This is a genomic window from Thermococcus sp., from assembly GCF_015521605.1.
GTDB lineage: Archaea > Methanobacteriota_B > Thermococci > Thermococcales > Thermococcaceae > Thermococcus.
The window spans coordinates 1-47426 of the sequence record NZ_WANV01000018.1 but is presented as its reverse complement, the minus strand read 5'-3'; the positions used below and the strand labels follow the sequence as shown (position 1 = coordinate 47426).

Sequence of the window (47426 nt, the reverse complement as noted above, 5' to 3'; positions counted from 1 at the left end):
TCCACGGGATTCTGGCACTGAAGGAACTCAGCAACGCGAGGGTAAAGGGCGCCCGAGTCGGCTCGACGGTTCTGGAGTTCGTTCCGGGCGAGGCAAAGCCGGCGCATATACGCGTCCCGATAAAGACCGCCGGCAGTATAACCCTCGTCCTTCAGGCCTTGCTCCCGGCGATGGCTTTCACCGGCGGAAGCTTCGAGGTAACGGGCGGAACCGACGTCCCCTGGAGCCCACCGGTGGACTACTTGAAGCACGTTACCCTCTTCGCGCTCGAAAAGATGGGAATCAAGGCAAGCATCGAGATCAAGCGGAGGGGCCACTATCCCAGGGGCGGCGGTTTGGTGGTTGGAAGGGTCGGACCGTGGGAGGAGAGGAAACCGCTCATTGCCCTTGAGTGGGAGGGAATAGAGCGCTTCGCCGGGATAAGCCACGCGACCAATTTGCCGCCCCACGTCGCCGAGAGGCAGGCAAAGGCCGCAAGGGAGAGACTTAAGGAGCTCTACAACGTCCCTGTGGACATAGAGACCGAGGTGGGCCGCTCTCTCGGCCCGGGAAGTGGGGTAGTGGTCTGGGCTGAGACGGATAAGCTGAGGCTCGGCGGTGATGCTCTCGGAAAGCGTGGAAAACCAGCGGAGGTCGTTGGCAGGGAAGCGGCGGACGAGCTCCTCAACCAGCTGACGACCCGGGCGGCCGTGGATAAGTTCCTCGGCGACCAGCTGATACCGTTCCTGGCGTTCGCCGGCGGGGGAGTAAAGGTCGCGGAGATAACCAACCACCTCTTTACCAACATTTGGGTGGTCGAGCGGTTCCTGGGAAGGGTCTTCGAGGTGGAGGGAGAGGTTGGAGGGCCAGGTGTTGTGAGAGTAGTGAGAAGGGTGGAGGTTTAACGAAGGGGTTAAATATCTCCTAATGCCAACCTTAAGGCGGTGGGAAGAATGGAAATAGTCATTCCAGAGGACGTTATCACCGCCATGAGACTCCCCAGGGGCGAGGTTGAGAGGGAGCTAAGGCTCGACCTAGCGGTTATTCTCTACCAGCGGGGTGTCCTTCCTCTTGGAAAGGCGGCGAAGCTCGCGGGAGTAACCAAGAGGGAGTTCCTTGAAGAGCTCGCCAAGAGAAAGGTTCCGAGGCACTACACGGAGAGGGAACTGGCGGAGGATGTGGCCTTTGCCCGTGGTGAGTAACTCAACTCCCCTCATCCACCTCGCCAAGATAGGAAGGCTCGAGCTTCTCAGGGAGTTCTTCGGGGAGGTTTTAATCCCTGAAGCCGTTTATCGAGAATGCGTAATTGAAGGCGGCGGTAGCGAAGACGCCCAAGCGATTAAAAACACCGAATGGATTAAGGTGGAGAAAATAACGGACGAGAGGCTCAAGCGTTCCCTGATGATTGAGCTGGACGAGGGAGAGAGCGAGGCAATAGTTCTGGCCTTGGAAAAGAACGCTGAACTCGTCTTAATTGATGACTACGATGGAAGAGAGATCGCAAGGGCTCTCGGTCTCAGGGTGGCCGGAACCCTCGGTGTTCTCCTTAAAGCCAAGTTCACCGGTAGGATAACCAGCCTCAGAGACGAGCTGGAGAAACTAAAGGCCACAGGCTTCTGGCTGAGCGAGGGACTTTATGAAAAGGTGCTGAGGGAAGCGGGTGAACTTTAGCTTCAGGTCTCTTTTGCTTTCTTCATGCTATCAGACCTATAATACCTCCAAAGCCTTTGGCATCGAGAGACATTTTCCCTCCTCCCGGGGGTATATTACTGGGCGAAGGCGTTAAATACCACCTGCTCCAATGTTGAATCGGTGGGAAGATGGGCAGGAAAGTTGTTGTTGAGATACCTGGAATGGTGAAGATACCAGACGAGGAGGTTGAGGAGAGGGTGAAGGTGGAGCTGGCCCTGCGCCTCTACGAGAAGGGCATACTCTCCTTTGGCCAGGCCAGGAGGCTCGCTGGTCTGAGCAAGTGGGAGTTCGTTGAGCTCCTAGCTAAGGAGGGGAGTGGCATACCCTACGATGAAGAAGAGCTTGAGAGCGACCTTAAGGTTCTGGAGGAGCTCTCATGAGGGTTGCCTTAAACTCGTCCCCGCTTATATTCCTCGCCAAGCTCGGGCTTCTTGATCTTCTGGAGAGGCTCTTTGAGGAGGTTTATATCACTGAGTCAGTTTATCACGAGACTGTAGTTGAGGGCGCAGGGCATGAAGAGACCGTCGTAATAGCAAACGCGGATTTTCTGAAAAGGGTCTCAGTGGAGAACCAGAGGCTCGTGAAGTTTCTGCTTGAGATGGTAGACCACGGCGAGGCGGAGACGATAGCCTTCGCACTTGAGAATGAGGTTGACGTGGTTCTCCTCGACGACAAGGATGCGAGAAAAATCGCAAGGAGCTTTGGCCTGAGGGTTACTGGCACGCTCGGATTGCTCCTCCTTGCGAAGAGAAAAGGTCTTATCTCTCAGATAGCTCCCTACGTGGAAGAGCTGAGAAGAAACGGCTTTAGGATTTCTGAGGGAGTTGTAAAAAGAGTCCTGAAGGAAGCAGGAGAGCTTTAGACTTCTTTTGCCTTCTTCATACCGATTTCCACGCCCTTGGCGACGGCCTCTTTCATTCTGGCCTCTTGGAGTTTCAGCTTGAGTTGTTCTCGTCCATGTCTAAGCCAAAGCACTACTATCCCAGTAATCGCCCACCAGACATACCCTATCCACGGAACGACTATCGTCATTCCCATTGAGATGAGAATTAATCCGAAGGTCATTGATACCATGTACTTAAAACTTCTTTCAATGGCCTCTTCCAGCTCATAGATTGGCGGTTCGACTTTTTTGATGATGTCTCCAGGCCAGCCAGTCCACTCTGCGTAGAAGATTGGAATCACAGCGGTAAGTATTAAATAAATTCCTGCGGGGGAGACGTCCATTTCCCTCCTCCCTCCGGGTATTTATAGATTTCCCTCCTCCCTCCGGGTATTTATAGATTTCCCTCCTCCCGGAGGGTATAATACTGGGGGACGAAGGGGTTAAATACTCCCAATCCAAATTCCCCTTGATGCCCATGTTCAAGCGGGTCGAGTACGAGAGATGGATGAAGCAGGCGGAGAAAACCCTTCGCTCCGCCCTCAGGGACTTGGAAGGGGAAGACTACGAGTGAGCGAGCTTCAAGGCCCAGCAGGCGGCAGAACTGGCGGTTAAGGCACTCCTTCGTGGAATGGGGTTTGCCCCCATCGGCCACTCCATAACGAGACTTCTCAGAAACCTGCGGGATGAAGGCGTTGATGTCCCCAGAGAACTGTTCCACAGGGCTATGGAACTTGACAGGAACTACATAGCCCCGAGATACCCCGATGCCTATCCGGAGGGTTCCCCCTTCGAGTACTACTCGGAGGACGTGGCCCGGGAGATGATTGATTATGCGGAGGAAGTCCTCAACTTCGTCAAAAGTACTGCAGAGCGTCTCGCCGGAGATTGAGAGTTTTGTGAGGAGGATAGTCGACTACTTCAACGGTGACGTCACGGTTATTCTCTTCGGCTCCAGGGCGAGGGGTGACTACAACAGGGCAAGCGACTACGATCTGATAGTAATCTCCAGGAAGCTGAGTGGAAACTTCCTTCGCCGTACAAAGCCACTCTACGAGCTCAACGATGAGTTTCTGCCCGTTGATGTGCTCGCCTACACTCCAGCGGAGTTTCTCAGGGCACTTGAAAACCTCTCTCCTTCAGCCCTCGATGCCATGAGGGAGGGGATAGTCCTTTATGACAACGGCTTCTATGAGGTTGCCAGGAGACACTTCGAGGAGCTGAAGCGGAAGGGAATGCGGAAGGAAAGATACTGGGTGATGAGGGCTTAGCCCAATCTTCATCAAGCTGGAAGAGCTCAAAAGGAGAAATGGGGGCTTCATAAGGGCTGTTCTGGAGGAGGGGAAGTCAGTTTACTCTCCCGACTCCATTGTATGATTTTATGACCCGCCTTTTGTGATCTCCGAGAGGAACCTCTCGACCCCTTCGAGGTCGTTCTCGCGGAGGTGGGCAATGACAAGGGCGTAGAGACCGGCCAGCTCAAGGTTTTCCTTACCGAGCCCTCTGATGTCGTTCCAGAGCCTTTCCTCAAGTCCCCTCAGTGCCTCCTCGCCGGCGTTAGCGATTTTGAGACCCTGAATAACGCCAAGGAGCTTGGTGGCCTCTCGGTGTATTTCTTCCGAACTTTGGCTTTTTATCCAACCGTTTTGAAGGGGCGGTTTGGTAGTTTGCATCCGACTCACGGGCGTTTTGTGTAGGACTGGTTTTCTTTTCCTTGCATGGAACTCTTTGGTGAATAACGTGTCCAGGAACTTGTTTAATTTCTCAAACTTTTCAAACTCATCCACGGGTATGTATGACTTCCCTGCCTTACCGAGGTATTTCGATACTTCTTCGGCGGCATCTATTGCCAATTTGAGATATTCTCTCAGTCGCTCTTTTGGCCATGTTCTTATGTGGTATGCTTCGGCTAGGGCATCTAGGAATTTGTCTTGGAGCTGTGGGTCCTTTTTCAGTTTTTCAAATTCGGGCAGTAGATACCCCTCTAAAAGCACAGCTTCCTTTGGTGGCGGGATCTTCAAGGTTCCGTACTCTTCTTCCACATCTTTCTTGTGATTGTAGAATATCAGCCCTTCTGCTATTTTTTCCAGCATTGCATCTGTTCTTTTCCCGAATTCTTCGGTGTCTGTGAGTTTGTGGAACATTGCCGGCAAGATTGTCATCAGGCCAACAAGCGTGTTCCATTTCTGTGCATCTTCGGGGCTTTTGTGAATGTACGTTTTCCCGTAATGTGGGAAGTAATCGTGTGTGTGTTAGTGCTTCCCATATTGCGCGCCTTCTTGTTTTCGCATCTGTGCCAGGGCTTCCAGGAAGCTCTCCGTATTTTTTCTTTATAAACTCTTCCATTTTGATGCGGTGACCAGCCAGCGTGTGATTATAAGTAATGTTATCGACTATTGCGAAGTCTGCAGCGATCTTTTTCATCCACCCGATTTTCTTCTCGTATTTCTTGTCAGATTTCTTGACGATGTAGTATATCATGAGGATTGGGAGAACTGCCCTTAGCTTTCCCATGAGGAACCCTCAGGTAATTATTTCAGGAAGAGTTCTATAAATCGCTTTTGGTTTACTCCCTCACCTCAACCCCGTAAACCTTCCTCGGATTATCCACATGAATCTTGTAAACGTCCTCCTCCGTAAAGATGCCGTTCTGGAGGAAGGCCTTGGTTCTCCTCGGAACGGTCTTCGGGCCGAGAACTGCACCAGGTCTCCTCTTGTCGTCTATGTAGTCCGTTTCCATCATGAACCTGTTCCCCTGTTCTATCGCGGCCTTTATGTTCTTCCTGCTGGCTATTATGCTCGGGAAGACGCCCACTTCCTCGGCCACCTTTACCAGCGGCGGCGAGAAGTGTTTAACTACCTTGTAGGACTTTATCCCGACCTCCTTCACGTACTCTCCCAGCTCCCTGAACTTCTCCTCGTCGAAGCTCTCTGTGTGGAGCTGGACGGCGCAGTCGGCTTCCTTTGCCAAGGCCATTCCATATTTCATCAGCTCGATGCTCGCCTCCCAGATTTCCTCTGGAACGGGATAGTGCGGCCTGCCTATCTCGCCTATGGCTATCGCCTTCCCTTCGAGGCAGAGCTTTTGGGCGTAGTCTAAGGCCTTCATGACCTCGTTTTTGGCGTATTCGAGGTCTTTCTGCTCCGCCAAATAGGCGAACTCGGCGGGATGAACACCGACGACAGCGTAGGCTTTGACGGGCGTCTCCTTGTTTATCTTCTCAACAAGCTCAATGTGGAAGTCCATCGCCTTGATGAAGTCCTCTGCCTTGAGGCCCGGGAAGCCGTAGTCGTGGGCCGTCTTGTAGACGACGACGAGGTGAGTTCCTCCCGCCCTGTGGAATTCCTTAACCGCCTCAAGGAACAGCCCGTGGTACGGGTCGACGTGGAAGTGGTCGTCCCAGATTATCATTGCCATCACCTCACGACTGGTAAACTTCTATGACCTCTCCCTCTTTGACCTTCAGCCTTCCCTCAAGAACCAGGGCTGCCTCATCGTGATCCACGGCGAAATCCACTTTCCTGTTCTTGATGTGGATCTCCCTCACCAGGGCCACCCCGCCCCCCTTGAGCTTGTAGCCAGGGTATATCACTCCCTCCATCACGACTCCGCCCAAGACCTGCTTTCCAAGTACGTACGTAATCTCAGAAACTTTAAATCTGGCGACAGGGTACCTTGAGACGATCTCTGGCTCATCCTTCTTTTTTCTGAACCTGTCTAAGATGCCCATGGTGTTTCCCCACAGAGAAGTTAATGCCTAAGAAATTAAAGGTTGTTATGGGCGTGGTCTGCCGTGCTGTCATGGGTATATCTCCAGTTCATCTCCCTTTTTGGCGGGTATTTCATTTTCCAGCATTATAGCCACTTTATTGCCGCTTTCGGCGAGGTCCACCTGCCTTCTGCCCATTTCAATCTTCACGACCTTCCCGATGCTACCTCCTCTGAGCTTGCAACCTGGATAGACGATGCCTTCTGTCACCTCCCCGATGAGAACCTGTCTGGTGAAGACCCTGAGAACGCTCTCCACCCTGAATTTTCCCACAGGCTTTCCGGGGATCGTTCGTATTTTTTGCTCTTCTTTACTCCCCTCGAAGAGCCTGCTGAGGAAGCTCAACTCCACCACCGCAGTGTCTCCCTGGGAGATATGAGGACGTATTCCTTGTGCATGAGCAGCGTGAACACCGACTTCCTGAACTTCATTCTTATGAGCTCTCCCTCGCTGGTGAGCTCTATCGCGGAGGTCGCTATGTCTTCCAGCATTGGCAGGGGGTTGAAGTCCAGTGTTTCCATTATGGGCGCCTCTACCAGGTAGACGTTTATTCTGCGTTTGTCACCGAGTTTCTGCTTTATGAGTCCCAGAAGGGTGTATGCGCTGCGAACGTCGCCCTGGAGGAACAGCAGCCTCTCCAGCCCGAGAACAAGGTGTATGTAAACACCATCGCCTACTACCTTCTGAAGCTCCTGATCGATCTTCCTCTGGTACACGTGGGGGTCGTTCTCAAACCTGATCCTGGCTATGACGTTCCCCGCTTCCTGCGCCCCGCCAACCTTGATCACCGTGATGTCCTTTTCCTCCACGCTGGCGCCCATCAGCCTGAGGTGCCCTACGTAGATGGGGAGCGTGTCGAAGATGTCCTCCACTATGAGGGGTATGCGCTTTCTTTTTGAGTACTGAATGAACGCATGGAGGACAAACTCGGCCCCCAGGGCACCGCGGTTTTCAATTATTGTAGTGCCTCCCGGCCAGATCTGTTCTACCATGGCGTCTAGATCCTTCTTGGTGACTAGAACGGGTTTTTTAAACGCCTCCATTACATCCACCCCTCGACGTCTATTTTCTCCTCCCTCCCTATGAGATTGGGATTGATGCTTTTGATAACCCGCAGGGTCGCGCCGGTATGGTACGGCGTGAGCCTTATCACGGTGGTGGCTATCCTCTCGAACTCCTGGAGAACCTTTATTGGAAGGTTCTCCATTACGGTCTCGTTGACTATGTAAAACGCCTTCCTGTTCCTGTTGCCCATGAACTTCTGCATCGCCAGTATCAGCCGGTACGCGTCGAGGGGCGTTCTTATTATGAGAAACAGATTCTCCACCCCGATTACGAGGTTTATCACGGGAGTTGGGATTTCCTTCAGTGCCTCCTGTATGGCCTCCTCGTAGTTCTTGAGATAGACCCTTGGGTCTGGGTGGAATTGGACCTTTGCCACAACGTTCCCGACGTCCAGTTTTCCGCCGGTTTTTATAACGTACACGTCGTCCAGCTTCAGGGGTAGGTTCATCATCTCTGCGCGGATCGCGATTGAGTGGAGGGTATCAAAATTGTCATCTATGAGGAGGGGGATTTCCTTTCTCTTGGAGTAGTCCACGAAGAACTTCAGCAGGAATTCGGGGATGTAGGACGTAGTATATTTCACGAGAACTGTTTCGCCGGGGAGCAGGGAGTCAGCGATCTCGGTGGCTTTTTCCCAGTTCATAGTTCTCACCCTTTAAAATTTATTTCAAGAGGATATAAACATTTTGCGGGGCACGGGAGAGATAAAAAGAGGATTTCAAGCGCTGTTGCAGTATTGGTCGGTCTTCGGTCCTCTTAAACCTACCTGACACGTCACCATTTGGCTATCTCATCCGGGTCTCCTGAGAACTCCTTCCCGATGATCCCCACCAGCAGGCTCTTCACGGGCACCGCAACATGGGTACCGTTTCTTGCCTGGATTCTGACCACAGTACTCGCTAGTTCCTCCAGTTTGGGAGGGGGATTGAAGCCAAAAGATTCTGCCGTTCCTCTATTTACCAGATAGAACGCTCTTCGGGTAACCAAGAACCTTCTGAATGCGAATTATCAGAAGGTAGAATTCCCGGACATTGTAGACGAAAGCAAATATTTTTCTGTTCCAAGGACTATGTTTACAAGCCCTCATGCTTCTGGAGTGCCTTTCTGGCGATTTCCCCGTATTCTTTCAGGTAGACTTTGGGTTCGGTGTTGGACATTATTCTGCTTACCACGCTCCCAACATCTACGCTCCCGTTTGATTTTATCATGAGGGCGTCCATGAAGTCTTCCTGTATTCCCCAGGGTTCCAGATGTTTCTGTATTACATGCAGTGAGTTGAAGTTCTCGTCTATAACCACGGGAACGCCCCCGATGTCTGGCGTACATTAGCAGGACCAGTGTTAGAAACTCGGGCACGATGATGGGTTGTATTCTATCAGAACAGCCCCTCCTGGTTTTATTGTGTCTATGGCTTTGAAAACGTCTTCCAAGCCCTCCATTGTGAATCCTCGGTATACTAAAGTTGCATCGTGGTGAATATATGTTTTTATGTGTGAGGAAAAGCCAGAAAAGAAATCTAAAGAATGTAAAGAACCAAATGGCCTCATAACCGGACAATGTGCACCGAGCAGGATATGCACGGATCGAACGCCCTCACCGTCTCCTCAAGGCGCCCTATCATCCTGCCCTCGTCAACTTCGCCATAGAGTTCCCTGGCTTCCTTCAGAAGGCTGGCCTCTATCATCGCGTGGTTCAGAGCCGTTGGCGTTATTATGTTGGAGTAGGCTATCTTGCCCTCGGAATCGGTGCGGTAGTGGTGTATGAGGAGCCCCCTCGGCGCTTCCACGTAGCCGATGCCCTCACCTTCCCTGGGCTCGACGGGGACGTTCTCTCCATCGATGCCCCTATCGAGCAGGATCCTCGCTATCTCGTTGGCCTTTTCGAGGGAGTAGACCAGCTCTATCGCCTGGGCCAGGTTGTTGTAGCTGACGTAGCCTGTCTCCAGTTTCTCCCTGTGCTCCTCAAAGAGCCTCTTTGCCGTGGGGGTGAGCATCTCCGACTTAAGGAGCAGCCTCGGAAGCGCTCCGACAAAAAATGCTTCGCCCCGGTACCTGCTCTGCTTGGCGAAGCTGTAGACGAGGGACCGCTCCTCTATCCTCTCGGTGTAGTGGAAGGTGCCTTCCTCGTCGGATATCAGCTTCTCACCCCACAGGTAGCCGTCGGTGGCAACGAAGTGCTTTGCCCTCTCTCCGTAGGGGTCTAACTGTGCGAAGAGCCTCACGGCCCGCCTGGCCAGCCGGAGAAGGGCTTCGCTCTCCCTCTCTATCTCCTCCAGCTCCTCAACGGTTGGATACCTTCCAAAGCCGCCGGGCTTGACGTTTATGCCGTGTATCTCCCTGCCGCCTATGATGACTCTGAGCCTGTTCCCAAAGGCCTTGAGGGCCAGTCCCTCTTTCACCAGCTCGCCGTGCTTCGTCGCCATCCTTATGGCGTCGGGATAGCCGAAGACGTCCGGTGCAACTAGGAGGTAGAGGTGAAGCGCGTGGCTCTCAAGGAACTCTCCTATCAGGCCGAGTTCCCTGAGGAGTGTTATCTCCTCCGGAACTTCAACTCCGAAGGCCCTCTCGATTCCAAGGACTGAGGCAACGCTGTGGGAGAGGTAACAGATGGCGCATATCCTTGCCTCAAGGTCGGGAACATCGTAGTAGTGTCTTCCCAGGGTCAGGAGTTCGAAGAAGCGCGGCCCCTCAACTATCTGGAGCCTGACGTCCTTTACCTCGCCGTCCTCGATGACTATCTCGGCTTTGCCGTTGCCCTCAACGCGCGTGAATTCTCTCATCTCGATTATCATGGCTCCCACCTCGCGAAGGTCTTGAACTTCCTCACGATGTACTCGTCATCGTAGCCGAGGCTCTTGAGAATCTCGTACTCGCTGGCCGGGTTAACCTCCCCCGGAAGCGGACCGCGGCAGCCTATGCATCCGAGGCCCGAGCGCACGCAGACAGCCTTGCAACCTCCGTAGGTTATCGGGCCGAGGCACGGAAGGCCCTTCTTTACCAGCACGCACTCGTACTCGTTGAGCTTGCACTCCAGGCAGACGGGGTAGTCCTTTCTAACAGGCTCGATGCCCTTGGCAATGTCGATGAGCACCTGGTAGACTTCCTCCTTGTCGTACGGGCATCCCGGAAGGGCGAAATCAACGGCGACGTATTCGACGACCGGTTTGGAGTCGAGGGCGCGCATCGGATTACCACTGTCCCCGTAAACGGCCTTCAGCTTCTCCCTTATGGGGAGTTCAACGCTCCCCTGAACAGACCCGTGGGTTGCGCAGGTTCCGAGGGCTATGAGGTATTCGGAGTGGTTTCTCGCCTCTTTGAGGAGGTTCAGGTCGCGCTGGGTTGAAACGGTTCCGGTTACGAGTGCAACGTCGTAGTGGTTCTCCTCGCTCAGGCTGGTCGCCATGTGGAACTCGGTTATCTCGTAGAATTCGAGGAGGTCGAAGAGCTTTTCATAGAGGAAGAGAATGTTGAGGGCACATCCGCCGCAGTCGGTAAGTTCGAAAACTGCCAACTTGAGCTTGTCCATCATATCAACCCCCTTGTGGAGAGAGCGTCCCAGTACGTGAAGACCGGACCGTCCTTGCAGACGTACTTGATGGACGTGCTCGTTCCGACGATGCAGTGGCCGCACTTGCCTATCCCACAGCGCATTCTCCTCTCAAGGGTCATGTATATCCTGCCCGGAGAGAGCTTCCTATCCAGGAGCTCCCTTATGACGAACTTGTACATGACCGGCGGGCCGCAGATGAGGGCGTAGGTGTTGTTCACGTCGAACTCCTCCCCCCTGAACAGGTCGGTGACGACACCCTTGCACACCCTGTCCGAGAAGCCCCTCTCCAGATATATGCACGACGGGCTTTCGACCTCGTATGCCAGCTTTACCGAGCAGTTCATGGCATCACCGTGCTTCAGGAGGTGTATTATCTCGTCGCGGAAGAGTATGTCCTCGTAGGCTTTGGTTCCATAGAGCAGCCAGACGTTCTCGTATTTGCCGGTGTCGATGGCGTACCAGAGCACCGAACGGAGGGGTGCCATTCCGAGGCCACCTGCAACGAGTATCAGGTTGGAGCCCTCCATCTTCTCCATGGGGAAGCCGTTTCCGTAGGGCCCGCGGATTCCTATTATATCGCCCTCCTTCATCTTGTGTATGAACTTGGTCATCCTGCCGGCTTTCCTGATGCAGAGCTGGAGGTAGCCCCTCCTCGTCGGGGAAGAGCATATGCTTATCGGGAACTCCCCGAAACCGCGTATGTCAACGATGACGAACTGCCCTGGCTTGAAGTTGAAGTTGGCCTCGACCTCGGGATCGAGGAAGCGTAGCGTGAAGAGCTTTTCCCTTGATGTCAGGTCCTTCACTTCGAGAATCCTGGCGTTGTGGGTCACATACGGGTTCTCGCTCATTTCAGAGACCCCCTAACCTCCTCAAGAACCTTGACGTGCTCTATCTTCGCGGGGCAGAACTCGTCGCATCTCCCACATCCGACGCAGTTGTAGCCGGAGGACGGGTCAAAGTAGCTCTTGCAGTAATAGCGGTGCCTGAAGCGGTCAAGACGGGTGGGCCTGAAGTTGTGGCCCCCGGCAACGAGTCCGTGGTTCTCCATGAAGCACGAGTCGTAGCGCCTCTCCCGGACCGCTTTGTACGCGTCCATCCAGCGGTCACAGACCTCGTAGCAGCGGCACGTCGGGCACACCATGTTGCAGTTGCCGCATGCGAGGCATATCTCTGCGTACTTCTTCCATACCGGGCTGTTGTACGCCAGATCGAGCATGTCTGCGAGACCTTCCTGCGGGAGCTCCTTCTGGAAAGATTTCGCGCGCTTCTCCTCGAACTCTTTGAAGTTGGCCAGGTCTTCGTCGGTCACCTCTTCAAACAGTTCGTCGTCCTCCCATACTATCTCATGACCGCGGACGCTGCCTATCCTCACAAGCCATCCGTCCGGCAGTTCGTGCAGGAACAGGTCGAAGCCGTCCATTGCGAAGTGCGTGCCGAGGCTCTTGCAGAAGCAGTACTCGTCGGGCATGCAGCTTATCCCTATTATCAGGGTCTTTTCCCGCCTGCTCTTGTAGTACGGGTCGGCGGGTTCATCGAGGTACACCTTGTCGAGTATCTTAAGACCGTGGATATCACAGGAATGGAGTCCGAAGAGGACCATCGGTTCTGCCTCTATCTCCTCCTCCCAGCGGCCGTTTTTTAGCCTGAGAATGGCCTCTCTGGGCCTGAAGAAGAACTTCTTCGGAGGAAGCATGGTTCTGTTGTAGTCCAGCACTATCTCCGCCGGGTCGTGCACCTCCTGGAAAGAGTAGATGCTCCCCTTCTTTACTGGAGCATAGACAGTGCCCCAGGCTTCGAGTGACTTGAAGAACTTCTCAAAGTTTTCGGAAGGCAATTTTATGTATCTCAAGGGCATCACCGCCTCGAACGGGCTTACGATTTTAAGTTTGTAAAGGATTGATTTAAGAATTTTTCAAACAAACGGTTACCAACCAAATGTTACTAACTTGTACTTTAGTGCACGCTTATAAACATTAAAGTCGAAGTTTTTCCGAAAAATCCTTGCGGTGATGCAAAATGGAATCCTCCCTCGGTTATATCCGCTCTTACCCTCCGGAACCGAGCTCGCTGATTCCCCTTCTCCAGCGAACTCAGGAAAAGTTTGGCTACCTCCCCAGGGAGGCCCTTGAGGAGATAGCGAACTACTTAGGTGTTCCTCTCAGCAGGGTCTACGGCGTGGCGACCTTCTACGCCCAGTTCCGCTTCGAGCCCCTCGGGAAGTACGTCGTCAAAATCTGCCACGGGACAGCCTGCCATGTAAACGGCGCCGTGAACATATCCCAGGCGATAACGGAAGAGCTAGGCATAGAAGAAGGTCAGACAACTGAGGACGGCCTCGTGACGCTGGAGCGCGTAGCGTGCCTCGGATGCTGCAGTTTGGCCCCGGTCATAATGATAAACGACAAGGTCTTCGGCAAGCTCACGCCCGACAAGGTCAGGAAGCTGATGAGAAATCTCAAGGAGGGGAAGCTCGATGTCTGAAATTAAAGCCATCGCCGTCGGCATGAACTCCTGTGGAATAGCTGCCGGCGCGAGGGAAACCTACGAGGCCATAAAGGCCGAGCTTGAGAAGAGAGGCCTTGACATCAGGCTCAAGATAGTCGGCTGTGTAGGTATGTGCTACCGCGAGCCCCTCGTGGACATCATCACCGATGATGAGATAATCACCTACGGTCACGTTGACCCCAAGAAGGTTCCGAGAATCATCGAGGAGCACGTTATCAACGGAAAGCCGGTCGAGGAATGGATAGTCAAGCGCGACTGGTGGGAGAACGGCGAGAGGAAGACGTGGGACGTTGACGGCTACTTCGCCAAGCAGAGGAAGATAGTGCTCGAAAACTCCGGCTACATAGACCCGGAGAACATAGACGAGTACATCCAAGCTGGTGGCTACGAGGCCCTCAGGAAGGCCCTCCAGATGGAGCCCGAGGAGATAATAGACGTCATAATGAAGTCCGGCCTCAGGGGGAGGGGCGGTGCCGGATTCCCGACGGGGCTGAAGTGGAAGTTTGCAAGGCAGGCAAAGGGCGACGAGAAGTACATCGTCTGCAACGCCGACGAGGGCGACCCCGGGGCATTCATGGACAGGAACGTCCTTGAGGGCGACCCGCACAGGGTAATCGAGGGCATGATAATCGGTGCCTACGCGATTGGGGCAACCAAGGGCTTTATCTACGTCCGCGCCGAGTACCCGCTCGCCATAAGGCGCCTCAAGATAGCGCTGAAGCAGGCCCGCGAAAGGGGCTTCCTCGGCGAGAACATCCTCGGAAGCGGGTTCTCCTTTGACATCGTCATCAAGGAAGGTGCCGGAGCCTTTGTCTGCGGCGAGGAGACGGCATTGATAGCCTCGATAGAGGGGAAGAGAGGAATGCCGAGGCCGAGGCCACCTTACCCCGCTCAAAAGGGCCTCTGGGGCAAGCCGACAAACATCAACAACGTTGAGACCTGGGCGAACGTGCCCTGGATAATCAAACACGGCTGGAAGGCCTACGCCTCGATAGGAACCGAGAAGAGCAAGGGCACCAAGGTCTTCGCCCTGTCGGGCAAGATAAAGCACGGCGGAAACGTCGAGGTTCCGATGGGCATGACGCTGAGGGAGATACTCTACGAGATAGGCGGGGGAACCAAGACCGGCAAGAGGATTAAAGCCGTCCAGCTCGGCGGTCCGTCCGGCGGGTGCATCCCCGAGTACTTATTCGACACACCCGTTGACTACGAGAGCGTGAACGCCACCGGGGCGATAATGGGAAGCGGCGGAATGGTCGTTATGGACGAGGACACATGTATGGTCGATGTGGCGAAGTTCTTCCTCGACTTCACGGTCAAGGAGTCCTGCGGAAAGTGCACCTTCTGCCGCCTTGGAACGAAGAGGATGTGGGAGATTCTGGACAAGTTCACGAAGGGCGAAGCAACGGAGGAAGACCTTGAGAAGCTCGAAAGGCTGGCATACCAGGTCAAAGCCGGTTCGCTCTGCGGCCTCGGGCAGACTGCCCCGAATCCCGTTCTGACGACGCTCCGCTACTTCAGGGACGAATACCTTGCCCATATCCAAGGAAAATGCCCAGCCAAGGTCTGCAAGCCGCTCATCAGGTACGTCATAATAACCGACAGGTGCACCGGCTGTACGGCGTGTGCCATATTCTGCCCTGTCAAGGCCATCAGCGGCGAGAGGCTCAGGCCCCACGTTATCAACCAGGAGGAGTGCATCAAGTGCGGAACCTGCTACGAGGTGTGCCGGTTCAACGCCATAGAGATAGTCGATGCAGGGGGTGAGTGAAATGGTCAAGATCATAGTCAACGGTAAGGAACTCGACGCCCCGGAGGGGAAGCCGCTCATAGACTTCCTCCGTGAGATTGGGGAGCACGTCCCCGGCTTCTGCTACACGAACGAGCTTGACCCCTACGGCTCCTGCAGGCTCTGCCTCGTCTCCACCAAGAGGGGCGTCACCACCTCTTGTACCCTCAAGCCGATGGAGGGGCTTGAGTTAGAGACCCTCAGCGATGAAGTTGTTTCAATGAGAAAGACCGCGCTTGAACTCATCCTCTCCGACCACTACGGCGACTGCATCGGGCCGTGCCAAGACGGCTGTCCGGCCCACAGCGACGTGCAAGGATATCTCGCGCTCATAGCGATGGGCAAGTACCACGAGGCGGTCAAGCTGATGAAGGAGAAGTACATCCTCCCGGCGGTTCTCGGGAGGGTCTGTCCGGCCTTCTGTGAGGACGCCTGCCGGAGAAACCTCGTGGAGGAGCCCCTCGCGATAAGGCAGCTGAAGAGGTACGCGGCGGACTACGACCTTGAGCACGGCCCGTGGATGCCCGAGATTCCGCCCTCGACCGGAAAAAGGATAGCCGTCGTCGGTGGCGGGCCAGCCGGCCTTGCCTGCGCCTACTACCTCAGGACCATGGGGCACGAGGTTACCATAATAGAGGCGATGCCCGAGCTCGGCGGCATGATGCGCTACGGAATACCGCCCTACAGGCTCCCGAGGGACGTGCTCGATAAAGACATAGCGACCGTGATCAACACGGGAATCGAGGTGAAGACCAACACCGCCCTCGGAAGGGACGTAACCCTTGAGGAGCTCCGCGAAAAGTACGACGCGGTTTTCCTCGGCGTCGGCGCGTGGAGAAGCAGAAAGATGGGGATTCCGGGCGAGGAGCTTGAGGGAGTGATGCACGGCATAGAGTTCCTCAGAAAGGTCAACACCGGCGAAAAGGTCGAGCTGGGGGAGCGCGTCATAGTCGTTGGTGGCGGAAACACCGCGATGGACGTCGCAAGGACGGCTCTGAGGCTCGGTGCGAAGGTTACCGTTGTTTACCGCCGCTCGAAGGCCGAGGTGCCTGCCAACGAGAGGGAAGTGGAGGAAGCGATGGAGGAAGGCGTGGAGTTCATGTTCCTGACGAACCCGGTAAAGATTCTCGGCGACGGGAAGGTCGAGGAGGTTGAACTCATAAAGATGCGCCTTGGCGAGCCCGATTCCAGCGGAAGGAGGAGGCCGATACCTATAGAGGGCTCGGAGTTCCGCGTCAGGGCCGACAACGTCATCCTCGCCATAGGCCAGTACTGCGACGAGGAGTTCCTCAAGAGCCTCGGCATCGAGGCGAGGCGCGGTAAGGCTCTCGTTGATGAGGTGACGCTCCAGACGAGCGTTCCCGGAGTTTTCGCCGGCGGAGACCTCGTCCTCGGGCCTTCAACGGTCATCGAGAGCATAGCCACCGGAAGAAGGGCCGCGATAATGATAGACCTCTACCTCAAAGGCAAGCTGGAGAAGGCCAGGGAAGTCCTCACCGAGCCGGAGAAGCACATCGGGGAAGTCTTAAGCGATGACGACCTGTACAGGGTTCTCTTCGACCTCAGGCCCTACAACCACTGGAAGAAGGTGACGGAGAAGGACTATGAGGATATTGAGAGGAAGCCGAGGGCTAAGGTGAAGCTCCTCGATCCTGAAAGGAGGAAGAGAACCTTTGAGGAGGTCGAGCCGGCCTTAACCGAGGAGCAGGTCCTCGAAGAGGCCAGGCGGTGCATGAGCTGCGGCTGTATGGAGGTCTTCAGGTGCAAGCTTAGGGAGTACGCCACGCTCTACGGTGCCGAACAGTACGCCTTTGAGGGGGAGCAGAACAAGTTCGAAATCGACGAGAGCCACCCATGGGTGACGCTCGACAACAACAAGTGCGTCCTCTGCGGCCAGTGCGTCAACTTCACCCACGAGGTCGCTGGAGAGGGAGTCCTCGACTACCTGTTCCGCGGATTTAAGACGAGAATCTCGCCGCCGCTCGGGGAGAGCCTCGGGGATATGGACGGCAGGTTCATCGGGGAGATGATAGACCTATGTCCGGTTGGGGCAATAACCGAGAAGCTCCCCTTCGTCAAGCCCGGGCCCTGGAAGACGAGGCCGGTAAAGACGGTCTGCAACGGGTGTAGCTTTGCGTGCGAGATGAACGTCGAGGTTTACGACGGCATGCTCGTGAGGGCTTCGAGGGTGGAAAGCTCATGGAACGGCCACCTCTGCGACGTCTGTCGCTTCGCCAGGCCGTGGGCCGAAGACCTAACTCAGCCGCTCCTCAACGGCGAACCGGTGAGCTGGGAGGAGGCCAGGAAGTTCATAGCGGATAGGGACTACGCGTTAATCCTCACCCCGGAGCTGACGAACGAGGAGATAGCCTTCTTCAAGGCCTTTGCGGAGAAGACGGGCGTTCCAATAGGTTCAACCGTAAGTGGGGGCATCTCAACTGCCACGCTGGAGGACATAAAGAATGCTAGGCGCGTTCTCCTGAAGGCGGACGTTGAGAAGTACCCGCTGCTCAAGATACTCCTGAGGGGCAAGGAAATCGTTGATGAAGACTATGACGTTGCGATACTTGAGGGGGGAGAACCGCTCGATGTCCCGACTCTGATACTTTATCCGGGCGTTAACGCGGCGGGGCTCATAAAAGCCGGGATAACCGGAATACCCGAGGCTGAAGCCTACGTTGTCATCGGAAGGACGGAGAAGGAGCTGTCGGGCGATGTGCTGGTGCTCCCTGCCGGCCTCTGGGCGGCGAAGGAAGGGACGGTAACCAACGCCCTTGGAATGGAGCTGAAGGTCGGCAAGGCGGTTGAAGAGGCCAGCAGGGCCCTTGACCTGTTTTCTTCCTGATCTCCTTTCTTTCCTGAATGGGTGTGGACTTCTCAGGGGCCGTCTGAGGCCTTCCGTCGGACATTTAAAAAAGGGATTAGATAACCGCCGGAACGCCTGGAATCCTCGGGAATGGTTGAACTTCGGCTATGTGCTTCGCCCCGACCATGTAGCGGACCAAGCGCTCGACTCCGATTCCTGCTCCCGCGCTCGGTCTCAGGAGACCCGCCTTGGCCACCTCCAGATACGGTCTGAAGGCGTCGAGGCTTATCCCTGCTTCCATCATCTTCCTGACGATGACCTCATACTCCCACTCCCTCTCGCCGCCGCTCGACACTTCGCCGTAGCCCTCCGGAAGGTATAGATCATAGTTTCTGAAGTGGCCCGGCCTCTCGGGGTCTTCCCTGTCGTAGAACTCTCTCTTAATATCGAGTACCCAGAAGGGTTCTTTCATGGTTTTGCTCGCCTCTTCTTCATCTCCGAACTCCTCTTTTATCTCCTCCAGGGTGAAGCGCTTGAAGGGTGTCCTGACCTTCGGAACCTCTCTTTCGAGCCCCCAGCTTCTCGCCTCTTTGAATAGACCGCTGATAAGTCCCTCGATGAGGCCCATCACGTCGTCCATGCTTGCGTAGGCTATCTCGAAGTCGAGCTGGGTGAACTCGTAGGCGTGTCTTCCGTCGTCGGCACTCCTCCCCTCAAGCCTCACGTTCGGCGAGAGGATGAAGAGCCTGTCGATCCCCATGGCTATTGCCATCTGTTTGTGCAGTATCATGCTGTGGGTCAGCCTCAGCCTTGAGCCGTAAACTTCGACTTCTGGAGGCTTTAGGGCTTCTTCAGCGGCGGGATCCGGCCACAGGGGATCGGTTATCGAGCTGAGCATCACAGGGAGTAGCCACTTGAAGCCCCTGCTCACCATGTACCTTGTCATATAGTCAATGACTTTCGTCTGAATTTCCATTATTGGTTCAATTTTTCTGGTCACAATTTGGAGAGCGTTCATATACATCACCTGATTTTTGTCACCGATTTTCTCCTTTATGACCTTTATGCAAAAACTTTTGGATTTTGGGCAAAATATGACATTAAGTCGCAACTATTTTTGAACAATCGACAACATTTTAATCGCTAATTGACATTTATCAACGCCCTCCGGCGATAGCGTTATAACGCCAGCCGAGAACTTTGTATGGTGGTAAAGCATGGGAGTGTACATATTCACACCGGAGGATCTCATACGCTACGGTGCCGCGAGGGAAGGACAGCTTGACCTCCTCAAAAAGGCGGTTCTGGATAAAGAAGACATTCTGATCGTTGGCTCAAGCCGCTCCGGGAAGACGAAGCTCGTGGAGGCTCTGATGCACTTTGTTCCCGACGACTGGAAGGTCGCGGTCATCACCGCCTACGGCGAGTTCAAGCCCTTTAAGCCCAACATCGTTGTCATAGACACCCAGTTTGACAACCAGTCCCTTGAAAGACGTACCTCCGACGTGATAGCCAAGATAAAGGCCATAAACCCGGACTACGTCGTCATCGATACAATCCACACTATTGACGTTGCAAGGGTCTTCCGCGAGCTCATAGACAACTACGCCTTCATAGTCACCTCCCTTGCCCTTACAGACGACATAAAGGATGAGGTGAAGCACTGGCTCAGGATAAGTGGCGAGACTTTCGACAAGTTTGACATCGTGGTCGAGCTCAAGAGGGACTGGAGAACCGGGAAGAAGAGCATAAACAGGGTGTACAGGGTAAAAGACGGAAACCTCGAAGTCCTCCTGTGATCATTCTTTTCTGCTTCTTTCGGGTTTTATCACTTTCTTGAGCTCCCGCAGTATTCTGGTTTGGCTCTCCCGGTTCAGGTAGCCGAGACGCCAGGCAACGTAGAGGAACACATTGAACGCCAGGGTCACGAGGAGACCGATCACTATCGAGTCTACCGTCACTCCCGCTATTGTCATCTGAGTCCTTCTGAACATCCCGAGGATAAAGTAGTCCGTTGGGCTCATGCGCTTCAGGGGCAGCGTTGTTCGCACCGTTCCGTTTTCTGGAATAATCGAGAGCATGTGGTTCCACGTTACAGAATACACCTTGATGTGGGTGCCGTTTTCGGCACAGTTCGGGACTTCCACGTTCCCCTCCGGCCACAGGCACGTCCCGTCGGGGTTTACGGTGACCCACACGTCGGTGTGTTCATAGGTCTGGAAGTAGACGGTTCTGTTCTCCGGAAAAACCTTGACCACCTCTATATCCTGTGTAGCCCCCCCGTATACCAAGGCCCTGAAGAAGCGGTAGAGCTCGTCTATCAGCCGGTTGCTGAAATGTTCATCTTCCCAGACTATGTAGTAGTATATGTTCCCGTCCCTGTCCACCATGTAGAGCATCCCGTCGGGCGTGTCATCGGGTAGCGCATACACTATGGGGCTGTAAGTAGGGGCGTCTTTGCTCTCCCAGGGCAGGTAGCCTTCGAGGGAATATCCGCTCGTGTAGAGACCGACGCTCCAGAAGACGAAGAAGTTCAGAACGAGCCATGCGGCGATCCATTTTTTTGAAATCATGTACCTCACTTGATTAAAAGATAAGGGAGGTCAGCCCTTAAGCTTTTTCACGACCTCACGGAGGTTGGCGAGCATCTCCTCGATGTCCTCGAATGTCATGTACCCCATGTTCCCTATGCGGAAGGTCTTTTCGGCAACGCTTCCGTAGCCTTTGGCCAATTCGAAGCCGCGCTCGCGCATCGCGTTGTAGACATCGACGCCCTTCATCCCCTCGGGAACCACGACCGCTGTAATGGTCGGGCTCTCGTAGCCGGGCTCGGCGAGGATTCCGAGGCCCATCTCCCTGACGCCGTTCCGTATCATCTCGCTCCTCTTCCTGTACATGTCGAGCCATTTCTCCTTTCCGCCCATCTTCTCCACTATGCGGAGAACGACGTTGAGGCCGAATATCTGCGGGAGCGGCGGCGTTGAGGGCGTTCCCTTCTTCTTTTCGTTGAACTTCTTGTAGAGCGGGAGGTCGAAGTACCAACCGCGTTCGGGCATCTTCTCCGCTATCTCAAAGACGCGCTCGCTGACAGCTGCTACCGCTAATCCCGGCGGCACTCCAAAGGCCTTCTGGCTGCTCCCGAAGACGAGGTCAATACCCCACTCGTCAAACTTTATGTCCGCACCACCCATCGCCGAGACCGCATCGACGAAGAGGAGCTTGTCGTGCTCGTGGACGACCTTGGCCAGCTCAGGAAGCGGGTTCAGCACACCGGTAGAGGTCTCGTTGTATGTTATCGTCACCGCGTGTACATCGGGGTTCTTCCTCAAAGCCTCGTCGAGCTCCTCCGGCTTGATGGCGTAGCCCGGCTCTTTCTCAAGGACAACGGCTTTTCTGCCGTTGGTCTCAACTACATCCATGAACCTGTTGCCGAATGCCCCTATCGTGGTAACCAGAACCTTTCCTCCCCGGGGTATCGTGTTCCTCACAGCGGCCTCCATGAAGCCCGTCCCGGAGCTGGGGAAGAGGATTATCTCGCCCCTATCGGCCTCAAGGAAAGCCTTGAGTCTGTTGAGAGTGTCAACGTGAACCTCCTTCGCCTCGGCCGAGCGGTGGCTGAACATCTGAACGCTCATTATTGCGAGAACCTCGGGAAAACATGCGACGGGTCCGGCGGTAAAGAGCTTATACTTCGGCTTGACGAGCTCGTAAACCTCCCTGTAAGCGTCCTCGTACTGCATGTCGAACCTCAGCTCCATCAGCATCACCTCGGCGGGAGTTTGGAGGTGAAATATAAAAAGGGTTCGTTGGCGGTGCGGGTTCTCTTCTGAAGCTCCGTTCATTTACCGGACCCATTCCTGAAAAATCTTCGGCATAGCCAAGACTTTTAAAAGATTCACCCTAACGTTCAGAAGGTGGTCGTATGGAATCCAGACGCCTCGCCGGGATACTGTTGCTCATCCTGTCTGCCTTCACCGGCACGATAGCCTTCCGCCTCGCCACCCCCGCCATAGCGTTCTACACGCGCGATATACTCCAGGCCTCGATGCTCTCCGTTTCAATCGTCTCGATGTCATTCGTCCTTGCAAGGGCGTTTTCGTCGGTCTTCGGTGGACTGATCCTTGAGAGGGGTAAAAGGCTCGTCTATATTGGCGCGGTGGCCATGATGGGGAACGCCCTCGCGGTTCAGCTCTACCCCCTGACATCGACATGGGTTCAGGTGGCCGGAATAAAGCTCCTCAACGGTTTCCTCAACGGTCTCAGCTGGCCGATGGCACAGTTTGTGATAGCCGTGGCCACTCCCAGGGAGATAAGGGCGAGGGTCACGGCGATATACTTCTTCTTTGGCAGCATAGCCGCTCTCCTCGGAAACTACATCTATGCCTACACGATAGACCTCGGACTGGGCGGTCAGATGTGGATTGCCTCGGCGTTCTTCGTCCTGACCGGCCTGATAATGGTGGCCAGCTACGTCCTCCTCTACGATAGAATAACGCCCAAACGGAAGAAAACTCCCGACGGTGAAAGGCCGAGCCTCGACCCCCGGAGGGTTTTGATTATCGCCTCGCTGATGGCCGTCATAGTCGCATTCACCTCCGGCGAGATAACCTACGTTTACGTCTCGGAGGCACTTGGGATGGACAAGGCAACGACAGCAACGCTAATCGGCTGGGCCGGTTTTCTGTCCGCGATGCTCAGCTACTTTGCCTCCTGGGCCGCTGACGTGAGGAGCGAGAGGCGGATGGTTCTGCTGACCTCTCTGATGGCGGCACTCTCACCGCTTCTCGCTGCAGTGAAGACCGCCCCGACGGTGTTCCTCGGGATATTCCTAGCGCTCTTCGCCTTCCAGAGCTTCCGCCCGATTTCGAGGAAGGTTCTCGCTTCCTACCACCGCTCTTCCCTTGCCATAGGCGGCGTCAACGGCGTCCAGAACCTCTCAACTTTCCTGGGTGGAATGCTGTTCGGCTTCGCCTACTCGCTGGGGGAGCTTCACTGGGTTATAACTCTCAACCTCGCCCTGCTGGCGTTCGCACCCGTTTCGATAGCCTTGCTCTGGCAGAGCGTTAAGCTTAAAGGCAGTGGGAAGTAAGTGCCCTCTGACGGGAACTCCAAAACTTTTATAAAAGAGAGCACTCGCCTAAGTTTAGGCTTAGCTTACGCTCATTTGGAGGTGAGAGTATGGGACTGAGACCAGCCAAGATTGATAGGGACGTTGACAAGCCCGCTTACACGAGGAGGGAATACATACGCGGTGCGCCCGGTCCGAAGATAACGATCTTCGACATGGGCAACCTCTCCGCTGAATTCGAGTACGAGGTCAGCCTTCACGCCGAGCAGGCCATGCAGATAAGGCAGAACGCCCTTGAGGCCATCCGTATTCAGGTGAACAGGTACCTCCAGAAGAATGTAGGAAGGAGCAACTACCACTTCAAGATAAGGGTTTACCCCTTCCAGGTTCTCCGTGAGAACCCGATGGCCACCGGAAGGAAGGCAGACCGTTACGGAAACGGTATGAGGAGGCCCTTCGGAAAGCCGATAGGACTCGCCGCAAGGGTCAAGAAGGACCAGAAGATCCTCACCGTCTGGGTCAACGAGAACCACCTCAAGTTCGCCCTCGGTGCGATGCACAGGGCCAAGATGAAGCTGCCCTACAGCGCCTACTACAGAATCTACGACAAGGAAGGCAACGACATCACCAGCAAGGTTCTCTCAACCATGAAGCGCTGAAGAGCTGCGCTGATGCACACTGGAGTGCCTTTTACCTCTTCTTTTGTTCTCTCAACGTTGAAGCACTCATTGCTATGTTCCGGGGGAAATCTTTAAGTACTCCTTCGCGTAGTTACGATGGGGTGGGCATGCCTAACGTACAAAAGGATTCCTCCGTTCCTGCCGTTCTGTTCATCCTCGCCACGATGCCCTCACTGCCCCTCATGATTGAAGGGTTCAGTTATCTTGCACAGCACTATCCAACTGTTATTAATGTGATTCCAGGCATTGAGGTTGAGTTTGATCCCGTATCTGTGAGGTATATTTTTATTGAGTCGTGGGGTATGTTGCTGTACCCGGTTCTTGTTCTGGCGTTGCTCACGGTTATCTTCCTGAGAAAGACGGAGTTTCAAGAGGGCTCTTTTCTGATGCTGGGCTTAGTTGTTCCTTTCTTTGTTGTCATAACGATCTCGGTGGTGGAAGCGGTTTTCAATGGTGGGGGCGAGAACAACTTTGGATTCCTCACGGCTTATCTGTTGTTTACATCCCCCTATCTCCTTGGGGTCATTGGACACTACCTGCTCTCGCGCATGGTGTGGTAGCAGTTTTCCCATATATTCATAATGATTATTAACGATGCAGTCCAATTTAGATTGGTGGGACGATGGTAAGCTCGGGCTTTAGGGCAATGCTTCTCAAACTCGGCGTTCCTGAGGACAGGCTGACGGTTCTTGAGGGCAAGGGTGGAGTTGTGGAGGGGGAATTTGAAGGCATCAGGTACGTCCGCTTCCGGGATTCCGCCAAGGGCTTCCGGCGCGGAACGGTTGTCTTTGATAACGGGGACGTTGTTCTTGGATTTCCCCACATAAAGCGCGTCGTCCAGCTGGAGAACGGGATAAGGCGGGTCTTCAAAAACAGGCCGTTCTACGTCGAGGAGAAGGTGGACGGCTACAACGTCCGGGTCGTTAAGGTCGGGGATAAGGTTCTCGCCCTCACCCGCGGCGGCTTCGTCTGTCCTTTCACGACGGAGCGAATACTTGACTTCATAAACGGGGAGTTCTTCAGGGACTATCCAAACCTCGTCTTGGCGGGGGAGATGGCTGGCCCGGAGAGCCCCTACATAGTCGAGGGGCCGCCCTATGTGGAGGAGGACATAGAGTTCTTTCTGTTTGACATCCAGGAGAAGGGAACCGGACGAAGCCTCTCTGTGGAGGAGAGGCTTAAGCTGGCCGAGGAATACGGGATCCGGCACGTTGCGACGTTTGGCCTCTTCGACCGCTCCCGTCTGGATGACCTCTACGACCTAATCGAGAGACTCAGCCGGGAGGGAAGGGAAGGCATCGTCATGAAGACCCCGGATATGAAGAAGATAGCGAAGTACGTAACGCCCTATGCCAACATCAATGACATCAAGATAGGCTCGCACATCTTCTTCGACCTTCCTCACGGTTACTTTATGGGACGGATTAAGCGCCTTGCGTTCTACCTTGCCGAAAAGCACGTCAGGGGCGAGGAGTTCGATGAGTACGCCAAAGCCCTCGGAAAAGCCCTGCTAAGGCCCTTCGTCGAGAGCATCCACGAGGTGGCCAACGGCGGCGAGGTCGAGGAGGTCTTCACGGTGAGGGTCAAGAACATAACGACCGCCCATAAAATGGTGACTCACTTCGAGAGGCTCGGCGTGAAGATCCACATCGAGGACATCGAGGACTTGAAGAACGGCTACTGGAGGATAACCTTCAAGCGTGTTTACCCAGACGCGACGAGGGAAATGCGGGAGCTTTGGAACGGGTTAGCGTTCGTGGATTGAGGTTTTTATCCAGCACGGGCCGTTTCCGAAATCGTTAAAAATGATAATTGCCATTATGATAATGGTGATTATCATATGCGTCCATTCGTTGACAGGAGGGAGGAGCTCAAGGCCCTCAAGGAGCGTTTAACGAGTAACAATTTTGAGCTGATCGTCATTTATGGGCGCAGGAGGGTGGGGAAGACCCGCCTCGCCCTCGAAGCCGTTAAGGAGCTTCCCCACGTTTACTATCTGGCGGTTGAAGGCGACAATCTGCGGCACTTTCGAAAAACCGCCGAGCGCGTGTTTCCAGAGGTCAGATACTCAAGGGAGGACTGGGAGGGAACCTTACACGCCCTAAAAGAGAAGATTATAGTCATTGACGAGTTCCCGAACCTGATAAAGGAAAACCCCCGGGTTCTCTCGCTCTTCCAGAGGGCCATAGACCTCGACCTGTCTAGTTCCAGCACCAAGCTCGTTCTCCTCGGTTCCTCTGTGAGCATGATGACGGAAAAGGTGCTGAGTTACAAGAGCCCGCTCTACGGGAGGAGGACCGGTTCAATGAAGCTCAGACCAATGGGCTTCTTTTCCCTCAGGGAGTTTTTCCCGAAGGCAAGCTGGGAGGAGCTCGTTGAAGTTTACGGCATGACCGATGGGATACCCTTCTACATAACCCAAGTTAAGCTCCCCTTCTGGGAGTGGCTGGAAAAGGAGCTCTCCAGCCCTGTGAGCTTCTTCAGGGACGAGGTTGACTTCCTACTGAGGTACGAATTCAGCGAGGTAAGCACCTACAAGAGAATCCTTGAGGCCATAGCGCTAGGGAAGACGACCCCCAAGGAGATAAGGGACTTCACCGGTCTGAGGCATTCGGACATCAGTCCATACTTAAGGAACCTCATCGAGACCGAGCTGATAGTAAGGGAGGTGCCGGTCACAGGGAAGAGAACCTCCAAGAAAGGGCGCTACTACGTGGCCGACAACTTCTTAGCTTTCTGGTTCCGCTTCATCTCTCCAAACCTCTCGCGCATAGAGGAGGGCACCTTCAGCGCTGAGGAGATACGGGAATCCTACAACCACTACCTCGGCTTTGTTTTTGAGAAGGTGGCGAGGCAGTTTCTAATCGAGCTCAACAAAGCTGGGAGACTGCCATTTGCGTTTACAAAAATCGGCTGCTGGTGGCACAGGGGAGAGGAAATTGATTTGGTTGCTTTAAACGAGAGGGAACGGAAGGCTCTGTTTGTCGAGGTGAAGTGGAAAGAGCTAAGGGAGAGAGAAGCGAGGGGAATCTTGAAGGACTTGGAGAGGAAGAGCGAGCTTGTGGGACTGGAGAGCTGGGAAAAGGGCTACGGACTGGTGGCGAAGGAGATTGAAGATAAAGCGCGGTTAAGGGAGGCGGGCTTCTTGGCCTGGGATTTGAGGGACTTCGATAAAATGGTAAGGCTTACGTCTACATCATGAAAGGAATGCGCGGAGGTGTTACAGTTGGTAGTGGGGCTAGTTAGAAAGGATAAAGTCAAAAAGGTGGTAAGAAAGTTCCCAAAAAAGGAGGTCGAGATAGAGAGGGCTTTGTACGCGAAAGTACATCCAAGAGTAACACTCAACCACCCCAGAGTGCAGCGAATCATCAAAGATTCTATCTTCATGGATCCAACTCTCTTAAACCTGGCTCTTGAACACACACTACTAAATTCACATCGGAAGTGTTAGAATCAGGAGATCTAAAGAGGTACATCGCTCCGTCGGCACAAGATGCCCTAAAATACCACCTCCTGTTTCAATTAGCGATGTTGAAGATAATCAAGGAGCACGAGGATGCGTTCAGACTTGCCCGCATAGATACATATAAGCTGGGCGAGATATCTAAAAAGGCGATTAAGAAACACGCAACAGTAGAATATATCTACGCGGTACGTTTAGGTGCGGTGGAAAGCGGAATCGCTTCGGACGCCCTAGAAGAGGCATACTTGGTCAAACCATTCAGCGAGTTCGCCGCAGACGACAATATCCCAAAGATTGCGGAAACACTAGTGAATGAGCTGGCGAAAGTAGGCATCCACGTTGATAGAAAAAGAGCAGAGGAAGCATTTAGAAGAGCAAAACCAGTTGTAGAAAGCCTCGTAAAGGAAGCATATATGAACCCTACCTATGGAATCATCAGCAGCACGATCGACGAACACCAATACATTATAAAGGGAATAAAAACGAACAAAGAGTTCAGAGAGTTCTTGGTGGAGATCAGCGGGAAGAAACCCCTCGCCAAGTTCAAGCAGGTCCAAAAACAGGTGGAGGCAGAGCCGAGAACGAGAGGTTTGCCCGAAGATGCCAAGGTCGAAGTCCTCTCAATTCTCCGCGGTCTGGAATTCGCGGACTACTCCGAAAAAGCGAAGGAAAAAGCCCTCGGAAAGCTGGCCTCGATGCTCGAAGAGCTCTCAAAGGAAGAACTAACCCATGAGAACCTCCAGAAAATCGGCCTCGTTGCCTTCGCTATCGAAATAATAAAGCGGGGCGAGTTCGAGCGGGTGGAGGAGATAAAGAAGCTCTGAGGGACTTCAGAGCTCTCTAAATACCTTCTCAAATTTTTCGCCTGGAATTATGAACTGTTTCTGGGGAGGCCCATCAACTTGCACCCCCACAAGTTACTTGTACCTCCGCAAGTGGGGGCATCTTTCCGGTTGGGTACAAGCATCTTTGCAAAGAAATGGGCTGTAAAGGGGGTGTGGGGGGCATTGGCCCCGTCAGGAGGTTTGCGAGTACAGGAAGCTTTTGGAAAAAGCTTCACCAAAAGTGTATAGCTCTCGTTCTGAAAGTTAATCTGAGCTGGTGATCCAGCTACTGACGCTTTTAATTCTGTGGAATCTACAAAAGCAATTCGCTAAGAGTGAGTTCACTTTAAATCGACGCCCGAAGGGCGTCAGTGGGCAGGAACTCCTAATAGCCCCTGTCCATCGAGTTGAATTCCGTTTTTGGAATGGGCGTTTGAAGAGGGATCACACTCTCAGCTTCGGAAGTTCAGCGATGAGCTACCAACCTTGATCAAACTCAACGGGACTGTCGTCCCGTGCGTTGGAGCTTCGCTCCAACGTCGCGCAGGCGAAGTTACTGGGGGCGTGGGGGCGTTAGCCCCCCAGAGGATTTAATGAATAAGGAAGGCGGGGAAACGTAGTTTCCCAGGTTTTAGAGAAAAGTGGGGTTGTGGGGCAAAGCCCCACTCCGGGGGTTTGAGAGTACAGAGAGATAAGGGGGCGGAGCCCCCTTGTCTTTCGTTTGCAAAAAAGTTGCATACCTTCCAAACCAAAAAAGGGTTGCAGCCTTCGAAAGCCTTTTAAATACTCTCCATAGACCCCAGTTCAGCGTTGAAGTGACCATAGCGAAGGATGACGGAAAAATGGCCTGGCACGTCTTCATTCCGGATTCGCTCCTCGAAGAGACCGATGACCCGAAGATCAGGACGTACAAGGTCGGACAGATAGCCAGGGCATGCGCAATATTCGGCGTCGAGCACATCTGGATCTACAAAGCAGGCGGCAGGGACGGAAGGTTCATCAAAACGATCCTCGAATACGCGGAAACGCCCCAGTACCTCCGCAAAAGGCTGTTCCCGCTGATGCCGGAGCTCAGGTACGTCGGCGTCATCCCGCCGCTCAGGACGCCGCACCACAAGCTCAAGGGAAAGCCAAAGGTCGGCGAAATCCGCGAAGGTTTCGCCTTCAGGAAGGGACGCAGAACCTACGCGGACATCGGCCTCGACGACCTCGCGATGGTCGAGGGGGACGTTGAAGGACGGTCAACGTTCAGGATCGTCTCGGTAAGGCCTCTCAGGGTGATACCGGCAAAACCAGAGGAATACTGGGGCTATAAGGTGCACTTGACGAGAAAGTCACTGGCGAAAACACTTAAAAAGGCCGGGCTGGATTTGGTCATCGCGACCTCAAGGAAGGGTCGCGACATTCGAGAGGTGAAGCTTTCCCCGCTGGAGGGGGAGGTCGGATTCGTATTCGGCTCACCGAGGAAGGGCGTGATGGAGCTCCTCGGCGAGGAGGAATATGACTTTGATCTAATCCTCAACACGATTCCAAATCAGCGGACAGCCACCGTCCGCACCGAGGAGGCCGTCTTGGCCACACTCGCGGTGTTTAATCTCATAAGGAGGGATTGAGATGGGAAAAATACACAGGCCAAGGAGAGGTTCACTGGCTTACTCCCCTAGAAAGAGGGCCAAGAGCATAGTCCCGAGAATCAGGAAGTGGCCGCAGGACAGCGAGGTCAGGATGCTTGGATTCGCCGGCTACAAGGCTGGTATGACCCACATCCTTATGATCGACGACAGACCAGGGCTCACCAAGGGCAAGGAAGTCTTCATGCCGGTCACTATCGTGGAAGTCCCGCCGCTCTTCGTCTACGGCATCAGGGCCTACAGACAGGGCTACCTCGGACTTGAGACCGCCACCGAGGTCTGGTTCCACGAGCTCAACGACTACGTCAAGAGGAGGATAAAGACCCTGCCCAAGGAGTACGGTGAGGAGGCGTTCAGGGAGAAGCTCGGTCAGCTTGAGGATCTCGTCAACGACGGGGAGATCGTCGATGTCAGGCTTCTCGTCCACACCCAGCCGTGGCTCATCAAGCTCAAGAAGAAGCCCGAGGTCATGGAGTACGCCATCGGTGGCGACGACGTCAAGGCGAAATTTGAATACGCCAAGGAGAAGATCGGCAAGGAACTCAGGGCGGGCGAGGTTCTCCACGAGGGTGAGCTCCTCGACGTCATAGCGGTCACCAAGGGTAAGGGAACCCAGGGTCCGGTCAAGCGCTGGGGTATTAAGATACAGTTCCACAAGGCCCAGCGCGCTGGAAAGGCCAGGCACGTCGGTAACCTCGGTCCGTGGCACCCGACCAGGGTCATGTGGACCGTCCCGCAGGCCGGTCAGATGGGCTTCCACCACAGGACCGAGTTCAACAAGAGGCTCATAGCCATAGGCGAGAACGGCAAGCTCAAGCTCGGGGACAAGGACGAGATAGACATCACCCCAAAGGGTGGCTTCCCGCACTACGGCATCATAAGGAGCGACTTCCTCATGATACAGGGAACCGTGCCGGGTTCCTTCAAGAGGATCATCAGGGTCAGGCCGGCTATTAGGCCGCCGAAGAAGAAGCCGCCGGTTGAGAGGCCGCAGATAACCTACGTCAGTAGGGAATCCAAGCAGTGAGGTGAGATAGATGAAGGTTAAGGTTTTCAATCTCGAAGGCGAGCCTGTGGAGGAGATAGAGCTTCCGAAGGTCTTTGCCACTCCATTCAGGCCCGACCTCATCAGGAGGGCTGTCATCGCCTCATGGACCCACAGGATACAGCCGCAGGGCAGGGACCCGATGGCCGGTAAGAGGCGCGTCACCGAGAACATCGGAAAGGGCCACGGCATGGCGAGGGTTGAGAGGATAAAGACCTCCCCGAGGTTTGCCGCCTTCGTTCCCTTCGCGAGGGGTGGAAGGAGAACCCACCCGCCCAAGGTTGAGAAGATAATCTGGGAGGACATCAACAAGAAGGAGCGCAGGCTGGCTATAATGAGCGCCATCGCTGCAACGGCCAACTACGACCTCGTCAGGGCTAGGGGGCACATCGTTGATAACGTCCCGCAGGTTCCCCTCGTTGTCGTTGACGACCTTGAGAAGGTCTTCAAGACCGCCCAGACCAGGGAGATATTCAAGAAGCTCGGCGTCTGGGACGACATCGAGAGGGCCAAGAAGAACACCAAGATCCGCGCAGGAAAGGGCAAGATGCGCGGAAGGCGCTACAAGAAGGCCAAGGGGCCGCTCATCGTCGTTGCCAAGAACGAGGGAATCGTCCAGGGAGCAAGGAACCACCCGGGCGTTGACGTCGTTACCGTTGAGAACCTCAGTGCCGAGCTGCTCGCCCCGGGAACTCATCCGGGCAGGCTCACCATCTGGACGAAGGGAGCTATTGAGAGGCTTAGGGAGATTTACGGGTGATGAGAGATGGATCCGTACAAGGTCATCATAAAGCCGGTCGTCACGGAGAAGGCCGTGGCGATGATAGAGAACGAGAACAAGCTCACCTTCATAGTGGACAGAAGGGCAACCAAGGCCGACATCAAGAGGGCCGTGGAAGCGATGTTCGAGGTCAAGGTCGAGAAGGTCAACACCCTCATAACCATGAGAGGAGAGAAGAAGGCCTACGTGAAGCTCAAGCCTGAGTACAGCGCAAGTGAGGTTGCTGCCAGGATAGGATTGTTCTGACGGGGTGAGTGAGATGGGAAAGAGTTTGATTCAGCAGAGGAGAGGTAAGGGAACCACGACCTTTAGGGCCCCCTCCCACAGGTACAGGGGCGCCGTCAGGTACGTTCCGCTCAACCTTACCAAGGAGAAGACCCTCGTCGGCAAGGTCGTCGAGATACTCCACGACCCGGGAAGGACCGCTCCAGTTGCTCGCGTCAAGTTCGAGAACGGCATGGAGAAGCTCATAATAGCTCCTGAGGGAATACTCGTTGGCGAGGAGATAGCCATCGGGCCGAACGCTCCGATCAAGATAGGCAACACCCTTCCGCTTGCCATGATACCCGAGGGAAGCTACGTCTATGACATCGAGGGAGTTCCGGGCGACGGCGGCAAGTACGTTCGCGCTGGCGGTGCCTACGCGCTCGTCGTCAGCAGGGAGAAGGACAAGGTCATAGTCCAGCTCCCGAGCGGTGAGCTCAAGCAGTTCAACCCGATGTGCAGGGCCACCATAGGCGTTGTCGCCGGCGGTGGAAGGCTTGAGAAGCCCATCGTTAAGGCCGGTAAGGCCTACTACATCGCCAAGGCAAGGAACAGGTTCTGGCCGAAGCCGAGGGGTGTCAAGATGAACGCCGTCAACCACCCGCACGGTGGTAAGGAGCACCACATCGGCAGACCTTCAACCGTTTCGAGGCGCGCTCCGCCCGGAAGGAAGGTCGGTCACATAGCCGCGAGAAGAACGGGTAGGAGGAAGTGATGAAGATGGCGAGAAAGAAGGAGTTTAAGTACAGGGGTTACACCTTCGAGGAACTGCTCAACATGTCACTGGAGGACTTTGCCAAGCTCCTCCCGGCCAGGCAGAGGAGGAGCCTCAGGAGGGGCCTTTCACCGGAGCAGAAGAAGCTCCTCAGGAAGATAAGGCTTGCCAAGAAGGGCAAGTACAAGAAGCCGATCAGAACCCACAGCAGGGACATGGTCATCCTTCCCGAGATGGTCGGCATGACCATCCACGTCTACAACGGAAAGGAGTTCGTTCCAATAGAGATCAAGGAGGAAATGATAGGCCACTACCTCGGCGAGTTCGCCCTCACGAGGAAGATAGTCCAGCACGGCTCACCTGGTGTCGGTGCGACCAGGTCGTCAATGTTCGTGGCCATCAAGTGAGGTGGTATAGATGAGCAGGGGCAGGTTTTCCTACTCATTCCAAAATTTTGACCCGGACAGGATGGCTCGCGCCAGCGGAAGGGACCTCAGGATATCCCCCAAGCACAGCGTCGAGCTCCTCAGGGAGATAAGGGGCATGATGCTCAACGATGCCCTCAAGTACCTCGACGACGTTATCGCCCTGAAGAGGCCCGTTCCAATGAGGCGCTTCAACGACAGCCAGGGACACAAGCCGGGGAAGGGCTTCGGTCCCGGTAGGTACCCGGTTAAGGTCGCCAAGGCCGTCAAGAAGGTGCTCCTCAACGCCAAGAACAACGCCGAGCAGAAGGGTCTCGACCCGGACAGGCTCAAGATAATCCACGCGGCTGCCCAGCGCGGTCCAGTGCTCCGCGGATACATTCCGAGGGCCTTTGGAAGGGCCACGCCGTTCAACGAGCAGACCACCCACATCGAGATAGTCGTTGAGGAAGTTAGGAGGTGAGACTTTTGGCGATCGAGAGATACTTCATCAAGGAAGGCGTTAAGGAGATGCTCATCGACGAGTACCTTGAGAAGGAGCTTAGGCGCGCCGGCTACGGCGGAATAGACATCAAGAAGACCCCCCTCGGAACCAAGGTCATCATCTTCGCCGCCAACCCCGGCTACGTTATAGGCAGGGGTGGCAGGCGCATTAGGGAGCTCACCAGGACCCTTGAGAGGCAGTTCAACCTTGAGAACCCCCAGATCGAAGTTGAGGAGATCAAGAACCCCTACCTCAACGCCAAGGTTCAGGCCGTCAGGCTCGCCCAGGCCCTTGAGAGGGGCATCCACTTCAGGAGGGCAGCTTATTCAGCCATAAGGGCCATCATGAGGAACGGCGCCAGGGGTGTTGAGATCCGCCTGAGCGGAAAGCTCACCGGTGAGAGGGCCAAGAGCGTCAGGTTCTACCAGGGCTACCTCGCCAAGGTTGGAAACCCGGCCGAGACCCTCGTCAGCAAGGGCTACGCCCAGGCCAAGCTCAAGCTCGGTGTCATCGGTGTCAAGGTCTCCATCATGCCGCCCGATGCCAAGCTCCCGGACGAGATAGAGGTTATAGAGAAGGTTCAGGAAGAGGTGAGCACCAATGAAGCCGAGTGAGATTAGGGAGATGAGCATCGAGGAGATCGACAAGAAGATCAGGGAGCTCCGCCTTGAACTCGCCAAGGAGAGGGGTGTGCTCACCATGGGGGCCTCTCTTGAGAACCCCATGGTCATCCGGAACCTCAGGCGCGATATCGCGCGCCTGTTGACCATAAAGAAGGAGAAGCTTAGGGAGAAAAGGTGATGGTTAGTGCCTAGGATTGTTAACCCTCTGGATGAGATGCTCTTTAAGGAGGTCCTGAAGGAGCAGCAGAGAATTAGAGTCTACATAGAGAAAGCCCGCTACGGAAAGCTTAAAACCATAATCGAGGGCATAGACGAGAAGGAGTTCGACCTCGAAGATATAGCTAAAAAGCTGAAGGCGAAGCTGGCATGCGGCGGAACGGTAAAGAAGGGAAGGATAGAGCTCCAGGGAGACCACAGAGAAAGGGTCAAGAAGTTGCTGGGAGACCTTGGATTTTCAGAGGACTTGATAGAAATCGAGTGACGGCAAAGAACATCATCTGGAGCGAGCTCATAGGGCTGAAAGCAAAAATTATAAGGGCATCTCATCCAGAGCTGGTTGGCATCGAGGGCTACGTCCTTGACGAGACGAGGAACACCCTCACCATCGGCGGTGAGAGGGTCTGGGTTATCCCGAAGGACGTGGTGGAGCTCGAGTTTGAAGTTGGCGATAAAAGGATCCGGATCAACGGAAAAGAGCTGATTGGAAGACCCGAGATGAGATTGAAGAAGAGGTGGCGAAAATGAGAGAGATCGGATTGAAGGTTCAGCCTCCCGCTGAGAAGTGCGACGATCCGCACTGCCCCTGGCACGGGCACCTCAAGATACACGGCAGGTACTTCGAGGGCGTCGTCGTCAGCGACAAGGGCAAGAAGACCGTCGTCGTCGAGAGGCAGCACTACCACTACCTCAAGAAGTACGAGAGGTATGAGCTCAGGAGGAGCAAGGTTCACGCTCACAACCCGGAGTGCATAGACGCCAAGGTCGGTGACAGGGTTCTCATCGCTGAGACCAGGCCGATAAGCAAAACCAAGAGCTGGGTTGTTGTTGCAGTCACCAAGAGGGCTGGCGAGAGGTGATATAGATGGCGAAGAAGGGTGCAGGTGCTACGAGAGGTATTAGCCCGGTCAGGCCAACTCGCGCTCTTCCGATAGGCGCTTACCTCAAGGTCGCCGACAACAGCGGTGCCAAGGTCATCCAGATCATAGGCGTCGTTGGCTACAAGGGCACCAGAAGGAGGCTCGCCTCAGCCGGTGTGGGCGACATGGTCATCGCCGCCGTCAAGAAGGGAAGGCCGGACATTAGGCACCAGGTGGTCAGGGCCGTTGTCGTCAGGCAGAGGAAGGAGTACAGGCGCCTTGATGGTATGCGCGTCAAGTTCGAGGACAACGCGGCAGCGATAGTCACCCCCGAGGGTGTCCCGAGGGGAACCGAGATCAGGGGTGCCATAGCAAGGGAAGCCGCCGAGCGCTGGGTCAGGCTCGGGAGCATAGCGAGCATAGTGTTGTGAGGTGAGAATGATGAAGTTGAAGACGAGACAGCCCAAGAAGCAGAGGAAGTTCCTCTACAACGCTCCCCTTCACCTTAGGAGCAAGATAATGGCCGCTACCCTGAGCCCGGAGCTCAGGAGCAAGTACGGCGTGAGGAGCCTTCCGATCAGGGAGGGTGACAAGGTTCGCGTTATGCGCGGCGACTTCAAGGGCAAGGAAGGCAAGGTCCTTGAGGTTGACCTCAAGAGGTACAGGATACACATCGAGGGAGTCACTCAGAAGAAGGTCGACGGAACCGAGGTCTTCTACCCGATCCACCCGTCGAACGTTATGATAATAGACCTCAACCTTGAGGACGAGAAGAGGGAGAAGATAATTAATAGGAGGGCTGGTTGATGGCGAGGAAAGGAGCCAAGAGGCACCTTAAGAGGCTTGCCGCTCCGAATCAGTGGTACATCTCAAGAAAGACCTACAAGTGGGCGGTCAGGCCGAGGCCGGGTCCGCACAACATGAGGACTTCCATACCGCTCCTCTACATAGTCAGGGACTACCTCGGCTACGCCAAGACTGCCCGCGAGGCCAGGAAGATACTCAACGAGGGCAAGATACTCGTTGACGGCCGCGTGAGGAGGGACTACAAGTTCCCGGTCGGAATCATGGACGTCGTTTCCATCCCCGAGACCGGCGAGCACTACAGGGTTCTTCCGAACAGGATTGGCAAGCTCATACTCCACCCGATAAGTGAGAAGGAAGCGGGCATCAAGCCGCTCAGGATAAGCAACAAGAGAATGGTCAAGGGTGCGAAGGTACAGCTCAACCTCCACGACGGAAGCAACCACCTCGTTACAATGGACGACAAGGACAAGTACAGGACAGCCTACACCGTCCTCATGAAGGTTACGGAGAGGGAGGTCATTGAGGTCATCCCGTTCGAGGTAGGAGCTTACGTCTTCGTTACCCAGGGTAAGAACGTCGCAAGGAAGGGTAAGGTCGTTGAGGTCAGGCAGTTCCCGATGGGCTGGCCGGACGTCGTCACCATCGAGGACGAGAACGGCGAGCTCTTCGACACGCTGAAGGAGTACGCCTTCGTCGTTGGTAAGGACAAGCCGGAGATTTCCCTTCCGTGAGGTGAGATGAGATGCAGATCAACAGAGAGGCTATCCTTGCAGACTGGGAAGCTCACCCTATGAGGAGGCCCAGGATTGCGAAGGTCACCATAAACATTGGGGTTGGCGAGAGCGGTGAGAGGCTCACCAAGGCCGAAAAAATGCTGGAGCAGCTTGTTGGCCAGAAGCCCATAAGGAGAAGGGCCAGGCAGACCAACAAGGACTTCGGAATCAGGCGCGGAGAGCCGATAGCGGTCAAGGTCACCCTCCGCGGCAAGAAGGCCGAGGAAATGCTCAAGAGACTCCTCGCTGCGGTTGACAACAAGCTCAAGGCGAGCAACTTCGACGAGCACGGCAACTTCTGCTTTGGAATAGACGAGCACATCAACATACCCGGCGTCGAGTACGACCCGGAGATAGGCATCTTCGGTATGGATGTCTGCGTCACCCTTGAGAGGCCTGGCTTCAGGGTCGCCAAGAGGAAGAGGCAGAGGAAGAAGATACCGAACAGGCACAAGCTGACCAAGGAGGAAGGTATCGTCTTCGCTATGGAGGAGTTTAAGGTTACCGTGGAGGGATTGTGAGATGGCGAAGGCTGACTACAACAAGAGGAAGCCCAGGAAGTTTGGGAAGGGTGCGAGAAGGTGCATGCGCTGCGGCCAGTACGGCCCGATAATCAGGATACACGGCCTTATGCTCTGCAGGCACTGCTTTAGAGAGATAGCCCCCAAGCTGGGCTTTAAGAAGTACGAGTGAGGTGAGAGGAGATGACTTTGCTTGACCCGCTGGCGAACGCTCTCTCCCACATAACCAACAGCGAGAGGGTCGGAAAGAAGGAGGTTTACCTCAAGCCGGCCTCCAAGCTCATAGGAGAGGTCCTCAGGGTTATGCAGGAGAACGGCTACATCGGTGAGTTTGAGTTCATAGACGACGGAAGGGCAGGCATCTACAGGGTGCAGCTCATAGGAAAGATCAACAAGGCTGGGGCGATAAAGCCGAGGTTCCCGGTCAAGGCCAGGGAGTACGAGACATGGGAGAAGAGGTTCCTTCCGGCCTTCGAGTTCGGTATCCTCATAGTCTCGACCTCCCAGGGCGTCATGACGCACAAAGAGGCCATCGAGAAGGGAATCGGCGGAAGGCTGATAGCCTACGTCTACTGAGGTGAGAGAGATGCCGATAGACGCGTGGGTAAGGGAAGAGGTTGAGATTCCGGAGGGAGTCGAGGTCACCGTTGAGAACAACGTCGTCAAGGTCAAGGGTCCGAAGGGCGAGCTCGAGAGGGAGCTCAGGTATCCGGGCGTCCAGATCTTCACCGAAGACGGTAAGGTCGTCGTCTTCAAGGAGTTCCCGAGGAAGCGCGACATAGCCATAGCCAGAACCTTCAAGGCCCACATAACCAACATGATCAAGGGCGTCACCGAGGGCTTCACCTACAAGCTCAAGGTCGTTTACAGCCACTTCCCGATGACCGTCAAGGTTCAGGGTGACGAGGTTGTCATCGAGAACTTCCTCGGTGAGAAGAACCCGAGGAGGGCCAAGATACTTCCGGGAGTCACCGTCAAGGTCATGGGCCAGGAGGTCATCGTCGAGGGCATAGACAAAGAAGCTGTAGGCCAGACCGCTGCAAACATCGAGCAGGCCACCAGGATAACCAAGTGGGACAGGCGTGTCTTCCAGGATGGAATTTACATCGTTGAGAAGGCTGGTAAGCCGATAAAGTTCTGAGGTGTGAGAAATGAACGAGAAGGCGAGACTCCTTAGGATAAGGGCCAGGATCAAGAGGAAGAAGCCCCGCTTCCTCAGGCAGGAGTGGTGGCGCTATCCGAAGTTCAAGAACGACCCGAAGTGGCGCAGGCCGAAGGGAATCGACAGCAAGATGAGGCTCAAGAAGAAGGGTAAGGCCAGGTCACCGAGCATAGGCTGGAGCTCACCGAGGCTCGTTAGGGGACTCCACCCGAGCGGGTATGAGGAAGTCCTCGTCCACAACGTCAAGGAGCTTGAGGCCATCGACCCGACCAGGCAGGCCGCCAGGATAGCCAGGACCGTTGGTGCCAGGAAGAGAGAGGCGATACTTGCCAGGGCGAAGGAGCTCGGTGTTAAGGTTCTTAACGCGAGGTGAGACTCATGCTCAAGATGCAGAGAAGGATTGCCGCTGATTTGTTGAAGTGCGGTGAGAACAGGGTCTGGATCGACCCGGAGAGGATTGACGACGTCGCGGCTGCCATCACTAGAGAGGACATCAAGAGGCTCATCAACGATGGCGTCATAAAGAAGAAGCCCGTCAAGGGACAGAGCAGGGCTCGCGCCAGGGCCTATCAGGAGGCCAGAAAGAAGGGACGCCACAGGGGCCCCGGAAGCAAGAAGGGTAAGAAGACCGCTAGGATGGGCAAGAAGGAGCGCTGGATGATGACCATCCGCGCCCTCAGGAAGGAGCTCAGGAAGCTCAAGGCCGAAGGAAAGATCGACGAGCACGCCTACAGGAGGCTCTACATCCGTGCTAAGGGCGGCCAGTTCAAGAACAAGAGGCAGCTCTACATGTTCATGCAGGAGCACGGTATCTTGAAGGAGTGAGGTGAGAGAGATGGCACACGGACCGAGGTATAGGGTTCCGTTCAGGAGAAGGAGAGAGGGTAAGACTAACTATCACAAGAGGCTCGCCCTCCTCAAGTCTGGCAAGCCCAGGCTTGTCGTGAGGAAGACCCTGAACCACCACATGGCCCAGGTAGTCCTTTACGACCCGAAGGGTGACAGGACAGTGGTCTCTGCCCACACCAGGGAGCTTATGAGGGACTTTGGCTGGAAGGGACACGGCGGCAACACCCCAAGTGCCTATCTGCTTGGTCTCCTCATAGGCTACAAGGCCAAGAAAGCTGGAATAGAGGAGGCCATCCTCGACATAGGCCTGCACCCGCCGACCAGGGGTTCAAGCATCTTTGCTGTCCTCAAGGGAGCTGTTGACGCTGGGCTCAACGTCCCGCACAGCGAGGAGATCTACCCGGAGGACTACAGGATAACCGGCGAGCACATAGCCAACTACGCCAAGGCCCTCAAGGAGGAGGACGAGGAGCGCTACAGGAAGCAGTTCTCGGGATACCTCGTCAAGGGTCTTGAGCCGGAGAAGCTCCCCGAGCACTTTGAGGAGGTCAAGGCGAGGATAATCGAGAAGTTTGAGGAGGCGAGAGAATGAGCGACCCGAGGGAGATCGCCCAGAGGGTTTTGGAGGAGTGGGAGCCGAGGACCAAGCTCGGTCAGCTCGTCAAAGAGGGCCAGATAACTGACATTCACGAGATATTCCGCAAGGGGTACCAGATCAAGGAGCCGGAGATAGTGGACGTCCTCCTTCCGGAGGTCAACCTCAGGGAGAACCAGGAGGTTCTCGACATAGCCCTCACCGTCAGGATGACCGACAGCGGCAGGAGAATCCGCTTCAGGGTTCTCGCCGCTGTGGGCAACAGGGACGGCTACGTCGGCCTCGGAATCGGCCACGGCAAGGAGGTCGGAATAGCCATCAGGAAGGCCATCAACTACGCCAAGATGAACATCATCGAGATCAAGCGCGGCTGTGGAAGCTGGGAGTGCCGCTGTAGGAGACCGCACTCAATTCCGTTCGCCGTCGAGGGCAAGGAGGGAAGTGTCCGCGTCAAGCTCATGCCCGGACCGCGTGGTCTTGGCCTTGTCATCGGTGACGTCGGCAAGAAGATACTCAGCCTCGCTGGAGTCCAGGACGTCTGGTCGCAGAGCCTGGGTGAGACCAGGACGACAGTCAACTTCGCCAAGGCAGTCTTCAATGCGCTCTACAACACCAACCGCGTTGCAATTCAGCCGGGAATGGAAGAGAAGTACGGCATCATTGTCGGAAGGGAGATGAGGGCCAACTTTGAGCTGGAGTGAGGTGAGAGAGGATGGCAAAGCTTGCACTCATCAGGCTTAGGAGCGGGATAAGGGCGAGGGGCGAAGTCAGGGACACCCTCGCCATGCTCCGCCTCCACAGGATCAACCACCTCGTCCTCGTCGACGACAACCCGAGCTACAAGGGAATGGTTCAGAAGGTCAAGGACTACATCACCTGGGGTGAGATTGACGCAGAGACTCTCGCCAAGCTCATCAGGAAGAGGGGCAGGCTCATCGGGAACAAGCCGATAACAGACGAGTACGTCAAGGAGAAGCTCGGAATGACCATAGACGAGTTCGCCAAGAAGGTCGTTGACGGCGAGATGAAGCTCACCGACCTGCCGAACATCAAGCCGGTCTTCAGGCTTCACCCGCCGAGGGGCGGCCTTAAGGGCAGCAAGAAGCGCAGCTTTAAGGAAGGCGGTGCCCTCGGCTACCGCGGCGAGAGGATAAACGACCTCATTGAGAGAATGCTCTGAGGTGGCGAGAGATGATAAGGAGAAAGAAGAAGGTTAGGAAGCTCCGCGGAAGTCACACTCACGGATGGGGCTGCAAGAAGAAGCACCGCGGCGGCGGTAGCAAGGGCGGTAAGGGAATGGCAGGAACCGGAAAGAGGAAGAACACCAAGTGGACCTGGACAATCAAGTACGCCCCGGATCACCTCGGCAAGAGGGGCTTCCACAGGCCCAAAGCCGTCCAGTACACTCCAAAGACCATAAACCTCAGCGACATAGACGAGAACCTCACCCTCTTCCTTGATATGGGCGTTGCCTACGAGGAGGAGGGAAAGATAGTCGTTGACGTCACCCAGCTCGGCGTTGACAAGGTTCTCGGCACCGGAAAGCTCACCAAGCCCCTTACCATCAAGGCCTACTACGTCACCCCGAAGGCCGAGGAGAAGATAAAGGCCGCTGGCGGCGAGGTTCTCCTCGCCTGACCCCTTTAATTTAACTTTTGGCGGGTGTTAATCATGGGGTTCAGAAACGTAGTGTTCGCGATTGAAAGGTACTTCCCCGAGGTGGAGCGGCCCAAGAGGCACGTGCCACTCAAGGAGAAGTTCATGTGGACGGGAATCGTTCTGCTGCTGTACTTCATCCTCGCTGAGATTCCGCTCTATGGGATTCCAGCACAGATTCAGGACTACTTTGCCACGCTCAGGTTCGTCCTCGCAGGAAGGAGTGGTTCTCTTCTGACTCTCGGTATCGGGCCGATAGTCACCGCGAGCATCATCATGCAGCTTCTCGTTGGTTCCGAGATAGTTCACCTTGATCTCTCCAATCACGAGGATAGGCGGTTTTATCAGGCCGCCCAGAAGCTGTTTGCAGTCTTCATGAGCTTCTTCGAAGCAGCCATATACGTCTTCGCCGGTGCCTTCGGTAGGGTGGATACCGGCCTCGGCGCCTTCCAGACCGTGACGACACCCGCCGGTGAGGCGTACATCGGACTCGGCCTGGCGATACTCATCATACTCCAGCTTGGATTCGCCTCCGTGATGCTCATCCTCCTCGATGAGCTCGTGAGCAAGTGGGGTATCGGAAGCGGTATCAGCCTCTTCATCGCCGCGGGTGTTTCACAGACCGTCATTACGAAGGCCCTAAACCCTGCAACGACCCCTGACTACATCGACCCCGTCACAGGAGGGCCTGCGATAATAGGTGCCATCCCCGCGTTCATACAGCATCTGTTCTACGGCGACCTCACGGGCGCGCTTTACAGGGGAACGCTGCCGGATATGATGGATCTGCTGGCCACCATAGTCGTCTTCCTCGTGGTTGTTTATCTTGAGAGCATGCGCGTTGAGATACCGCTCAGCTACGGCCGTGTTACCGTTCGCGGAAGGTACCCGATAAGGTTCATGTACGTCAGCAACATCCCGATTATCCTGACTTTTGCCCTCTACTCCAACATCCAGCTCTGGGCCAGACTCCTCAACAACTTCGGCTACACATTCCTTGGAACCTTCGACGAGGCCGGCTACCCACTAACAGGATTTGTCACGTACCTCTATCCACCGCGGGACATCTACCACGTCATCGCAGATCCGGGAAGGGCCCTGGTCTACGCGCTGATGACGATCTTCTGGTCGATACTCTTTGGATTCCTGTGGGTCGAGCTGACAGGCCTTGACGCCAAGAGCATCGCCAGACAGCTTCAGAGCGCCGGCCTTCAGATTCCGGGATTCAGGCGCGATCCTAGGATACTGGAGAGGGTGCTCAACAGGTACATCCCCTACGTCACCTTCTGGGGTTCGTTCACCCTGGCGATAGTGGCAGTGCTGGCGGACTTCCTTGGAGCCCTTGGTACGGGAACGGGAATCCTCCTTACGGTGGGTATACTCTACAGGTTCTATGAAGAGATAGCCAGAGAACAGGCCACCGAGATGTTCCCGGCTTTGAGGAGGTTCTTCACCAAGTGAGTCTTTCTTTTCTTTCACAAAACCTTTTAAACCCGGTTCGATTACTTCTTCCAGAAACCTCCTTGGGTGAGCGTGATGCCGTTTGTGGTCATGATAACAGGGATTCCAGGGGTGGGTAAGAGCACAATAACCCGGCTGGCCCTTCGAAAAACGAAGGTCAAGTTCAGGCTTGTCAACTTTGGCGACCTGATGTTCGAGGAGGCAGTGAAGGCGGGACTGGTGAGCCACAGGGACGAGATGAGAAAGCTCAACCCCAACGTTCAGAAGGAGCTCCAGATGAAAGTCGCCAGAAGGATCGTTGAAATGGCCAAGATGGAGCCCATACTCCTCGATACCCATGCAACCATCAGAACCCCTGTAGGATACCTTCTCGGTTTCCCCAAGGAGGTCATCGAGGTAATAAACCCCAACTTCATAGTCATAATCGAGGCCACCCCGAGCGAGATACTTGGAAGACGTCTCCGCGATCTGAAGCGCGATAGGGACGTTGAGACTGAAGAGCAGATACAGAGGCATCAGGATCTTAACCGTGCCGCTGCCGTGAGCTACGCCATGCACTCTAACGCGCTCATAAAGATAATCGAGAACCATGAAGATAAGGGCCTTGATGAGGCCGTTCACGAGCTTGTTGAAGTACTGAATCTGGCGGTGGGAGAGTATGATTGAGGGGATATACACATTCCTTGACAATCTGTTTGGACCCATGATACAGGCCTACCACCCGATAGTGGTGGTCACTGTCGCGGGCATAATGCTGGGTGGACTCTTCACCCTGCTGAACTACATCCTGGTCGACCAGGAAAAGGTTAAGCGGCTTCAAAAGAAGAGCAAAGAGTTCCAGAAGAAGTACAAGGAGGCCCAGGCCGCAAAGGATGAGAAAAAGCTCAAGAAGCTTCAGCAGGAGCAGATGGAGCTTATGAAGCTCCAGAGCGAGGTCATGAAGGACACGATGTTCAAAGTCACGCTGCTGACCCTGCCGATATTCTGGATCTTCTTCGGATGGCTCAGGAGATGGTATATCGAAGTTGGCATAGTGAAATCTCCGTTCAACTTCTTCATATTCGACTGGTTCCACAGACTCTATCACTCCGGACTGCCCGCTAACGAGCTCGGTTACGTCGGCTGGTACATCATGACGTCTATGATAACCGGTTACATCCTCAGGAAGCTCCTTGACATGGGTTAAATTTAAAAAGACTCTGAAAATAGGGGTTGCGAGGTGAGAGAAATGAAGCCGATGTACAGGTCAAGGTCATGGAGAAGGAAGTACGTCAGGACTCCGGGCGGAAGGACCGTCATACACTTCGAGAGAAGGAAGCCGAAAGTAGCTCACTGCGCCATGTGCGGTAGGCCGCTCAACGGCATTCCCCGCGGAAGGCCGAGCGAACTCAGGAAGCTCCCGAAGACGGCAAAGAGGCCAGAGAGGCCCTACCCGAACCTCTGCCCGAGCTGCATGAGGAAGGTCATGAAGGCCCAGGTCAGGGCTGCCCTCGTCTGAGGTGCTAACATGCCGAAGGGCTGCCTCGTGATAACCGTCAGCGGCCTGGCCGGTTCCGGGACGACGACACTGTGCAGGAACCTCGCCAGGCACTACGGCTTCAAGCACATATACGCCGGCCTCATCTTCAGGCAGATGGCCAAGGAGATGGGCATGTCGCTTGAGGAGTTCCAGGAGTACGCAGAGCTTCACCCCGAAATAGACAGGGAGGTGGACAGGAGGCAGGTCGAGGCAGCCAAAGAGTGTAACGTCGTTATCGAGGGGCGCCTAGCCGGCTGGATGGTCAAGAATGCCGACCTTAAGATATGGCTCGATGCCCCCATAATGGAGCGTGCCAGGAGAGTTGCCCGCCGTGAGGGTGTCTCCGTGGAGGAGGCCTTTGTGGAAATCGCCGAGCGCGAGAAGGGCAACAGGAAAAGGTATTTAAACCTCTATGGAATTGACATCGACGACAAGTCGATTTACGACTTGATTATTAACACTGCCCACTGGGATCCCGATGGCGTCTTCGCGATTGTGAAGGCCGCCATCGACCACCTTTACCCCGACGGTGACGCGGGGTCGGGTGCAAACCCGGGCAACAAAAAATGAGGAGGTGGGATGAATGCCAGCTATGGAAGTTGGAAGGCTTGCAGTTATAATCGCCGGAAGGAGGGCCGGCCAGAAGGTCGTCGTCGTTGACGTCATCGACAGGAACTTTGTCCTCGTTACAGGCGCCGGCCTCAACAAGGTCAAGCGCAGGAGGATGAACGTTAAGCACCTTGAGCCCCTTCCGGAGAGGGTCAACATCGAGCGCGGCGCCGACGACGAGGCCGTCAAGGCCGCCCTTGAGAGTGCTGGAATCAGCCTTGAGTGAGGCAGAGGCCTTTTGGCCTCCCTTTACTTCTCAACGCTTTTAAGTTTGGTTTCCAACTATTTCTGGTGGGTTTCATGAAAACCGCGCTTGTGACAGGTGCAACTGGCGGCATCGGAAGGCTTCTTGTTGAGGGTCTCGTCGGGAGGGGCTACCGCGTTGTTGGGGTGGCCAGAAACGGAGAAAAGCTCCGTGAACTTCAGGAAAAACTGCCTGCCTTTGAGTACATAATCGCCGACCTGAGCAAAGGGGACTTTCCAGGCACGATTTTGGAGGGGCTTGAGAGGCTGGGTGTGGAAAGGGTTGACCTCCTCATAAACAACGCCGGCCTCGCGGTGAGAAAGCCCCTTCTTGAGCACTCAAGCGAGGAGCTGGAGAACCTGTTCCGGGTAAACACCCTCGCGCCCGTTGAGCTCACGAATGTGCTCCTCCCAGTGCTCCCGAAGGGTTCGACCGTGGTGTTCATAATCAGCGGCGTTGCCTTTATCAACGTGCCGGAGATTCCCTCCTACTGCGCCGCCAAGGGTGCCCTCCACTACCTCGCGGTAAACCTTGAGAGGGAGCTAAGAGCCAGAGGAATCCATGTTATGAGGGTGTATCCCAAGCAGGTCAAGACGGGTTTCTGGAACGGAAGGGTTCCGAAGGGCTCGATAGAGCCGGAACAGGTTGCAAGGGCGGTATTGAAGGGGCTTGAAAAGGGTAAGAGGGAAGTTTTCGTGCCCGGCTATCTGAGGTTCGTCAAATACCTCCCAAACTGGCCGGTATTTACATACCGGTTCAAGTACTAAGCTCAGGTTTATAAGGCGCTATTCCGAACTTAGGGCGATAACGCTCATCGGGTGATGCTCATGGCGAGGGACGAGGTCAGGAGGATTTTACCTGCAGACAGAAAGCGAGAGGTTCTGATTAAGGACGAGAAGGCCGAGACGAACCCGAAGTGGGGCTTCCCGCCCGAGAAGAGGCCAATGGAGATGCACATGCAGTTCGGGATAATAAACCTTGACAAACCACCTGGCCCAACCAGTCACGAGGTTGTTGCCTGGATAAAGAGGCTCTTCAACCTGAACAAGGCCGGCCACGGCGGGACCCTAGATCCGAAGGTCAGCGGCGTTTTGCCCGTGGCACTTGAGAGGGCAACGAGGGTCGTTCAGGCGCTCCTACCTGCGGGAAAGGAGTACGTTGCGTTGATGCACCTCCACGGCGACGTTCCTGAGGACAAAATCCGCGCGGTTATGCGGGAGTTCGAGGGCGAGATAATCCAGAGGCCGCCGCTGAGGAGCGCGGTCAAGAGAAGGCTGAGGACGAGAAAGGTTTACTACATCGAGATTCTTGAGATAGACGGTAAAGATGTGCTCTTCCGTGTTGGCGTCGAGGCGGGGACCTACATACGTTCACTTATCCACCACATCGGCCTTGCCCTCGGAGTGGGAGCGCACATGGCCGAGCTGAGGAGAACGAGGAGCGGGCCCTTCAAGGAGGACGAGACCCTCGTAACCCTTCACGACCTCATCGATTACTACCACTTCTGGAAGGACGACGGCATTGAGGAGTACTTCAGGAATGCCATCCAGCCGATGGAGAAAGCGGTGGAGCACCTTCCCAAGGTATGGATAAGGGACTCCGCCGTTGCGGCGGTCACCTACGGAGCCGATCTGGCCGTTCCTGGCATAGTCAAGGTTCACAAGGGCATCAAGAAGGGTGATTTAGTTGCCGTGATGACTCTTAAAGACGAGCTGGTTGCACTCGGAAAGGCCACCATGACGAGCGGCGAGATGCTCCAGAAGAGCAAGGGCATAGCCGTCGATGTTGACAAGGTCTTCATGCCGAGGGACTGGTACCCCAAACTTTGGTGACGAAAGACAAGGGGGCTCGGCCCCCTTATCTCTCTGTACTCTCAAACCCCCGGAGTGGGGCTTCGCCCCACAACCCCCTTCTCTCTTAAACTATTGGGGGGCTGTGCCCCCACGCCCCGAGCTTTGATTGCATAAAATAATCAGTTGTGTTCTTTTGTTCACTCTTTTACTCTCCCTTCTTTTGGCCCGTTCTCATCGTGTTAATACGGTTGTAAATTGAAAATCCTACGAAAAAAAAACGTTAGTTAATCCAACTAGTAAAAAGAAAAGTTTATATA

The 47426-nt window shown here is 55.0% G+C and carries 67 protein-coding genes; 51 read left to right on the top strand and 16 right to left on the bottom strand.

All coding sequences use genetic code 11. The features are described 5' to 3' along the window. From rtcA to F7C11_RS03680, 5 genes are all read left to right on the top strand, one after another. On the top strand, nt 1-884 hold an 884-nt coding region (rtcA, locus tag F7C11_RS03700; protein WP_297091055.1), incomplete at its 5' end, for an RNA 3'-terminal phosphate cyclase. A 48-nt stretch (nt 885-932) separates the two neighbouring features. Further along, complete coding sequence (locus tag F7C11_RS03695) at nt 933-1181, top strand: UPF0175 family protein (RefSeq protein ID WP_297091085.1); 249 nt, start codon at nt 933-935, stop codon at nt 1179-1181. Further along, entirely contained in the window at nt 1171-1650 is a 480-nt protein-coding gene (locus F7C11_RS03690) for a DUF3368 domain-containing protein (protein WP_297091082.1), read from the top strand. Before F7C11_RS03695 ends, F7C11_RS03690 begins: the two co-directional genes overlap by 11 nt. A gap of 149 nt (nt 1651-1799) precedes the next feature. Then, nucleotides 1800-2051 carry a UPF0175 family protein gene (locus tag F7C11_RS03685; protein ID WP_297091053.1) on the top strand — a complete coding sequence of 84 codons (252 nt, stop codon included), beginning with the start codon at nt 1800-1802 and terminating at the stop codon, nt 2049-2051. After that, complete coding sequence (locus F7C11_RS03680; protein ID WP_297091051.1) at nt 2048-2533, top strand: DUF3368 domain-containing protein; 486 nt, start codon at nt 2048-2050, stop codon at nt 2531-2533. Before F7C11_RS03685 ends, F7C11_RS03680 begins: the two co-directional genes overlap by 4 nt. On the opposite strand, the gene F7C11_RS03675 is transcribed toward F7C11_RS03680, so the two are convergent. Further along, on the bottom strand, nt 2530-2898 hold the full coding sequence (locus F7C11_RS03675) for a hypothetical protein (protein ID WP_297091050.1): 369 nt from the start codon (nt 2896-2898) through the stop codon (nt 2530-2532). The genes F7C11_RS03680 and F7C11_RS03675 overlap by 4 nt on opposite strands. A 287-nt stretch (nt 2899-3185) precedes the next feature. Between F7C11_RS03675 and F7C11_RS03670 the strand changes: the two genes are divergently transcribed. Both F7C11_RS03670 and F7C11_RS03665 read left to right on the top strand, forming a co-directional pair. Next, nucleotides 3186-3446: a HEPN domain-containing protein gene (locus F7C11_RS03670; RefSeq protein ID WP_363316581.1), complete on the top strand. Its 261-nt coding sequence runs from the start codon at nt 3186-3188 to the stop codon at nt 3444-3446. Next, a complete protein-coding gene (locus tag F7C11_RS03665) occupies nt 3388-3825 on the top strand; it encodes a nucleotidyltransferase domain-containing protein (protein WP_297091048.1) in 438 nt (145 codons plus the stop codon). Before F7C11_RS03670 ends, F7C11_RS03665 begins: the two co-directional genes overlap by 59 nt. Before the next feature lie 108 nt (nt 3826-3933). Here the strand turns inward: F7C11_RS03665 and F7C11_RS03660 are convergent, their stop codons facing one another. The 12 genes from F7C11_RS03660 to shyB all read right to left on the bottom strand — a co-directional run bounded on the left by F7C11_RS03660 (nt 3934) and on the right by shyB (nt 12790). Continuing rightward, nucleotides 3934-4707 (bottom strand): hypothetical protein, encoded by a 774-nt coding sequence (locus tag F7C11_RS03660; RefSeq protein ID WP_297091046.1) that lies wholly within the window; start codon nt 4705-4707, stop codon nt 3934-3936. A 413-nt stretch (nt 4708-5120) separates the two neighbouring features. Continuing rightward, nucleotides 5121-5966, bottom strand: coding sequence for a TatD family hydrolase (locus F7C11_RS03655; protein ID WP_297091078.1), 846 nt, complete (start codon nt 5964-5966; stop codon nt 5121-5123). Between the two features lie 10 nt (nt 5967-5976). Then, the gene (gene pbp11 / locus F7C11_RS03650) at nt 5977-6285 is read right to left on the bottom strand and encodes a tRNA-binding protein Pbp11 (protein ID WP_297091044.1); all 309 of its coding nucleotides are present in this window, start codon (nt 6283-6285) and stop codon (nt 5977-5979) included. 69 nt (nt 6286-6354) lie between these two features. Then, complete coding sequence (gene pbp11, locus F7C11_RS03645; protein WP_297091042.1) at nt 6355-6675, bottom strand: tRNA-binding protein Pbp11; 321 nt, start codon at nt 6673-6675, stop codon at nt 6355-6357. Beyond that, on the bottom strand, nt 6666-7367 hold the full coding sequence (locus F7C11_RS03640) for a DUF257 family protein (RefSeq protein WP_297091041.1): 702 nt from the start codon (nt 7365-7367) through the stop codon (nt 6666-6668). Before F7C11_RS03640 ends, pbp11 (F7C11_RS03645) begins: the two co-directional genes overlap by 10 nt. Then, entirely contained in the window at nt 7367-8032 is a 666-nt protein-coding gene (locus tag F7C11_RS03635; RefSeq protein ID WP_297091075.1) for a DUF257 family protein, read from the bottom strand. The genes F7C11_RS03640 and F7C11_RS03635 overlap by 1 nt, the downstream gene beginning before the upstream one ends. 131 nt (nt 8033-8163) lie before the next feature. After that, entirely contained in the window at nt 8164-8376 is a 213-nt protein-coding gene (locus tag F7C11_RS03630; protein WP_297091039.1) for a DUF257 family protein, read from the bottom strand. An 86-nt stretch (nt 8377-8462) separates the two neighbouring features. Then, complete coding sequence (locus F7C11_RS03625; RefSeq protein ID WP_297091036.1) at nt 8463-8687, bottom strand: DUF257 family protein; 225 nt, start codon at nt 8685-8687, stop codon at nt 8463-8465. A 245-nt stretch (nt 8688-8932) separates the two neighbouring features. Continuing rightward, nucleotides 8933-10180: an NAD(P)-dependent hydrogenase/sulfhydrogenase 2 subunit alpha gene (shyA, locus tag F7C11_RS03620; RefSeq protein WP_297091034.1), complete on the bottom strand. Its 1248-nt coding sequence runs from the start codon at nt 10178-10180 to the stop codon at nt 8933-8935. Next, a complete protein-coding gene (gene shyD / locus F7C11_RS03615) occupies nt 10177-10917 on the bottom strand; it encodes an NAD(P)-dependent hydrogenase/sulfhydrogenase 2 subunit delta (RefSeq protein WP_297091032.1) in 741 nt (246 codons plus the stop codon). The genes shyA and shyD overlap by 4 nt, the downstream gene beginning before the upstream one ends. After that, nucleotides 10914-11789, bottom strand: coding sequence for an NAD(P)-dependent hydrogenase/sulfhydrogenase 2 subunit gamma (shyC, locus tag F7C11_RS03610; RefSeq protein ID WP_297091030.1), 876 nt, complete (start codon nt 11787-11789; stop codon nt 10914-10916). The genes shyD and shyC overlap by 4 nt, the downstream gene beginning before the upstream one ends. Further along, the gene (gene shyB, locus F7C11_RS03605; protein WP_297091073.1) at nt 11786-12790 is read right to left on the bottom strand and encodes an NAD(P)-dependent hydrogenase/sulfhydrogenase 2 subunit beta; all 1005 of its coding nucleotides are present in this window, start codon (nt 12788-12790) and stop codon (nt 11786-11788) included. Before shyB ends, shyC begins: the two co-directional genes overlap by 4 nt. 167 nt (nt 12791-12957) lie before the next feature. On the opposite strand from shyB, the gene nuoE reads away from it, so the two are divergent. Genes nuoE through F7C11_RS03590 form a run of 3 tightly spaced genes read left to right on the top strand, consistent with a single transcriptional unit; the run spans nt 12958 to nt 18080 of the window. Continuing rightward, nucleotides 12958-13422 (top strand): NADH-quinone oxidoreductase subunit NuoE, encoded by a 465-nt coding sequence (gene nuoE, locus F7C11_RS03600; RefSeq protein WP_297091028.1) that lies wholly within the window; start codon nt 12958-12960, stop codon nt 13420-13422. After that, nucleotides 13415-15217: an NADH-quinone oxidoreductase subunit NuoF gene (nuoF, locus tag F7C11_RS03595; RefSeq protein ID WP_297091026.1), complete on the top strand. Its 1803-nt coding sequence runs from the start codon at nt 13415-13417 to the stop codon at nt 15215-15217. Before nuoE ends, nuoF begins: the two co-directional genes overlap by 8 nt. 1 nt (nt 15218) lies before the next feature. Next, the gene (locus tag F7C11_RS03590; protein ID WP_297091024.1) at nt 15219-18080 is read left to right on the top strand and encodes an NAD(P)-binding protein; all 2862 of its coding nucleotides are present in this window, start codon (nt 15219-15221) and stop codon (nt 18078-18080) included. A 76-nt stretch (nt 18081-18156) separates the two neighbouring features. Here F7C11_RS03590 and F7C11_RS03585 read toward each other — a convergent pair whose 3' ends face one another. Next, nucleotides 18157-19065: an asparagine synthetase A gene (locus F7C11_RS03585; RefSeq protein ID WP_297091022.1), complete on the bottom strand. Its 909-nt coding sequence runs from the start codon at nt 19063-19065 to the stop codon at nt 18157-18159. Nucleotides 19066-19258: 193 nt separating this feature from the next. Here F7C11_RS03585 and F7C11_RS03580 point away from each other — a divergent pair, with 193 nt between their 5' ends. Continuing rightward, a complete protein-coding gene (locus tag F7C11_RS03580) occupies nt 19259-19840 on the top strand; it encodes an ATPase (RefSeq protein WP_297091020.1) in 582 nt (193 codons plus the stop codon). Here F7C11_RS03580 and F7C11_RS03575 read toward each other — a convergent pair whose 3' ends face one another. Next, nucleotides 19841-20614 carry a hypothetical protein gene (locus F7C11_RS03575; protein ID WP_297091018.1) on the bottom strand — a complete coding sequence of 258 codons (774 nt, stop codon included), beginning with the start codon at nt 20612-20614 and terminating at the stop codon, nt 19841-19843. It abuts the gene before it with no gap. A 30-nt stretch (nt 20615-20644) separates the two neighbouring features. After that, on the bottom strand, nt 20645-21799 hold the full coding sequence (locus tag F7C11_RS03570; protein WP_297091071.1) for an alanine--glyoxylate aminotransferase family protein: 1155 nt from the start codon (nt 21797-21799) through the stop codon (nt 20645-20647). 164 nt (nt 21800-21963) lie between these two features. On the opposite strand from F7C11_RS03570, the gene F7C11_RS03565 reads away from it, so the two are divergent. The 40 genes from F7C11_RS03565 to F7C11_RS03370 all read left to right on the top strand — a co-directional run bounded on the left by F7C11_RS03565 (nt 21964) and on the right by F7C11_RS03370 (nt 47148). Beyond that, the gene (locus F7C11_RS03565; RefSeq protein WP_297091016.1) at nt 21964-23130 is read left to right on the top strand and encodes an MFS transporter; all 1167 of its coding nucleotides are present in this window, start codon (nt 21964-21966) and stop codon (nt 23128-23130) included. An 89-nt stretch (nt 23131-23219) separates the two neighbouring features. Beyond that, nucleotides 23220-23768: a 50S ribosomal protein L16 gene (locus F7C11_RS03560; RefSeq protein WP_297091014.1), complete on the top strand. Its 549-nt coding sequence runs from the start codon at nt 23220-23222 to the stop codon at nt 23766-23768. Nucleotides 23769-23890: 122 nt separating this feature from the next. Next, nucleotides 23891-24349, top strand: coding sequence for a hypothetical protein (locus F7C11_RS03555; RefSeq protein ID WP_297091012.1), 459 nt, complete (start codon nt 23891-23893; stop codon nt 24347-24349). A 62-nt stretch (nt 24350-24411) separates the two neighbouring features. Next, the gene (locus tag F7C11_RS03550; protein ID WP_297091010.1) at nt 24412-25554 is read left to right on the top strand and encodes an RNA ligase; all 1143 of its coding nucleotides are present in this window, start codon (nt 24412-24414) and stop codon (nt 25552-25554) included. Between the two features lie 75 nt (nt 25555-25629). Next, on the top strand, nt 25630-26991 hold the full coding sequence (locus F7C11_RS03545; RefSeq protein ID WP_297091008.1) for an ATP-binding protein: 1362 nt from the start codon (nt 25630-25632) through the stop codon (nt 26989-26991). A gap of 24 nt (nt 26992-27015) precedes the next feature. Continuing rightward, entirely contained in the window at nt 27016-27240 is a 225-nt protein-coding gene (locus tag F7C11_RS03540) for a hypothetical protein (protein WP_297091007.1), read from the top strand. Nucleotides 27241-27317: 77 nt separating this feature from the next. After that, the gene (locus F7C11_RS03535; RefSeq protein WP_297091005.1) at nt 27318-28076 is read left to right on the top strand and encodes a hypothetical protein; all 759 of its coding nucleotides are present in this window, start codon (nt 27318-27320) and stop codon (nt 28074-28076) included. Between the two features lie 842 nt (nt 28077-28918). After that, complete coding sequence (locus tag F7C11_RS03530; RefSeq protein WP_297091069.1) at nt 28919-29689, top strand: putative RNA uridine N3 methyltransferase; 771 nt, start codon at nt 28919-28921, stop codon at nt 29687-29689. Between the two features lies 1 nt (nt 29690). After that, complete coding sequence (locus tag F7C11_RS03525; RefSeq protein WP_297091003.1) at nt 29691-30734, top strand: 50S ribosomal protein L3; 1044 nt, start codon at nt 29691-29693, stop codon at nt 30732-30734. A 10-nt stretch (nt 30735-30744) separates the two neighbouring features. Further along, complete coding sequence (gene rpl4p / locus F7C11_RS03520; RefSeq protein WP_297091001.1) at nt 30745-31512, top strand: 50S ribosomal protein L4; 768 nt, start codon at nt 30745-30747, stop codon at nt 31510-31512. Nucleotides 31513-31518: 6 nt separating this feature from the next. Then, a complete protein-coding gene (locus F7C11_RS03515) occupies nt 31519-31779 on the top strand; it encodes a 50S ribosomal protein L23 (protein WP_055429651.1) in 261 nt (86 codons plus the stop codon). A 13-nt stretch (nt 31780-31792) separates the two neighbouring features. Then, nucleotides 31793-32512, top strand: a complete 720-nt coding sequence (locus F7C11_RS03510) for a 50S ribosomal protein L2 (RefSeq protein ID WP_297090999.1) — start codon at nt 31793-31795, stop codon at nt 32510-32512. Nucleotides 32513-32517: 5 nt separating this feature from the next. Then, nucleotides 32518-32919: a 30S ribosomal protein S19 gene (locus F7C11_RS03505; RefSeq protein ID WP_297091066.1), complete on the top strand. Its 402-nt coding sequence runs from the start codon at nt 32518-32520 to the stop codon at nt 32917-32919. Between the two features lie 10 nt (nt 32920-32929). Further along, nucleotides 32930-33400 (top strand): 50S ribosomal protein L22, encoded by a 471-nt coding sequence (gene rplV, locus F7C11_RS03500; protein ID WP_297090998.1) that lies wholly within the window; start codon nt 32930-32932, stop codon nt 33398-33400. Nucleotides 33401-33405: 5 nt separating this feature from the next. Next, on the top strand, nt 33406-34035 hold the full coding sequence (locus F7C11_RS03495) for a 30S ribosomal protein S3 (RefSeq protein ID WP_297090996.1): 630 nt from the start codon (nt 33406-33408) through the stop codon (nt 34033-34035). Next, nucleotides 34022-34222, top strand: coding sequence for a 50S ribosomal protein L29 (gene rpmC, locus F7C11_RS03490; RefSeq protein ID WP_055429654.1), 201 nt, complete (start codon nt 34022-34024; stop codon nt 34220-34222). The genes F7C11_RS03495 and rpmC overlap by 14 nt, the downstream gene beginning before the upstream one ends. Nucleotides 34223-34258: 36 nt before the next feature. Continuing rightward, nucleotides 34259-34525 carry a stress response translation initiation inhibitor YciH gene (gene yciH, locus F7C11_RS03485; protein ID WP_206204009.1) on the top strand — a complete coding sequence of 89 codons (267 nt, stop codon included), beginning with the start codon at nt 34259-34261 and terminating at the stop codon, nt 34523-34525. Continuing rightward, nucleotides 34411-34788, top strand: coding sequence for a ribonuclease P protein component 1 (locus tag F7C11_RS03480; protein ID WP_297090994.1), 378 nt, complete (start codon nt 34411-34413; stop codon nt 34786-34788). Before yciH ends, F7C11_RS03480 begins: the two co-directional genes overlap by 115 nt. Next, nucleotides 34785-35120 (top strand): 30S ribosomal protein S17, encoded by a 336-nt coding sequence (locus F7C11_RS03475; protein ID WP_297090993.1) that lies wholly within the window; start codon nt 34785-34787, stop codon nt 35118-35120. The genes F7C11_RS03480 and F7C11_RS03475 overlap by 4 nt, the downstream gene beginning before the upstream one ends. A gap of 5 nt (nt 35121-35125) precedes the next feature. After that, nucleotides 35126-35551, top strand: a complete 426-nt coding sequence (locus tag F7C11_RS03470; RefSeq protein ID WP_055429656.1) for a 50S ribosomal protein L14 — start codon at nt 35126-35128, stop codon at nt 35549-35551. Between the two features lie 10 nt (nt 35552-35561). Continuing rightward, complete coding sequence (rplX, locus tag F7C11_RS03465) at nt 35562-35927, top strand: 50S ribosomal protein L24 (RefSeq protein WP_297090990.1); 366 nt, start codon at nt 35562-35564, stop codon at nt 35925-35927. Further along, nucleotides 35927-36658, top strand: coding sequence for a 30S ribosomal protein S4e (locus tag F7C11_RS03460; RefSeq protein ID WP_297090988.1), 732 nt, complete (start codon nt 35927-35929; stop codon nt 36656-36658). Before rplX ends, F7C11_RS03460 begins: the two co-directional genes overlap by 1 nt. Nucleotides 36659-36669: 11 nt before the next feature. Continuing rightward, complete coding sequence (locus F7C11_RS03455; protein WP_297090986.1) at nt 36670-37221, top strand: 50S ribosomal protein L5; 552 nt, start codon at nt 36670-36672, stop codon at nt 37219-37221. 1 nt (nt 37222) lies between these two features. Next, nucleotides 37223-37393, top strand: a complete 171-nt coding sequence (locus F7C11_RS03450) for a 30S ribosomal protein S14 (RefSeq protein ID WP_014012546.1) — start codon at nt 37223-37225, stop codon at nt 37391-37393. Between the two features lie 11 nt (nt 37394-37404). Continuing rightward, nucleotides 37405-37797: a 30S ribosomal protein S8 gene (locus tag F7C11_RS03445; RefSeq protein WP_297090978.1), complete on the top strand. Its 393-nt coding sequence runs from the start codon at nt 37405-37407 to the stop codon at nt 37795-37797. Nucleotides 37798-37807: 10 nt separating this feature from the next. Next, complete coding sequence (locus F7C11_RS03440; RefSeq protein WP_297090976.1) at nt 37808-38362, top strand: 50S ribosomal protein L6; 555 nt, start codon at nt 37808-37810, stop codon at nt 38360-38362. 10 nt (nt 38363-38372) lie between these two features. After that, nucleotides 38373-38756 carry a 50S ribosomal protein L32e gene (locus tag F7C11_RS03435; protein WP_297090974.1) on the top strand — a complete coding sequence of 128 codons (384 nt, stop codon included), beginning with the start codon at nt 38373-38375 and terminating at the stop codon, nt 38754-38756. A gap of 5 nt (nt 38757-38761) precedes the next feature. Beyond that, complete coding sequence (locus F7C11_RS03430) at nt 38762-39208, top strand: 50S ribosomal protein L19e (protein WP_297090973.1); 447 nt, start codon at nt 38762-38764, stop codon at nt 39206-39208. 10 nt (nt 39209-39218) lie between these two features. Then, complete coding sequence (locus tag F7C11_RS03425; RefSeq protein ID WP_297090971.1) at nt 39219-39824, top strand: 50S ribosomal protein L18; 606 nt, start codon at nt 39219-39221, stop codon at nt 39822-39824. Next, on the top strand, nt 39821-40528 hold the full coding sequence (gene rpsE / locus F7C11_RS03420) for a 30S ribosomal protein S5 (protein ID WP_297090969.1): 708 nt from the start codon (nt 39821-39823) through the stop codon (nt 40526-40528). Before F7C11_RS03425 ends, rpsE begins: the two co-directional genes overlap by 4 nt. 11 nt (nt 40529-40539) lie before the next feature. Then, nucleotides 40540-41007, top strand: coding sequence for a 50S ribosomal protein L30 (locus F7C11_RS03415; RefSeq protein ID WP_297090967.1), 468 nt, complete (start codon nt 40540-40542; stop codon nt 41005-41007). An 11-nt stretch (nt 41008-41018) separates the two neighbouring features. After that, nucleotides 41019-41465: an uL15m family ribosomal protein gene (locus F7C11_RS03410; RefSeq protein ID WP_297090964.1), complete on the top strand. Its 447-nt coding sequence runs from the start codon at nt 41019-41021 to the stop codon at nt 41463-41465. Between the two features lie 33 nt (nt 41466-41498). Then, entirely contained in the window at nt 41499-42944 is a 1446-nt protein-coding gene (gene secY / locus F7C11_RS03405; protein ID WP_297090963.1) for a preprotein translocase subunit SecY, read from the top strand. Between the two features lie 75 nt (nt 42945-43019). After that, nucleotides 43020-43610, top strand: coding sequence for an adenylate kinase (locus F7C11_RS03400; RefSeq protein ID WP_297090961.1), 591 nt, complete (start codon nt 43020-43022; stop codon nt 43608-43610). Further along, on the top strand, nt 43603-44130 hold the full coding sequence (locus F7C11_RS03395; protein WP_297090960.1) for a DUF106 domain-containing protein: 528 nt from the start codon (nt 43603-43605) through the stop codon (nt 44128-44130). Before F7C11_RS03400 ends, F7C11_RS03395 begins: the two co-directional genes overlap by 8 nt. 42 nt (nt 44131-44172) lie before the next feature. Next, nucleotides 44173-44442 carry a 50S ribosomal protein L34e gene (locus tag F7C11_RS03390; protein ID WP_297091062.1) on the top strand — a complete coding sequence of 90 codons (270 nt, stop codon included), beginning with the start codon at nt 44173-44175 and terminating at the stop codon, nt 44440-44442. Between the two features lie 9 nt (nt 44443-44451). Further along, entirely contained in the window at nt 44452-45033 is a 582-nt protein-coding gene (gene cmk / locus F7C11_RS03385) for a (d)CMP kinase (RefSeq protein WP_297090958.1), read from the top strand. A 13-nt stretch (nt 45034-45046) separates the two neighbouring features. Continuing rightward, entirely contained in the window at nt 45047-45298 is a 252-nt protein-coding gene (locus tag F7C11_RS03380; RefSeq protein ID WP_297090956.1) for a 50S ribosomal protein L14e, read from the top strand. A gap of 74 nt (nt 45299-45372) precedes the next feature. After that, the gene (locus F7C11_RS03375; RefSeq protein WP_297091059.1) at nt 45373-46083 is read left to right on the top strand and encodes an SDR family oxidoreductase; all 711 of its coding nucleotides are present in this window, start codon (nt 45373-45375) and stop codon (nt 46081-46083) included. Nucleotides 46084-46143: 60 nt separating this feature from the next. Continuing rightward, nucleotides 46144-47148 carry an RNA-guided pseudouridylation complex pseudouridine synthase subunit Cbf5 gene (locus tag F7C11_RS03370; protein ID WP_297091057.1) on the top strand — a complete coding sequence of 335 codons (1005 nt, stop codon included), beginning with the start codon at nt 46144-46146 and terminating at the stop codon, nt 47146-47148. Nucleotides 47149-47426: the final 278 nt, after the last annotated feature.

Coding starts and splice junctions, on each gene's coding strand:
- F7C11_RS03425 (WP_297090971.1), top strand. CDS start 39,219: ATGGCACACGGACCGAGGTATAGGGTTCCGTTCAGGAGAAGGAGAGAG.
- shyA (WP_297091034.1), bottom strand. CDS start 10,180: ATGATAATCGAGATGAGAGAATTCACGCGCGTTGAGGGCAACGGCAAA.
- secY (WP_297090963.1), top strand. CDS start 41,499: ATGGGGTTCAGAAACGTAGTGTTCGCGATTGAAAGGTACTTCCCCGAG.
- pbp11 (WP_297091044.1), bottom strand. CDS start 6,285: ATGGGCATCTTAGACAGGTTCAGAAAAAAGAAGGATGAGCCAGAGATC.
- F7C11_RS03375 (WP_297091059.1), top strand. CDS start 45,373: ATGAAAACCGCGCTTGTGACAGGTGCAACTGGCGGCATCGGAAGGCTT.
- shyD (WP_297091032.1), bottom strand. CDS start 10,917: ATGATGGACAAGCTCAAGTTGGCAGTTTTCGAACTTACCGACTGCGGC.
- F7C11_RS03550 (WP_297091010.1), top strand. CDS start 24,412: ATGGTAAGCTCGGGCTTTAGGGCAATGCTTCTCAAACTCGGCGTTCCT.
- F7C11_RS03545 (WP_297091008.1), top strand. CDS start 25,630: ATGCGTCCATTCGTTGACAGGAGGGAGGAGCTCAAGGCCCTCAAGGAG.
- F7C11_RS03635 (WP_297091075.1), bottom strand. CDS start 8,032: ATGAACTGGGAAAAAGCCACCGAGATCGCTGACTCCCTGCTCCCCGGC.
- F7C11_RS03470 (WP_055429656.1), top strand. CDS start 35,126: ATGGCGAAGAAGGGTGCAGGTGCTACGAGAGGTATTAGCCCGGTCAGG.
- F7C11_RS03400 (WP_297090961.1), top strand. CDS start 43,020: ATGCCGTTTGTGGTCATGATAACAGGGATTCCAGGGGTGGGTAAGAGC.
- F7C11_RS03535 (WP_297091005.1), top strand. CDS start 27,318: ATGTTGAAGATAATCAAGGAGCACGAGGATGCGTTCAGACTTGCCCGC.
- F7C11_RS03410 (WP_297090964.1), top strand. CDS start 41,019: ATGATAAGGAGAAAGAAGAAGGTTAGGAAGCTCCGCGGAAGTCACACT.
- F7C11_RS03415 (WP_297090967.1), top strand. CDS start 40,540: ATGGCAAAGCTTGCACTCATCAGGCTTAGGAGCGGGATAAGGGCGAGG.
- F7C11_RS03580 (WP_297091020.1), top strand. CDS start 19,259: ATGGGAGTGTACATATTCACACCGGAGGATCTCATACGCTACGGTGCC.
- F7C11_RS03575 (WP_297091018.1), bottom strand. CDS start 20,614: ATGATTTCAAAAAAATGGATCGCCGCATGGCTCGTTCTGAACTTCTTC.
- F7C11_RS03640 (WP_297091041.1), bottom strand. CDS start 7,367: ATGGAGGCGTTTAAAAAACCCGTTCTAGTCACCAAGAAGGATCTAGAC.
- F7C11_RS03590 (WP_297091024.1), top strand. CDS start 15,219: ATGGTCAAGATCATAGTCAACGGTAAGGAACTCGACGCCCCGGAGGGG.
- F7C11_RS03565 (WP_297091016.1), top strand. CDS start 21,964: ATGGAATCCAGACGCCTCGCCGGGATACTGTTGCTCATCCTGTCTGCC.
- F7C11_RS03675 (WP_297091050.1), bottom strand. CDS start 2,898: ATGGACGTCTCCCCCGCAGGAATTTATTTAATACTTACCGCTGTGATT.
- yciH (WP_206204009.1), top strand. CDS start 34,259: ATGCTCTTTAAGGAGGTCCTGAAGGAGCAGCAGAGAATTAGAGTCTAC.
- F7C11_RS03655 (WP_297091078.1), bottom strand. CDS start 5,966: ATGATAATCTGGGACGACCACTTCCACGTCGACCCGTACCACGGGCTG.
- F7C11_RS03585 (WP_297091022.1), bottom strand. CDS start 19,065: ATGTATATGAACGCTCTCCAAATTGTGACCAGAAAAATTGAACCAATA.
- shyC (WP_297091030.1), bottom strand. CDS start 11,789: ATGAGCGAGAACCCGTATGTGACCCACAACGCCAGGATTCTCGAAGTG.
- F7C11_RS03560 (WP_297091014.1), top strand. CDS start 23,220: ATGGGACTGAGACCAGCCAAGATTGATAGGGACGTTGACAAGCCCGCT.
- F7C11_RS03665 (WP_297091048.1), top strand. CDS start 3,388: ATGCGGAGGAAGTCCTCAACTTCGTCAAAAGTACTGCAGAGCGTCTCG.
- F7C11_RS03525 (WP_297091003.1), top strand. CDS start 29,691: ATGGGAAAAATACACAGGCCAAGGAGAGGTTCACTGGCTTACTCCCCT.
- F7C11_RS03670 (WP_363316581.1), top strand. CDS start 3,186: ATGGGGTTTGCCCCCATCGGCCACTCCATAACGAGACTTCTCAGAAAC.
- F7C11_RS03380 (WP_297090956.1), top strand. CDS start 45,047: ATGCCAGCTATGGAAGTTGGAAGGCTTGCAGTTATAATCGCCGGAAGG.
- F7C11_RS03480 (WP_297090994.1), top strand. CDS start 34,411: ATGCGGCGGAACGGTAAAGAAGGGAAGGATAGAGCTCCAGGGAGACCA.
- F7C11_RS03430 (WP_297090973.1), top strand. CDS start 38,762: ATGCTCAAGATGCAGAGAAGGATTGCCGCTGATTTGTTGAAGTGCGGT.
- F7C11_RS03395 (WP_297090960.1), top strand. CDS start 43,603: ATGATTGAGGGGATATACACATTCCTTGACAATCTGTTTGGACCCATG.
- rpl4p (WP_297091001.1), top strand. CDS start 30,745: ATGAAGGTTAAGGTTTTCAATCTCGAAGGCGAGCCTGTGGAGGAGATA.
- F7C11_RS03390 (WP_297091062.1), top strand. CDS start 44,173: ATGAAGCCGATGTACAGGTCAAGGTCATGGAGAAGGAAGTACGTCAGG.
- F7C11_RS03685 (WP_297091053.1), top strand. CDS start 1,800: ATGGGCAGGAAAGTTGTTGTTGAGATACCTGGAATGGTGAAGATACCA.
- F7C11_RS03460 (WP_297090988.1), top strand. CDS start 35,927: ATGGCGAGGAAAGGAGCCAAGAGGCACCTTAAGAGGCTTGCCGCTCCG.
- F7C11_RS03695 (WP_297091085.1), top strand. CDS start 933: ATGGAAATAGTCATTCCAGAGGACGTTATCACCGCCATGAGACTCCCC.
- F7C11_RS03530 (WP_297091069.1), top strand. CDS start 28,919: ATGGCCTGGCACGTCTTCATTCCGGATTCGCTCCTCGAAGAGACCGAT.
- rplX (WP_297090990.1), top strand. CDS start 35,562: ATGAAGTTGAAGACGAGACAGCCCAAGAAGCAGAGGAAGTTCCTCTAC.
- F7C11_RS03510 (WP_297090999.1), top strand. CDS start 31,793: ATGGGAAAGAGTTTGATTCAGCAGAGGAGAGGTAAGGGAACCACGACC.
- rplV (WP_297090998.1), top strand. CDS start 32,930: ATGAGCAGGGGCAGGTTTTCCTACTCATTCCAAAATTTTGACCCGGAC.
- F7C11_RS03440 (WP_297090976.1), top strand. CDS start 37,808: ATGCCGATAGACGCGTGGGTAAGGGAAGAGGTTGAGATTCCGGAGGGA.
- nuoE (WP_297091028.1), top strand. CDS start 12,958: ATGGAATCCTCCCTCGGTTATATCCGCTCTTACCCTCCGGAACCGAGC.
- F7C11_RS03515 (WP_055429651.1), top strand. CDS start 31,519: ATGGATCCGTACAAGGTCATCATAAAGCCGGTCGTCACGGAGAAGGCC.
- nuoF (WP_297091026.1), top strand. CDS start 13,415: ATGTCTGAAATTAAAGCCATCGCCGTCGGCATGAACTCCTGTGGAATA.
- F7C11_RS03450 (WP_014012546.1), top strand. CDS start 37,223: ATGGCGAAGGCTGACTACAACAAGAGGAAGCCCAGGAAGTTTGGGAAG.
- cmk (WP_297090958.1), top strand. CDS start 44,452: ATGCCGAAGGGCTGCCTCGTGATAACCGTCAGCGGCCTGGCCGGTTCC.
- F7C11_RS03475 (WP_297090993.1), top strand. CDS start 34,785: ATGAGAGAGATCGGATTGAAGGTTCAGCCTCCCGCTGAGAAGTGCGAC.
- F7C11_RS03505 (WP_297091066.1), top strand. CDS start 32,518: ATGGCGAGAAAGAAGGAGTTTAAGTACAGGGGTTACACCTTCGAGGAA.
- F7C11_RS03445 (WP_297090978.1), top strand. CDS start 37,405: ATGACTTTGCTTGACCCGCTGGCGAACGCTCTCTCCCACATAACCAAC.
- F7C11_RS03435 (WP_297090974.1), top strand. CDS start 38,373: ATGAACGAGAAGGCGAGACTCCTTAGGATAAGGGCCAGGATCAAGAGG.
- F7C11_RS03370 (WP_297091057.1), top strand. CDS start 46,144: ATGGCGAGGGACGAGGTCAGGAGGATTTTACCTGCAGACAGAAAGCGA.
- F7C11_RS03570 (WP_297091071.1), bottom strand. CDS start 21,799: ATGGAGCTGAGGTTCGACATGCAGTACGAGGACGCTTACAGGGAGGTT.
- rpmC (WP_055429654.1), top strand. CDS start 34,022: ATGAAGCCGAGTGAGATTAGGGAGATGAGCATCGAGGAGATCGACAAG.
- rpsE (WP_297090969.1), top strand. CDS start 39,821: ATGAGCGACCCGAGGGAGATCGCCCAGAGGGTTTTGGAGGAGTGGGAG.
- F7C11_RS03455 (WP_297090986.1), top strand. CDS start 36,670: ATGCAGATCAACAGAGAGGCTATCCTTGCAGACTGGGAAGCTCACCCT.
- F7C11_RS03680 (WP_297091051.1), top strand. CDS start 2,048: ATGAGGGTTGCCTTAAACTCGTCCCCGCTTATATTCCTCGCCAAGCTC.